Origin of the sequence: Streptomyces sp. NPDC000983 (assembly GCF_040299205.1) — a bacterium.
In the GTDB taxonomy this organism is placed as follows: domain Bacteria; phylum Actinomycetota; class Actinomycetes; order Streptomycetales; family Streptomycetaceae; genus Streptomyces.
Map to the genome: position 1 here is coordinate 1 of NZ_JBEPBM010000006.1, position 57253 is coordinate 57253.

General features: G+C 72.7%; 47 protein-coding genes, 1 tRNA gene and 1 pseudogene (1 of these 49 cut by a window edge). 19 read left to right on the plus strand and 30 right to left on the minus strand.

The genetic code is table 11. The annotated features are described in order from the left end of the window. The 3 genes from ABT296_RS08540 to ABT296_RS08550 form a co-directional block, all read left to right on the plus strand. On the plus strand, window positions 1–420 hold a 420-nt coding region (locus ABT296_RS08540; protein WP_502977205.1), incomplete at its 5' end, for a phosphoglucose isomerase-related protein. A 1-nt stretch (window position 421) separates the two neighbouring features. Then, window positions 422–1300 carry a phosphogluconate dehydrogenase (NAD(+)-dependent, decarboxylating) gene (gnd, locus tag ABT296_RS08545; RefSeq protein WP_351924672.1) on the plus strand — a complete coding sequence of 293 codons (879 nt, stop codon included), beginning with the start codon at window positions 422–424 and terminating at the stop codon, window positions 1298–1300. Window positions 1301–1368: 68 nt separating this feature from the next. Continuing rightward, window positions 1369–2832 carry a translocation/assembly module TamB domain-containing protein gene (locus ABT296_RS08550; RefSeq protein WP_351924674.1) on the plus strand — a complete coding sequence of 488 codons (1464 nt, stop codon included), beginning with the start codon at window positions 1369–1371 and terminating at the stop codon, window positions 2830–2832. On the opposite strand, the gene ABT296_RS08555 is transcribed toward ABT296_RS08550, so the two are convergent. After that, window positions 2819–4603 (minus strand): sugar phosphate isomerase/epimerase and 4-hydroxyphenylpyruvate domain-containing protein, encoded by a 1785-nt coding sequence (locus ABT296_RS08555; RefSeq protein ID WP_351924676.1) that lies wholly within the window; start codon window positions 4601–4603, stop codon window positions 2819–2821. The two genes, ABT296_RS08550 and ABT296_RS08555, sit on opposite strands and share 14 nt — an antisense overlap. 13 nt (window positions 4604–4616) lie before the next feature. After that, window positions 4617–5492, minus strand: coding sequence for a shikimate dehydrogenase (locus ABT296_RS08560; RefSeq protein ID WP_351924678.1), 876 nt, complete (start codon window positions 5490–5492; stop codon window positions 4617–4619). 127 nt (window positions 5493–5619) lie between these two features. Here ABT296_RS08560 and ABT296_RS08565 point away from each other — a divergent pair, with 127 nt between their 5' ends. From ABT296_RS08565 to ABT296_RS08575, 3 genes are all read left to right on the plus strand, one after another. Next, the gene (locus ABT296_RS08565) at window positions 5620–6285 is read left to right on the plus strand and encodes a TetR/AcrR family transcriptional regulator (RefSeq protein WP_351924680.1); all 666 of its coding nucleotides are present in this window, start codon (window positions 5620–5622) and stop codon (window positions 6283–6285) included. A gap of 260 nt (window positions 6286–6545) precedes the next feature. After that, complete coding sequence (locus tag ABT296_RS08570) at window positions 6546–7892, plus strand: MFS transporter (protein WP_351924682.1); 1347 nt, start codon at window positions 6546–6548, stop codon at window positions 7890–7892. 176 nt (window positions 7893–8068) lie between these two features. Further along, window positions 8069–9247 carry an MFS transporter gene (locus ABT296_RS08575; protein WP_351924684.1) on the plus strand — a complete coding sequence of 393 codons (1179 nt, stop codon included), beginning with the start codon at window positions 8069–8071 and terminating at the stop codon, window positions 9245–9247. Between the two features lie 85 nt (window positions 9248–9332). On the opposite strand, the gene ABT296_RS08580 is transcribed toward ABT296_RS08575, so the two are convergent. After that, entirely contained in the window at window positions 9333–9773 is a 441-nt protein-coding gene (locus tag ABT296_RS08580) for a PPOX class F420-dependent oxidoreductase (protein WP_351924686.1), read from the minus strand. Between the two features lie 84 nt (window positions 9774–9857). Between ABT296_RS08580 and ABT296_RS08585 the strand changes: the two genes are divergently transcribed. The 3 genes from ABT296_RS08585 (at window position 9858) to ABT296_RS08595 (ending at window position 13074) form a co-directional block, all read left to right on the plus strand. Continuing rightward, window positions 9858–10433, plus strand: a complete 576-nt coding sequence (locus ABT296_RS08585; protein WP_351924688.1) for a TetR/AcrR family transcriptional regulator — start codon at window positions 9858–9860, stop codon at window positions 10431–10433. After that, window positions 10430–11779 carry an MFS transporter gene (locus ABT296_RS08590; protein ID WP_351924690.1) on the plus strand — a complete coding sequence of 450 codons (1350 nt, stop codon included), beginning with the start codon at window positions 10430–10432 and terminating at the stop codon, window positions 11777–11779. Before ABT296_RS08585 ends, ABT296_RS08590 begins: the two co-directional genes overlap by 4 nt. Window positions 11780–11844: 65 nt before the next feature. After that, window positions 11845–13074, plus strand: coding sequence for a serine hydrolase domain-containing protein (locus tag ABT296_RS08595; protein ID WP_351924692.1), 1230 nt, complete (start codon window positions 11845–11847; stop codon window positions 13072–13074). A gap of 69 nt (window positions 13075–13143) precedes the next feature. Here the strand turns inward: ABT296_RS08595 and ribA are convergent, their stop codons facing one another. Next, window positions 13144–13803: a GTP cyclohydrolase II gene (gene ribA, locus ABT296_RS08600; RefSeq protein WP_351924694.1), complete on the minus strand. Its 660-nt coding sequence runs from the start codon at window positions 13801–13803 to the stop codon at window positions 13144–13146. Between the two features lie 38 nt (window positions 13804–13841). On the opposite strand from ribA, the gene ABT296_RS08605 reads away from it, so the two are divergent. Continuing rightward, window positions 13842–14615 (plus strand): creatininase family protein, encoded by a 774-nt coding sequence (locus tag ABT296_RS08605; protein WP_351924696.1) that lies wholly within the window; start codon window positions 13842–13844, stop codon window positions 14613–14615. Window positions 14616–14728: 113 nt separating this feature from the next. On the opposite strand, the pseudogene ABT296_RS08610 reads toward ABT296_RS08605, so the two are convergent. The 5 genes and pseudogenes from ABT296_RS08610 to ABT296_RS08630 all read right to left on the minus strand — a co-directional run. After that, a pseudogene (locus ABT296_RS08610) lies at window positions 14729–16057 on the minus strand (lysylphosphatidylglycerol synthase transmembrane domain-containing protein); the annotation flags it as partial. Then, the gene (locus ABT296_RS08615; protein WP_351924698.1) at window positions 16054–17046 is read right to left on the minus strand and encodes a methyltransferase domain-containing protein; all 993 of its coding nucleotides are present in this window, start codon (window positions 17044–17046) and stop codon (window positions 16054–16056) included. The gene ABT296_RS08615 and the pseudogene ABT296_RS08610, both read right to left, overlap by 4 nt. Beyond that, window positions 17043–18224, minus strand: coding sequence for a glycosyltransferase family 4 protein (locus tag ABT296_RS08620; protein WP_351924700.1), 1182 nt, complete (start codon window positions 18222–18224; stop codon window positions 17043–17045). The genes ABT296_RS08615 and ABT296_RS08620 overlap by 4 nt, the downstream gene beginning before the upstream one ends. Beyond that, window positions 18221–18619: a 6-pyruvoyl trahydropterin synthase family protein gene (locus tag ABT296_RS08625; protein ID WP_351924702.1), complete on the minus strand. Its 399-nt coding sequence runs from the start codon at window positions 18617–18619 to the stop codon at window positions 18221–18223. The genes ABT296_RS08620 and ABT296_RS08625 overlap by 4 nt, the downstream gene beginning before the upstream one ends. A gap of 114 nt (window positions 18620–18733) precedes the next feature. Continuing rightward, on the minus strand, window positions 18734–19717 hold the full coding sequence (locus tag ABT296_RS08630) for a zinc-dependent alcohol dehydrogenase (RefSeq protein ID WP_351924704.1): 984 nt from the start codon (window positions 19715–19717) through the stop codon (window positions 18734–18736). Between the two features lie 107 nt (window positions 19718–19824). Here ABT296_RS08630 and ABT296_RS08635 point away from each other — a divergent pair, with 107 nt between their 5' ends. After that, entirely contained in the window at window positions 19825–20598 is a 774-nt protein-coding gene (locus ABT296_RS08635) for a CDP-alcohol phosphatidyltransferase family protein (protein WP_351924706.1), read from the plus strand. On the opposite strand, the gene ABT296_RS08640 is transcribed toward ABT296_RS08635, so the two are convergent. From ABT296_RS08640 to ABT296_RS08655, 4 genes are read right to left on the minus strand one after another with little or no spacing between them, the layout of a single operon-like run. Beyond that, on the minus strand, window positions 20538–21800 hold the full coding sequence (locus ABT296_RS08640) for an MDR family MFS transporter (protein ID WP_351924708.1): 1263 nt from the start codon (window positions 21798–21800) through the stop codon (window positions 20538–20540). The two genes, ABT296_RS08635 and ABT296_RS08640, sit on opposite strands and share 61 nt — an antisense overlap. Beyond that, window positions 21797–23596, minus strand: a complete 1800-nt coding sequence (locus ABT296_RS08645) for an ABC transporter permease subunit (protein ID WP_351924710.1) — start codon at window positions 23594–23596, stop codon at window positions 21797–21799. Before ABT296_RS08645 ends, ABT296_RS08640 begins: the two co-directional genes overlap by 4 nt. A 2-nt stretch (window positions 23597–23598) precedes the next feature. Further along, window positions 23599–25086 (minus strand): ABC transporter substrate-binding protein, encoded by a 1488-nt coding sequence (locus ABT296_RS08650; protein ID WP_351924712.1) that lies wholly within the window; start codon window positions 25084–25086, stop codon window positions 23599–23601. Between the two features lie 7 nt (window positions 25087–25093). Next, window positions 25094–25630 carry a GNAT family N-acetyltransferase gene (locus ABT296_RS08655; protein WP_351924714.1) on the minus strand — a complete coding sequence of 179 codons (537 nt, stop codon included), beginning with the start codon at window positions 25628–25630 and terminating at the stop codon, window positions 25094–25096. 160 nt (window positions 25631–25790) lie between these two features. Here ABT296_RS08655 and ABT296_RS08660 point away from each other — a divergent pair, with 160 nt between their 5' ends. From ABT296_RS08660 to ABT296_RS08675, 4 genes are all read left to right on the plus strand, one after another. After that, the gene (locus tag ABT296_RS08660; protein ID WP_351924716.1) at window positions 25791–26300 is read left to right on the plus strand and encodes a SigE family RNA polymerase sigma factor; all 510 of its coding nucleotides are present in this window, start codon (window positions 25791–25793) and stop codon (window positions 26298–26300) included. Window positions 26301–26310: 10 nt separating this feature from the next. Then, entirely contained in the window at window positions 26311–26826 is a 516-nt protein-coding gene (locus ABT296_RS08665; RefSeq protein WP_351924718.1) for a hypothetical protein, read from the plus strand. Between the two features lie 87 nt (window positions 26827–26913). After that, on the plus strand, window positions 26914–28113 hold the full coding sequence (locus tag ABT296_RS08670; RefSeq protein WP_351924720.1) for a bifunctional glycosyltransferase family 2/GtrA family protein: 1200 nt from the start codon (window positions 26914–26916) through the stop codon (window positions 28111–28113). Beyond that, window positions 28110–29360, plus strand: a complete 1251-nt coding sequence (locus ABT296_RS08675) for a glycosyltransferase family 39 protein (RefSeq protein WP_351924722.1) — start codon at window positions 28110–28112, stop codon at window positions 29358–29360. Before ABT296_RS08670 ends, ABT296_RS08675 begins: the two co-directional genes overlap by 4 nt. 82 nt (window positions 29361–29442) lie before the next feature. On the opposite strand, the gene ABT296_RS08680 is transcribed toward ABT296_RS08675, so the two are convergent. The 4 genes from ABT296_RS08680 to sucC form a co-directional block, all read right to left on the minus strand. Continuing rightward, window positions 29443–29530 (minus strand) — tRNA-Leu (locus tag ABT296_RS08680). 296 nt (window positions 29531–29826) lie between these two features. Beyond that, entirely contained in the window at window positions 29827–31368 is a 1542-nt protein-coding gene (locus ABT296_RS08685; protein WP_351924724.1) for an aldehyde dehydrogenase family protein, read from the minus strand. A 47-nt stretch (window positions 31369–31415) separates the two neighbouring features. Then, window positions 31416–32333: a succinate--CoA ligase subunit alpha gene (sucD, locus tag ABT296_RS08690; RefSeq protein ID WP_351924726.1), complete on the minus strand. Its 918-nt coding sequence runs from the start codon at window positions 32331–32333 to the stop codon at window positions 31416–31418. Between the two features lie 13 nt (window positions 32334–32346). Then, window positions 32347–33477 (minus strand): ADP-forming succinate--CoA ligase subunit beta, encoded by a 1131-nt coding sequence (sucC, locus tag ABT296_RS08695; RefSeq protein WP_351924727.1) that lies wholly within the window; start codon window positions 33475–33477, stop codon window positions 32347–32349. A 145-nt stretch (window positions 33478–33622) separates the two neighbouring features. Between sucC and ABT296_RS08700 the strand changes: the two genes are divergently transcribed. From ABT296_RS08700 to ABT296_RS08715, 4 genes are all read left to right on the plus strand, one after another. Further along, window positions 33623–35305, plus strand: a complete 1683-nt coding sequence (locus ABT296_RS08700) for a thiamine pyrophosphate-binding protein (RefSeq protein WP_351924728.1) — start codon at window positions 33623–33625, stop codon at window positions 35303–35305. Window positions 35306–35315: 10 nt separating this feature from the next. Beyond that, entirely contained in the window at window positions 35316–36557 is a 1242-nt protein-coding gene (frc, locus tag ABT296_RS08705) for a formyl-CoA transferase (RefSeq protein ID WP_351924730.1), read from the plus strand. Window positions 36558–36561: 4 nt separating this feature from the next. Beyond that, entirely contained in the window at window positions 36562–38706 is a 2145-nt protein-coding gene (locus tag ABT296_RS08710; protein WP_351924732.1) for an acetate--CoA ligase family protein, read from the plus strand. A gap of 122 nt (window positions 38707–38828) precedes the next feature. After that, window positions 38829–40214, plus strand: coding sequence for an OFA family MFS transporter (locus ABT296_RS08715; RefSeq protein ID WP_351924734.1), 1386 nt, complete (start codon window positions 38829–38831; stop codon window positions 40212–40214). Between the two features lie 146 nt (window positions 40215–40360). Here ABT296_RS08715 and ABT296_RS08720 read toward each other — a convergent pair whose 3' ends face one another. The 13 genes from ABT296_RS08720 to ABT296_RS08780 all read right to left on the minus strand — a co-directional run. Beyond that, window positions 40361–41395, minus strand: a complete 1035-nt coding sequence (locus tag ABT296_RS08720; RefSeq protein ID WP_351924736.1) for a sugar phosphate isomerase/epimerase family protein — start codon at window positions 41393–41395, stop codon at window positions 40361–40363. Between the two features lie 79 nt (window positions 41396–41474). Then, complete coding sequence (locus ABT296_RS08725; RefSeq protein ID WP_351924738.1) at window positions 41475–42884, minus strand: alkaline phosphatase family protein; 1410 nt, start codon at window positions 42882–42884, stop codon at window positions 41475–41477. After that, on the minus strand, window positions 42881–44038 hold the full coding sequence (gene eboE / locus ABT296_RS08730) for a metabolite traffic protein EboE (RefSeq protein ID WP_351924740.1): 1158 nt from the start codon (window positions 44036–44038) through the stop codon (window positions 42881–42883). Before eboE ends, ABT296_RS08725 begins: the two co-directional genes overlap by 4 nt. 3 nt (window positions 44039–44041) lie before the next feature. Next, on the minus strand, window positions 44042–44890 hold the full coding sequence (locus ABT296_RS08735; RefSeq protein ID WP_351924742.1) for a TatD family hydrolase: 849 nt from the start codon (window positions 44888–44890) through the stop codon (window positions 44042–44044). After that, window positions 44890–45648 (minus strand): EboA domain-containing protein, encoded by a 759-nt coding sequence (locus ABT296_RS08740; protein ID WP_351924744.1) that lies wholly within the window; start codon window positions 45646–45648, stop codon window positions 44890–44892. Before ABT296_RS08740 ends, ABT296_RS08735 begins: the two co-directional genes overlap by 1 nt. Next, window positions 45645–46664 (minus strand): sugar phosphate isomerase/epimerase family protein, encoded by a 1020-nt coding sequence (locus ABT296_RS08745; protein ID WP_351924746.1) that lies wholly within the window; start codon window positions 46662–46664, stop codon window positions 45645–45647. Before ABT296_RS08745 ends, ABT296_RS08740 begins: the two co-directional genes overlap by 4 nt. Next, on the minus strand, window positions 46661–47776 hold the full coding sequence (locus tag ABT296_RS08750) for an SCO3242 family prenyltransferase (protein ID WP_351924748.1): 1116 nt from the start codon (window positions 47774–47776) through the stop codon (window positions 46661–46663). The genes ABT296_RS08745 and ABT296_RS08750 overlap by 4 nt, the downstream gene beginning before the upstream one ends. Then, complete coding sequence (locus tag ABT296_RS08755) at window positions 47773–49095, minus strand: inositol-3-phosphate synthase (protein WP_351924750.1); 1323 nt, start codon at window positions 49093–49095, stop codon at window positions 47773–47775. The genes ABT296_RS08750 and ABT296_RS08755 overlap by 4 nt, the downstream gene beginning before the upstream one ends. A gap of 170 nt (window positions 49096–49265) precedes the next feature. Continuing rightward, window positions 49266–52997, minus strand: a complete 3732-nt coding sequence (locus ABT296_RS08760) for a ThuA domain-containing protein (protein ID WP_351924752.1) — start codon at window positions 52995–52997, stop codon at window positions 49266–49268. 391 nt (window positions 52998–53388) lie between these two features. Then, the gene (locus ABT296_RS08765) at window positions 53389–54387 is read right to left on the minus strand and encodes a sugar phosphate isomerase/epimerase family protein (protein WP_351924754.1); all 999 of its coding nucleotides are present in this window, start codon (window positions 54385–54387) and stop codon (window positions 53389–53391) included. A 14-nt stretch (window positions 54388–54401) separates the two neighbouring features. Continuing rightward, entirely contained in the window at window positions 54402–55613 is a 1212-nt protein-coding gene (locus ABT296_RS08770) for a Gfo/Idh/MocA family protein (protein ID WP_351924756.1), read from the minus strand. 56 nt (window positions 55614–55669) lie between these two features. Then, complete coding sequence (locus ABT296_RS08775) at window positions 55670–56707, minus strand: substrate-binding domain-containing protein (RefSeq protein WP_351924758.1); 1038 nt, start codon at window positions 56705–56707, stop codon at window positions 55670–55672. Window positions 56708–56724: 17 nt separating this feature from the next. After that, window positions 56725–57253, minus strand: the 3' portion of a protein-coding gene (locus ABT296_RS08780; RefSeq protein WP_351924760.1) for an ABC transporter permease. Its footprint extends 491 nt past the window's final position; the window shows 529 of its 1020 coding nt (coding positions 492–1020); the start codon falls outside the window, past its right edge — the gene reads right to left on this strand; it ends in the stop codon at window positions 56725–56727.

Consider the following 57253-nt stretch of genomic DNA (forward strand, 5'->3'; position numbering starts at 1 on the left):
CCGGTCGCCGAACTGAGCGAGGAACTCAAGGCGCAGCACGACCTGCTGATGGCGAACTTCTTCGCCCAGACACAGGCGCTCGCCTTCGGCAAGACCGCCGAGGAGGTCCGTGCGGAGGGCGTCGCCGAGGAGCAGGTGCCGCACCGCACCTTCCGCGGCAACCACCCGACGACCACGATCCTCGCCCCCGAGCTGACCCCGTCGGTGCTCGGCCAGCTCATCGCCCTCTACGAGCACAAGGTGTTCGTGCAGGGCGCCGTGTGGAACATCGACTCCTTCGACCAGTGGGGCGTCGAACTCGGCAAGGTCCTCGCCAAGCGCGTCGAGCCCGCCCTCACCGAAGGCGCCGAGGTCCCCGGCCTCGACCCCTCCACCGCTGCCCTCGTGGCCGCCTACCGTGAACTGAAGGAAGTGCACTGACATGCAGCTCGGACTCATCGGCCTCGGCAAGATGGGCGGCAACATGCGCGAGCGGATCCGCCGCGCCGGCCACACCGTCGTCGGCTACGACCGCAACGCGGACCTCGCCGACGTGTCGAGCCTGGCCGAACTGGTCGACCGGCTCGAAGGGCCGCGCGTGGTCTGGGTGATGGTCCCGGCCGGCGCCGCCACCCAGTCCGTGGTGGACGAACTCGGCGGACTGCTGTCCCCCGGTGACGTCGTGGTCGACGGCGGCAACTCCCGCTGGACGGACGACGAGAAGCACGCCAAGGAGCTCGGCGAGAAGGGCATCGGCTTCGTCGACGCCGGTGTCTCCGGCGGCGTCTGGGGCCTGGAGAACGGCTACGCCCTGATGGTCGGCGGCGACGCCGAGCACATCGCGAAGGTGCAGCCGGTCTTCGACGCGCTCAAGCCCGAGGGCCCGTACGGCTACGTCCACGCGGGCAAGGTCGGCTCCGGGCACTTCTCCAAGATGGTCCACAACGGCATCGAGTACGCCATGATGCAGGCCTACGCCGAGGGCTGGGAGCTGCTGGAGAAGGTCGACTCGGTGACGGACGTCCGGGAGGTCTTCCGGTCCTGGCAGGAGGGCACGGTCATCCGTTCCTGGCTGCTCGACCTCGCGGTGAACGCCCTCGACGAGGACGAGCACCTCGACAAGCTGCGCGGCTACGCCGAGGACTCCGGCGAGGGCCGGTGGACCGTGGAGGCGGCCATCGACAACGCCGTGCCGCTGCCCGCGATCACGGCCTCGCTGTTCGCGCGGTTCGCCTCCCGGCAGGACGACTCCCCGCAGATGAAGATGATCGCGGCGCTGCGCAACCAGTTCGGCGGCCACGCCGTCGAGTCGGCCAAGTAGCGACCCCAACGCCCTTCTGAAAAGAGCGTGTTGACACCCACGGTTCGGCCGGGTCAGAGTCCCCAGCGATGGAGATCAACGATCTGACACCGGCCGAACTGCGGGTATGGCGGGCGTTCTCCCGGGGAGCGCCGGTCGACTTCCGCACCGGCGCCGACGAGAACACCGCGGACGGCGGCGGCTGGGGGCCCGAACGCACCCTGCGGGCGTCCGTCCTGCGGGCCCTGCTGGTGAGCGCACCGCAGGAGGAGGGGGAGATCGCCGCGCTGCGGGTCGCCGGCGCGCGGATCACCGGGCTCCTCGACCTCACCCACGCCGTCCTCGACCACCCGCTCCGGCTGAGCCACTGCCACTTCGAGCAACGCCCCGAGCTGTACGGCATCCAGGTCCGCCGGCTCAGTCTGCCCGGCTCGGTCCTGCCCGGCCTGGGCCTCAACGGCGCCCGCGTCGACGGCACCCTGCGCCTGAGCGACTGCCGGATCGACGGGACCCTGCGGCTCGCCGCGGCCCAGATATCGGGCGCGCTCTTCCTCGACGGCGCCGAACTCAACGCACCGGACGCCACGGAGCCCGCGCTCAAACTCGACCAGGCCGTGGTCAACGACGACCTGTGGGCGCCGGGGCTGCGGGTGCGGGGCGAGGTCCGGCTCAGCGGGGCCACCGTCACCGGGTCGGTGAACCTGGGCGAGGCGCTCCTGGACCGGCCCGGCCGGCTCGCCCTCGACGGGCAGACCCTCACCGTGGAGGGCGACGTGCTCCTGCGCGGGACCGAGGTCAACGGCTGGATCGGACTGCGCAACGCCCGCATCACCGGCCGCCTCGACCTGTCGCACGCCCGGCTGCGCAACCCCGGCAGCACCGCCCTGCGCGCCCGCAGCGCCGTCATCGGGGAGCTGTGGCTGCGCAAGGGCCCCCGCCCCGAGGGCGCGCTCAACCTGCGCCGCGCCCAGATCGACGACCTCTTCATCGAGCCGGAGGTGGTCCCCGACGAGGTCCGCCTCGACAACCTCGTCTACACCAGCCTCACCAAGCACGAGCCCGCCGAACGCCGGCTGCCCATGCTGGAGCGGGACACCGACGGCTACGTCCCGCACGCCTACGAACAGTTGACGGCCGCCTACCGCCGGATCGGCGACGACAACGCCGCCCGCCTCGTCCAGCTCGCCAAGCAGCGCCGGCACCGCTCCACGCTCCCCTGGTACGGGCGGCTGTGGGGGCACGTCCAGGACGCCACCGTCGGCTACGGCTTCCGGCCGCTGCGCGCCTGCGGCTGGCTGCTGTCACTGCTCGCCCTCGGCTCGGTGGCGTACGCGCTCAACGAGCCGCCGCCGCTGAAGGCCGACGAGGCACCCCACTTCAACCCGGTCTTCTACACCCTGGACCTGCTGCTGCCGGTGATCTCCTTCGGGCAGGAGGGCGCGTTCGACCCGGCGGGCTGGTGCCAGGCGCTGTCGTATCTGCTGGTGCTGACCGGCTGGGTCCTCGCCACCGCCGTCCTCGCCGGCGTCACCCGCACCGTCAGCCGCCAGTGACCCCCCGCTCGCCGTGCTGCGCCGCCAGCCGCACCGGCGCGTTCGGCGCGCCGTAGCCCTCGTGGCCGGCGTCGCGCTGGACGAGTTCGAAGAAGACGTGTCCCACGGTCCGCGTGTAGCAGTGCCGGAAGGCACCGCCCTCGTCGCGGTCGTAGAGGATGCCGAGTTCGCGGTAGGTCTCCAACTCCCCTTCCGGGAGGTCGAAGCGGGCCGCGAGGTCGTCGTAGTAGTTGGCGGGGACCGGCAGCAGCCGACCGCCGGCGGCGCGGAAGGCGCGGGCCGCGGCGACGACGTCGTCCGTGGCGAGGGCGATGTGCCGGGCGTGCACGGTGTCGTCGCCGGGGGCCGCGCCGACGGTCAGGGCGATCCGGACGCTGCCGTCGGCGTTGGTGACGGCGCGGCTGCGGCGCAGTCCGTAGGGGTCGGCGACGTCCACACCGGGGCGGGCGTCGAGGCCGAGGACGGCTCGGTGGAAGAGGACCGCCTCGTCGTAGTGGTGCCAGGGCTGGGTGAGGGCGAGGTGGTCGACCCCTGTGACGGCGGTGGCCGCGGGAGTGTGCGGCACGTCCTCGAAGTCGCCCCGCCAGTCGGCGGGTGCGCCGCAGAAGAACAGTTCCGTGCCGTCGGGGGCGGCCACGGCGTCCAGCGGCGCGTCCTCGGGGGCCCGGCGGCGCGGGAGCACCGGGGCGAGGAGGGCCTCGGCGCGGCGGGCGGCGGCCGCGGGGTCCGGGGACTCCAGGCCGACGGCGGTGAGCCGGACGCTCTCACGGCGGGCGGCGGAACCGGTGTTGACCAGGATGCGGGCCTCGCCCTGCGCCCAGTGGTCGACGGGCTTGCCGCGGTGGCGCGCGGTGCGGGCGAAGCCCAGGGCGGTGAGCACGGCCGCGACCGGTTCGGCGTCCGGGGTGAGCAGTTCGGCGAAGGCGACCTTGGTGGGGACGACGGGGGCGGGCGGTTCGGCGAGGCCGACCTGTTCCTTCAGGAACAGCAGGGAGCGCCTGCCGTCCACGGCGGTGGGGCCGGCCTCGGCCTGCCGGAAGACGTCGTTGAAGACCTCCAGGGACAGCGGCCCCCGGTAGCCGGCGCGCAGAACGTGCCGGACCAGGCCGGCGACGTCGAAGCCGCCCTGGCCGGGGAAGCAGCGGTGGTGGCGGCTCCACTGCAGGACGTCCATGCCGAGCAGCGGCGCGTCGGCCAGTTGCAGGAAGAAGATCTTCTCGCCGGGGATGTCCTCGATGCCCTTCGGGTCCGAGCCCCGGGACAGGATGTGGAAGCTGTCCAGGCAGGTGCCGAGCGCGGGGTGGCCGGCCTGCTCGACGATGCGCCAGGCGTGGTCGTAGGTGTTGACGTGGCGGCCCCAGGCGAGCGCCTCGTAGGCGACGCGGATGCCGAACTCCTCGGCGAGGGCGGCGAGCCGGGCCAGTTGCGCGGCGGCCAGGGCGTCGTCGTCCACCGCCTGCGGGGCGACGCTGGAGCAGACCAGCACGGTGTCCGTGCCGAGCCTGCGCATCAGCTCGAACTTGTGCCGCGCCCGGCGCAGATTGCGGGCGAAGTCGGCCTCGGGCACGGCCTCCACGTCCCGCATCGGCTGGTAGAGGTCGATGCTCAGGCCGAGGTCCGCGCAGCGGGCCCGGATGTCCTCGGGGGCGAGCGGGCTGGCCAGGAGGTCGTTCTCGAAGATCTCCACACCGTCGAAGCCGGCCCGCGCGGCGGCGGTGAGCTTCTCGGTGAGCGTTCCGCTCAGACAGACGGTGGCGATGGACGTACGCACGTCGGTACCCCTCTCAGCGCGGTGCGGCTACGGCGTCGGTCAGCTCGGCGAACTCCGCGAGCATCCGGGCGCTGTCCGGTTCCAGGCCCGTGAACAGGCGGAAGGCGTCCACGGCCTGGAAGACGGCCATGCCGCCGCCGTCGAGGGTGGCGCAGCCCCGGGCGCGGGCGGTGCGGACCAGTTCGGTCTCCAGCGGGCGGTACACCACCTCGGCGACCCACAGCCCGGGGTGCAGCAGCTCGGCGGGGAAGGGCAGGCCGGGGTGGGCGGCCATCCCGGTGGGCGTGGCGTGCACGATGCCGTCGGCGGCGGCGAGCAGGGCGGGCAGCCGGTCGGGGGCGGCGGTGGCGGCTCGGCCCTCGCCGAAGTGCCGGTTGAGCGAGCCGGCGAGGGCGGCGGCCCGCTCGGGGAGCGCGTCCACGACGGTGACCTGTTCGGCGCCGAGGGTGAGGGTGGCGTGCGCGACGGCCGCGCCCGCGCCGCCCGCGCCGAGCTGGACGACCCGCTCCAGGGGCGCGTCGGGCAGCCCGCGCGCGAAGGAGGCGGCGAAGCCGGTGACGTCGGTGTTGTGGCCGACGGCCCGGCCGCCGTCGAGGACGACGGTGTTGACCGCGCCGAGCGCCTCGGCCTGCGGGGACAGCGCGTCGAGGTGCTCGATGACGAGCTGCTTGCACGGGTGGGTGATGTTGAGCCCGTCGAAGCCGAGGTCGCGGGCGGCCCGGACCAGGTCGCCGACCCGCTCGGGCGGTGCGCCGAGGACGTCGATGTCGATCAGCCGGTACAGATACCGCACGCCCTGCCGGTCGGCCTCCCGCTCGTGGAGGGCCGGGCTGAGGGAGGGTCCGATACCGGAGCCGATCAGTCCGACGAGATATGAGTCCTTGGGCACCGCGGACCTCCAGAGCAACTAATGTACGAACTAGTACGTTAGTCATAGCACCCCTCCCCCGGCAGAGGAAGACGCGGCGGCCCAGCTCTTACAATCGCGACATCCGTCCCTCGCCCGAAGGAACCCGATGACCAGCGTCGACGAACAGGCACGACAGGGCGGACGCACCCGCGACGCCGCCCGCACCCAGGCCGAGATCCTCGACGTGGCGACCCAGGAGTTCGCCCGGGCCGGCTACGACGGGGCCAGGGTCGACGAGATCGCCGCCCGCACCCGCACCACGAAGCGGATGATCTACTACTACTTCGGCGGCAAGGAGCAGCTGTTCACGGCCGTGCTGGAGCGGGCGTACGGCGTGATCCGCGAGGCCGAGCAGGAGCTGGACGTCGAGCACCTGGACCCGGTGGCGGCGATCCGGCGGCTGGCCGAGGTGACCTTCGACCACCACGAGGCGCACCCGGACTTCATCCGTCTGGTCAGCATCGAGAACATCCACGGCGCCGAGCACATCGCCGCCTCCGAGAAGCTCGGCAGGATCGGCTCCCCGGCGCTGGACGTGATCCGCCGCATCCTGGCGGCGGGCCAGGAGTCCGGCCTGTTCACGGCGGACGTCGACGCCGTCGACCTGCACGCGATGATCAGTTCGTTCTGCTTCTTCCGGGTCGCCAACCGGCACACCTTCGGCGCGCTGTTCGGCCGCGACCTCGTCGACCCGGCCCAGCGCGAGCACTACCGCACGATGCTCGGCGACATGGTGATCGCCTACCTCACCGCGGAGCGCGCGGCGGACTGACCGCGGCACGGACGGGGTGGCCCCGCGTCGGCGGGGGCGTCCACGGCGGGGAATCGAGGGGCGGGCACCGGTGACCGGGCCCGCCCCGACGCGGCTCGCGGCACAAGCCGCTCCGACGGGACCCCTTGACAGCCGGGAAACGCGCGCGCAACATCCCTTCCCACCGGGACTAACTATCCAGTGGGTTAATTAGCTGTAGAACCGGCCCTTCTCCCCTCCGCTCACTCCGCATACGTTGGAGTTCCCTCAAAGGAGCCGCCGTGTCCGTCCCCTCCTCCGCCGCCCCGCCCGGGCAGCCGAAGAAAGCCGCGACCGCCGCCTGGATAGGCAGCGCGCTGGAGTACTACGACTTCTTCATCTACGGCAGCGCGGCGGCCCTGATCTTCCCCGAGGTCTTCTTCGACGAGTCCGACCCGGCCACCGCGACCCTGCTGTCGCTGGCCACCTTCGGCGTGGCGTACGCGGCCCGGCCGGTCGGCGCGCTCTTCCTGGGCCACTACGGCGACCGCCTCGGCCGTAAGAAGATCATGGTCTTCACGCTGATCCTGATGGGCATCTCGACGTTCCTGATCGGCTGCCTGCCCACCCGGGACCAGGTCGGCACGCTCGCGCCGGTGCTGCTGGTGCTGTGCCGGGTCCTCCAGGGCATCTCCGCCGCGGGCGAGCAGGCCAGCGCCAACTCGATGACACTGGAACACGCGCCCCCGGGCCGACGCGGCTTCTTCACCAGCTTCACCCTCAGCGGCACCCAGGGCGGGCAGCTGCTCGCCACCCTCGTCTTCATCCCGATCGCCGCGCTGCCCGAGGAGCAACTGCTGTCGTGGGGCTGGCGGGTGCCGTTCTGGATGAGCATCGCGGTCGCCGTCGTCGGCTACGTCATCCGCCGCAAGCTGGACGAGACCCCGGCCTTCGAACAGCAGGCCGCCTCCGAGGGCGTCGTCAAGCTGCCCCTCGCGGTGCTGCTGCGCGAGCACTGGGCGGACGTGCTGCGGGTGATCGCGGCCGCGCTGGTCGCCTCGGTGAGCACGATCTTCACGGTGTGGGCGCTGGCGTACGCCACGAGCGACTCCGTCGGCATGAGCCGGTCGTCGATGCTGTGGGTGGGCGCCCTGGCCAACCTGGTCGCGCTGGCCGCGATCCCGCTGTGGGCCACGCTCTCCGACCGCGTGGGCCGCCGCCCGGTCTTCCTGGTCGGCGCAGCCGGCAGCGCGGGCATGATGTTCCTGTACCTGTGGTCGATCTCGACCGGCAACTACCCGCTGGTCCTGCTGCTCGGCATCGTCACCTTCGGTGTCGTCTACAGCGCGGCGAACGGCGTGTGGCCGTCCTTCTACGGCGAGATGTTCTCGACGCGGGTGCGGCTGTCCGGCATGGCGATCGGCACCCAGATCGGCTTCGCCGTCGCCGGTTTCGCGGTCACCTTCGCGGCGCAGATCGCCGGTCCCGACGGGGACGACTGGTCGGCGGTGGCCCTGTTCACCGCGGCCCTGTGCGTGCCCCCGGTGATCGCCGCCCTCACCGCCCGCGAGACCCACCAGGTCCCCACGGAACTGCTCGGCGAGAGCGCGCCCGAGAAGACGGCGCAGCGCGAGTCCGTGACGGCCTGACCCCGTCACGCCAGGTCGGACCCCGGAGGCCGCGAAGGCTCCGGGGTCCGGCGCGTCGGGAGGGTCCTCCCCGGTGCGGCGCGGCCCGACGGACGGGGTCGTAACCGGGTTCGAGCACCCTCTCCTGTGCGGGGGCACTTGAACCTGACACCGGTGTCAGGGCCGACCCTGCCGGCATGACCACAGCCCAGGAACTGCGTCAGCCCACCGCGCTCCCCCTGCCCGCGCTCCTCGCCCTGGCCACCGCCGTCTTCGTCACCAGCCTCACCGAGACGCTCCCGGCCGGTCTGCTGCCCGCGATGAGCGAGGACCTCGCGGTGAGCGAGCCGGCCGCCGGACAGGCGGTGACCGTCTACGCCGTCGGTACGGCGCTCACCGCGATCCCGCTGTCCGCGGCCACCGCGCACTGGCCGCGCAAACGACTGCTGCTGGCCGCGATGGCCGGCTTCGGCGCGGCCAACACGGTCACCGCCGTCTCGGCGAGCTATCCGCTGACCCTGGCGGCCCGTTTCGTCGCCGGTGTGGCGGCGGGCGTGGCCTGGGCACTGCTGGCCGGGTACGCGCGCCGGCTGGTGCCGCCACGGGTGCAGGGCAGGGCGGTCGCGGTCGTCATGGCGGGCGTGCCGCTGGCGCTGGCGGTCGGCGTGCCGGCGGGCACGTTCCTGGGCGGGGTGTTCGGCTGGCGGACCGCGTTCGCCCTGATGACCGCCCTCACCGCGGTGCTGCTCGGCTGGATCGCGGTGGGCGTCCCGGACCGGCCGGGGCAGGAGCGCGCCGGGCGGACCCCGGTGCGCGCGGCGCTCGCCGTGCCGGGCGTCGTCCCCGTCCTGTTCGTGACCCTGGTGTTCGTGCTCGCCCACACCGTCCTGTACGCCTACATCGCCACGTTCCTGGACCGCCACGGCATGGGCGGCTCGACGGACCTGGTGCTGCTGGTGTTCGGCGGCACCTCGCTGCTCGGCATCGTCGTCGTGGGCGCCCGTATCGACCGGCGGCTGCGGGCGCTGACCGTCGCGGGCGTGCTGCTGGTCGGCGCGGCGGCGGCGCTGCTGGCGGCGTTCGGCGACCGGCCCTGGCTGGTCCTCGTCGCCGCCGCCCTGTGGGGTCTCGGCTGGGGCGGCGCCCCCACCCTGCTCCAGACCGCGGTGGCCGACGCGGGCGGCGAACACGCGGACGCGGCCCAGTCGATGCTGGTCACCCTCTGGAACGCGGCCATGGCCGGGGGCGGGGTCGTCGGCGGTGTGCTGCTCGCCCTGTTCGGCACGGCCGCGTTCCCGTTCGGCGTACTGGCCCTGCTGGTGCCGGTCCTCGCCGTGGTGTGGGCGGCGCGGGAGCACGGGTTCCCGGTGCGGTAGGGGCCGGCCGGCCGCTCCGGTTCCCGCCGCGGCAGGCGCAGACCGGCCGCTCCGGGTTCCCGCCGCGGCAGGCCGTGGGCGTCGGTCAGTCGCGCCGGGGAACGCCGTAGGCCCGGTCCACCTTCAGGCGCAGGACCAGGCGGCGGTCGCGGACCATGGCGGCGCGGAAGTCGTCCCAGTCGGGGTGTTCGCCGAGGACGTCACGGTAGAGGCGGACGAGTTCGTCGACCGTGGGGTCGTGCGGGTCCTTCGCGACGGGGGTGAGTTCGGCGGTGCCCTCGGCCACCGTGTACGCCCAGCGGTCGCCGCTGGTGACGTGGTACGAGGCGCGCGGGTCCCGGCGCAGGTTGCGGGTCTTGGCCCGGTCGTCGGTGATCGAGACGCGGATGACCCGTTCGTCCGGGTCGTAGGCGTGGCTGACGTTCGACAGCTGGGGGCGGCCGTCGCGCTTGAGGGTCACCAGCACTCCGCCGTGGCCCTCGGAGAGCAGCTGGAGCAGAACTTCTTCGGTCCGGTCCTGAGTCATGTCCCGGTAACGGGCGGGAGAGCGGCGGGCATTCCCGCGCCGCACGGCGTAGACAGTGTCTACTGGTGCTGGTAGACATGGGCCATGCGGGAATCGGAGGCAGGGCTGCGGGAGCGACTGGTCGACGTGGGTGTGGAACTGCTGGCCTCCGAGGGGGTCGGGGCGCTCACCCTGCGGGAGATCGCCCGGCGCGCGGGCGTCTCGCACGGGGCTCCGCGCCGCCATTTCCCCACCCATCTGGAGCTGTTGTCGGCCATCGCACGGCGCGGCTTCGCCGAACTGGCGGACCGGGCGACGAGCGCCGTCGAAGGCGTGGACGGGCCGAGGGCCCAACTGGGCGCGCTGGCAAGGGAGTACCTGCGCTTCGCGGTGGACCGTCGCGGGATGTACGAGCTGATGTTCCGTCATGACTTGCTGAAGAGCGGCCATCTGGGGCTGCGGGACACCAGCCTGCCGCTGTTCGGGCGGCTGGTGGAGCTGGTGGGCCGGGTCCGGCCGGACCTCGACGCCCGGCTCGCCGGGGGCGCCCTGTGGGCCGCCCTGCACGGCACCGGGCAGCTGTGGGGCTGGGGCAGCCTCCAACTCGCCGTCGGAACAAGCGACTTCGACCGCATGGTGGATGCCGTGCTGGCCGTACATCTCGGGCCGGAGGAGGCGTGAACCCTCGTCCGACCCTCGCCGCCGGCGTGGCCGGGGCGATGATCGTCGCCCTGGACGGCACCGTCCTCACCCTCGCGCAGCCCGCCCTCCAGCGGGAGCTGGGCGCCACCCACGCCCAGGTGCAGTGGACCAGCACCGGCTATCTCGTCGCCGTGGCAAGCCTGTTGGTGTTCGCCGGCCGCCTGGGCGACCGCTTCGGGCACCGGCGCGTCTTCGCGGTGGGGATGCTCGGGTTCGGCGCCACCTCCGCGGGCATCGGCCTCGCGCACGGCATCGGCTGGATCATCGGACTGCGGGTCGCGCAGGGTGTCTTCGGGGCGCTGCTGCAACCGGCGACGCTCGGCATGCTGCGGGCCGTGTACCCGCCGGACCGGCTGCGCGGGCCGATCGCGGTGCGCACCGCGGCCATCGGCGTGGCCGCCGCCGTCGGTCCGCTGGTCGGCGGAGCCCTGGTGGCGGGCCACGGCTGGCGGGCCGTGTTCTTCCTGAACGTGCTCCCCGCGGCCGTCTTCGGCCTGCTCGTCCTCCTCGCGCGCACCCCCGAGCCCACCGCGCCGGTCCGCCTCGACCTGCCCGGCGCGCTGCTGCTCGCCGTGGCGCTGGCCGCGCTGGTGCACGCCCTGGTCGCGCTGCCGGACATGGCGCCGACACTGCTGGTGGCGGCGGTGGCCGGGGCCCTGTTCGTCCGTCACGAACGGCGCACTGCACACCCCTTGCTGCCCCCGGACGTGCTCGGCCGGCCCGCGGTGGGCGCCGCGCTCGGTGCGCTGGTCGCCGCGTCGGCCGCGCTGTCCGGGACCCTGTTCGTCGGCACCTTCCTCCTCCAGGACACCCTCGGCCTCGACCCGTTGCACAGCGCGCTGCGCTGTCTGCCGCTCGCCGTCGCCATGGTGGGCGCCGCCCCGCTGTGCGTGGTGCTGCTGCGCCGGGCCGGTGCCCGCCGTACGACCGTGACCGCGCTGGCCGTCCTCGCCGGGGGCGTCCTGCTGCTCTCCCGCAGCACCGGCACGCTCGGCCTGTGCACCGGATTCGCCCTGCTGGGCGCCGGGTTCGGCACGGTGATGGTGGCCGCCACACATGTCGTGGTCCGGGCGGCGGCCGTCGAGGCGGCCGGGGTGGCGGGCGGGCTCCAGCAGACCGCGATGAACCTGGGGCCCGTGCTGGGGGTGGCCGTGGCGACCGTGCTCATGGGACCGGACGGCGGTGCCTGGCTGCCGCTGACGGTCCTCGCCGGGATCGCGGTGGCGGGCACCCTCGCCGGCCGCGCGCTGCCGGGACGTTTCATCCCGGTCGCGAACGAGCACCGCGAACCCAGGGACCGCACACCAGTTCCTGGAGGACGATGAGGTCGCGGGCGGCTCCGGCCGGGTAGGCCGGAGCAACCTCGACGGTTGCACGCGTAAGGAGAGCGATGGCACTGCTGCGACAAGAGGCCGAGCCGGGCGAGGTCGGCCTGGACCCGAAGGCGCTGGACCGACTGGACCAGTACTTCGCCCACTACGTCGACGAGGGCCGGCTGCCCGGATTCCTCCTCTCCGTCGCCCGCGGCGGACGCGTCGCGCACCTCACCACGCACGGGCACCGCGACCTGGCCGCCGAAGAGCCGGTGACCGCCGACACGCTGTGGCGGATCTACTCCATGACCAAACCGGTCACCTCGGTGGCCGCGCTGCTGCTGGTGGAGGAGGGCGGACTGTCGCTGGACGACCCGGTGGGCCGCCACCTCCCGGCCTTCGCCGAGCCGCGCGTGTACGTCGACGGCACCGGTGCCGACGTACGCACCCGGCCCGCCGCCGGCCCGATGCTGATCCGGCATCTGATGACCCACACCGCGGGGCTGACCTTCGCCTTCTACCACTGCCACCCGGTCGACGCCCTCTACCGCGAGGCCCGGCTGGACTCCGCGGTGCTGCCCGGCTCGGACCTCGCGGAGACCGTCGACGTGTACGCGAGCCTCCCGCTCCAGTTCGATCCGGGCACGCAGTGGAACTACTCGGTCGCCAGCAACGTCCTCGGCCGGGTCATCGAGGTCGTCTCCGGCCGGCCGCTCGACGAGTTCCTCGCCGAACGCGTCTTCGGCCCGCTCGGCATGACCGACGCCGGCCTGCACGTCCCCGACGAACAGGCGCACCGGCTCTCCGAGTTGTACGGCGAGACGGAGGACGGCGGCATCACCCCGATCGCCGGGCTGCCGTTGCGCGGGCGTCCCCGGTTCCTGTCCGGCAGCGGCGGGATGGCCGCCTCCGCCCACGACATCCACCGGTTCATGGAACTGCTGCGCCGCCGCGGCGAACTCGACGGCACCCGGCTCCTCGCGCCCGGGACCGTCGACCTCATGACCACCAACCGGCTGCCCGGCGGCGCCGAACTGCGCGCCTTCGGCAGCCGTCCCGCCCACGACGAACCGAACAACGACGGCATGGGCTTCGGCCTCGGCGTCTCGGTGGTCCTCGACCCCACCCGCACCCGGGCCCCGGCCGGCCCCGGCACCTACGGCTGGAGCGGGGCGGCGACCACGACGTTCTTCGTCGACCCGACCCGTGATCTGACCGTGCAGTTCATGACCCAGGTCCGGCCGCGGACCCCGCACACGATGTTCCCCGACCTCAGACGGATGGTGCACGAGGCCGTCGCCGACTGACGCACCGGCCCACCGCCCGTACAACGGGCGGTGGGCGAGGGGGAGAACGCCGGGCGGCCCGCACCGGCGTCAGGACCAGTGCGCCACGGCGTCCAGATGGGGCAGGTGGTGGTCCAGGCGCTCCCGCTTGGTGCGCAGATAGGTGATGTTGCTCTCGCACGGCGGAATGAGCAGCGGGACCTGCTCGGCGACCGTGATGCCGTGCTCCAGCAACGCCTCGCGCTTGCGCGGGTTGTTGGACATGAGCCGGACGCTGCGCACCCCGAGGTCGTCCAGGATGCGCGCGGCGACCCCGTAGTCGCGGGAGTCGACGGGCAGGCCCAGGGCGAGGTTCGCCTCCACGGTGTCCAGGCCCTCCGCCTGGAGCGCCATCGCCCGCAGCTTGGCGAGCAGTCCGATGCCGCGGCCCTCGTGCCCCCTCAAGTAGACGACGACACCGCGGCCTTCGGCCACGACCGCGCGCAGCGCGGAGGCCAGCTGGTCGCCGCACTCGCAGTGCTGGGAGCCGAAGGCGTCACCGGTGAGGCATTCCGAATGCAGCCGGGTGAGGACGTCCTCGGTGCCGATGTCGCCGTAGACCAGAGCCACTTGCTCGTCACCGCGGTCGTGGTCGAGGTAGCCGACCGCGCGGAATTCCCCGTACACCGTGGGCAGCGGCGCATTCACAATGCGTTCCACACCCGTGCGGTCGGGAGACTTCTTTCCGAGTACGCCAACTTTTTCTGTCATGATCTGGTTCCTAAGCAGAGACGAAAGGCCGTGAAAAGATGAGTGGTTCAACAACGCGGGCGGCACACGGGCTGGTACCGGCGGACACCACCGAGGACGTCCGGGCGCGCGGGGCGGGCGTCTCACGGCAGATCGCCGTCCTTCCGGTCGGCAGCTTCGAACAGCACGGCCCCTTCCTGCCGCTCGCCACGGACACGCTCATGGCCTGTGCCGTCGCCCGGGAGATCGCCGCCGCGTACCCGGTGCACCTCCTTCCGCCCGTGACGGTCTCCTGCTCGCACGAGCACGCGGCGTGGCCGGGGACCGTCAGCATCTCGTCGGTGACCCTTCATGCGGTGGTACGGGACATTGCGGATTCGCTCCGCCGTTCCGGCGTGGACGCCCTGGTGGTGGTCAACGGCCACGGCGGTAACTATGTGCTGGGCAACGTCGTTCAGGAAGCCTCCGCGCGCGGGGAACGGATGGCGCTGTTCCCGGCGACGGAGGACTGGGAGACGGCGCGGGAGCGGGCCGGGGTGACCACTTCCCTCCTCACCGACATGCACGCGGGAGAAATCGAGACCTCCGTTCTGCTGCACTGTCATCCGGAAATGCTGCGTCCCGGTCACGAGACCGCGGACTTCGTCGCTGACGACCGCCGGCATCTGCTCTCCCTCGGTATGTCCGCCTATACCGATTCGGGTGTCATCGGGCGTCCCTCCCTGGGGTCGGCGGAAAAAGGAAAGGAACTCCTGGCGAGCCTGGCGGAATCCTTCGGGGCGTATTTCGCATTGCTGACCGGGGACACGTTCGACGGCCCGCCCGCACGGTAGCCGGAGCGGCGCCGGGCGACCAGGACCAGGGCGCCCGGCAGGCTGGCCGCGAGACACAGCACGCCGTACACGACGGCCACCGTGAGCCCGCTGCCCGCGCCGAGCCCGGCGGCGCCGAACGCCCAGGCGGTGACGCCCTCCCTGGGGCCCCAGCCGCCGACGTTCAGCGGCAGGCTCATCGCGAGCAGCGCGAGTACCGCGAGCGGCAGCAGTACGGCGACGGAGGCGTCGGTGCCCGCGGCGCGGGCCGCGAGGACGAACGTGGCGATGTGACCGGCCAGGACGACCACCGACGACAGGGCCACGCCGGTCCAGACCCGGCGCGCCAGCAGTCCCGCACCGGCGTCCGGGGCGGCCTCGGTTCCGGCGCTGTCGCGGGCCCGTTCGCGCCGGGCGGGCGAGCGGCTCATCCGCAGCGCCACGACGACGGCGAGCACGCCGAGGACGGCGAGCGCGAGCAGCGGCCCGAGATGCCGGGCCTCGGCCCGTACCGGGGAGGGCAGGGTGAGCAGGACGACCGCGCCGACCACGGCCAGCGCGATCTGGCCCGCGGCCCGCTCCAGCACCACGGAACGGACTCCCCGGCGCAGGTCACCGGCGCTGCGCCCGTGGGTCACCGCCCGGTGCACGTCCCCGAGGACGCCCCCGGGCAGGGCCGCGTTGAGGAACAGCGCCCGGTAGTAGTCGGCCACGGCCGGCCCGAGCGGGAGCCGGATGCGCAGACCGCGGGCGACCAACTGCCAGCGCCAGGCACTGAACACGGTCGTCACCACGCCGATGCCGACGGCCGCGAGGACGGCCGGGGCGTCGATGCTGCGCAGCCCGTCGACGAAGACCCCGGTGCCCATCCGCCACAGCAGCACGCCGAGGATCAGCACACCGGCGGCGGTGCCGAGGTGAGCGCGGAGGTTGCGGGGCCGGGGGACACGGGGTTGCGAGAGCCCGTCGTGCGTGGGGGTGCCGGAGGGGGCGGGCACGGGCTCGACGGCGGCGGACGGCGGGGCGGGGACGGGGGGCGCGGCGGGGGTGGCCGCGGGTGTCGCGGCACTGACCGTGGCGGCCACGGCGGCCGGTGGGGCGGTGGCCGTGACCGCCACGGAGTTCGGTACGTCCGTGGCCGTGACGGTCGCGGAGATCAGCGGGTCCGTGGCCGTGACCGCCACGGAGTTCGGTACGTCCGTGGCCGTGACGGTCGCGGAGATCAGCGGGTCCGTGGTCGTGGCCGCCACGGAGTTCGGTACGTCCGTGGCCGTGACGGTCGCGGCGGCTGACGGGTCCGTGACCGTGACGGCCGCCGGGACGGACATCGCCGTCGGGACTGTGGCAGCGGTGGGGCGGGCGGCGGTGCGCGACAGCACGGGACGCGGGCGCGTCCCGGGCCGGTCGGACCGCGCGACCGTGCACGGCTGCGCGGTGCGCGGCCCCACCGTCTCCGCGCTCATGACGCCGCCCCGTCCGTCGGCCGGCTCAGGGCGAGCAGGTCGGTGTGGTGGACGACCACCCGCAACTCGCCCGCCTCGCAGGCCGCGAGGCGCTCACGGAGATAGTCCTGGGCCGGTCCGCCCAGTTCCGGGCGCTCCTCCACGGCCGCGCCGACCCAGCCGCGCAGCCACTGCGCGGTGAGCGCGGCGTCGGCCGGGCCGAGCCTCCAGGGGCTCGGGTGCACCCGCACCGTCGCGCCGTGCGCGGCGAACGCCTCGCAGGCGACGGTGACCGCGTCCGGGCCGAGCAGGTCGGAGCGCCGCTGGTGGGCGTTGAACGCATCGGCGATCTCCTCGTCCAGCGGATGCGGCGGGGTGAGTTCCACCCGGCCCGCGACGGACAGCGTCAGCAGCGCGGGGCAGCCGGCGCCGGCGCAGGCGGCGGCGAGGGTCTCGATCTCCTCCCGGGTGAGCACGTCCAGTAGCGCGGACGCCGTCACCAGCGAGGCTCCGGAGAGGCTGTCCGGGGTGAGCCGGGCGATGTCACCGCGGCGCGTCTCGACGGAGACCCGGCTGCCGTCGGCGCCGGCCCGCGGGGAGGCCACGGCGGCGAAGTGCAGCAGGTAGGGGTCGCGGTCGTGCAGGATCCAGTGCTGGGCGCCGTCCAGCCGCGGGGCGAGCCAGCGGCCCATCGAGCCGGTGCCGCAGCCCAGGTCGTGGATGACGAGGCCGTCCGCCTTGCCGGGCAGGTTGGCGAGCCGGATGCGCAGCGGATCGAGCAGGTCGTGGGCGCGGGCGGCCCCGTCGGGCCCCTCCCGCAGCTCCAGCCACTCGGGCGCGTACCGCGGCGGCTCCTGCGGTCCGGACTCCCGCAGCTTCAGCGTGGGCCGCTCGCCGGGGCGGCCGGCGGGCCCGGCGCCGGGGATGACGGTGTCCTCGTCGGCCGTGTCTCCCGGTCCGGGCTGCCCGGGGATGCGTCCCATGTCGTGCGTCACCGCCGTCTTCCTCATGCCGCCCTCCTGGGTTCGTTCGGCAGCCGGCCCAGTACCCCGGCCAGGCTGCGGGCCGTGGTCGCCCAGCCGTCGAGGGCCGCGCGCCGGCCCCGCGCGGCCGCCTTCAGCCGGCGTCGTACGTCCGCCTCGCCGAACCAGCCGCGCAGCTCGGCGGCGAGGGCGGCGGGGTCCTCCGGGGGGACGAGGATGCCGGGCACCCCGCCGTCGGGGGCGCGGCCGACCGCCTCGGGGAGCCCGCCGACGTCGGTGGCGAGGACGGGGATGCCGCGGGCGAGCGCCTCGGTCACCGCCATGCCGTACGTCTCGGCGTACGACGTCAGGACCATCAGGTCGGCTGCGGCGTAGCTGGCGTCGAGTTCGGCGCCGGCCTGCGGTCCCGCCAGCAGCAGCCGGTCCTGCAGGCCGTAGGTGGCGATCAGGTCCCGCAGCCCGGCCACGTACTCGGGGTCCTGGCCGAGGCCGCCGACGCACACGCAGCTCCACGGGAGGTCGGCGACCGCCGCCAGCGCCTCGACCAGCCGGTGCTGGCCCTTGCGCGGGGTGACGGCGGCGACGCACAGCAGCCGGGAGACTCCGTCGGTGCCGGAGGCGATGGGCGCGATGTCGGCGCCGGGGGCGGCGACATGGACGCGGTCGGGGGCCAGTCCGTGGTGGGAGACCAGTCGGCGCACGGCCCAGTCGGAGGTGGCGACGACGGCCGGGACCGCGCGCAGCACGGCCCGCTCCCGGGCGTCGAGTTCGGCGGCGACGGCCGGGGCGAGGCCGGTCTCGTCGCCGAGCGGCAGATGCACCAGCACGGCGATCCGCAGCCGCTCCGCCTCGGGTACGACGATCTCGGGCACCCCGCACCCGACGAGTCCGTCGATCATCACGACCGTGCCGTCGGGCAGTTCCCGCAGGATGCGGGCGAGTTCGGCGCGCGCCGAGGCACCGGGGCTCGGCCAGGCGCCGGCCACGGTGTGCTTGTGGACTTGCCAGCCGAAGCCGGGCAGGTCCAGGCTCACGCGCCGGTCGTAGGCGTTGCCGCCGCTGGGCACGGCCGGGTCGTCGACCCCGCCGGGCATGACGAAGTGCACGGAGCTCAGGGACATGGGCACGATCTCCGCGTTCTTCAGGGCGGAGTGCTGCACGGGCACATAGGTCAGCCGGGCCCGGTCCACGGTCAGGTCGGTCACAGGGCACGCTCGTAACTCGCCCAGGCGACGTGCGACTCGTGCAGGGAGACGGTGATCCCCGCGAGGCCCTTGGCGCCCTCGCCGAGCGCCCCCTTGTGCACCCGCTCGGCCAGCCGGTCGGCGATGACCTTGGCCAGGAACTCCGTCGAGGTGTTGATCCCGGCGAAATCGGGCTCGTTGTCGAGGTTGCGGTAGTTCAACTCCGCGACCACCGCTCCCAGTTCCTGGGTGGCGAGACCGATGTCGACGACGATGTTGTCCTCGTCCAGCTGCTCGCGCCGGAACGTTGCGTCCACGAGGAACGTCGCTCCGTGCAGACGCTGCGCGGGGCCGAAGACCTCGCCGCGGAAGCTGTGGGCGATCATGATGTGATCGCGGACGGTGATGCTGAACAACGGACGACCCTCCAGGTGCGGCGCGTCTGATCCCCGGCCGATCCGTGCCGGGGATGTGCAGTAGTACGGCTGCTCGCTTCCCGTTGTTCAGCCGTCTCTCACTCTTTTCTGAGGTCAGGCGCTCGTGCCGTACCGCACGCGGTGGCACAGGGCCGGAATCTCGCCGTCGGCGAGCCTCGGCATCACCTCCGGCAACTCCTCGAACGCGCATTCACCGGTGACCAGTGCGTCGAGGGCGGGGTCGGCGAGGAGTTCGAGGGCGAGGGCGAGCCGGTCGGCGTAGGAGCGGCCGGGGCGGGCGGCCGGGGAGACGGTGCCGACCTGGCTGCTGCGGACGGTCAGGCGCCGGGAGTGGAAGGCCTCGCCGAGCGGGAGGCTGACCCTCCGGTCTCCGTACCAGCTCAGTTCGACGACCGTGCCCTCGGCGCTCAGCAGTTCGAGGGAGCGGGCGAGGCCCTGTTCGGTGGCGCTGGCGTGCACGACGAGGTCGCGGTCGCCGAGGGCGTCGGCGGGCAGCGCGAAGTCGACGCCGAGCGCCTCGGCGGTCTTCGCGCGGGCCGGGTCGGCGTCCACCAACTGCACCCGTGCGCCGGGGAAGCGGGCCAGCAGCGCGGCGACCGAGCAGCCGACCATGCCGCCGCCGACCACGGCGATCCGGTCGCCGGCCAGGGGGGCGGCGTCCCAGACGGCGTTGACGGCGGTCTCGACGGTGCCGGCGAGGACCGCCCGTTCGGCGGGCACGTCGGGCGGTACCGGGGTCACGGCGGTGGCCGGGACGACGTAGTGCGTCTGGTGCGGGTAGAGGCAGAAGACGGTGACGCCGACGAGTTCCGCGGGCCCCTCCTCGACCACTCCGACGCTGAGGTAGCCGTACTTCACGGGGGCGGGGAAGTCGCCCTCCTGGAACGGCGCCCGCATCGCCCGGTGCTGGCTCTCGGGCACGCCCCCGCGGAAGACGAGGGTCTCGGTGCCGCGGCTCACTGCGGAGTACAGCGCCCGGACCCGTACCTCGCCCTCGGCGACGGGCGGAAGGGTGATCTCCCGGATCTCGCCTTCACCCGGACTGCTGAGCCAGAACGCCCGTGCGGGTGGCTTCATCCGCGTCCTCCTGAACGATCGGGAAGTTGTTCACGTACCGAGGTGTGCACAGGCCGCGCACAGTACGCGGCGTTGATCGACTCTGTCACACGGCCGGAGGATGTTCGGTGGCCCTGAACCACACTTACGACGCGAGGCTCGTTCAGCAGGAGACGGCGCTCGGAGCCGGCGTGCAGATCCTGGTGCTGGCCTTGCTCGGCACCGCGATCGGCATGGGCCCGGCGGGCTGGCTGACCGGTCTGGCCTTCGCGATCGCCACCTGGGCGGTGCTCTCCCGGGCCCTGCACCGCTCGCGGCTGACCTCCTTCGGCCCGGCGAACCGGGTGACGCTGGGCCGCTCCATCCTGGTCGGCGGTGTGACGGCGCTGGTCGCCGACTCCTTCCAGAGCCCGCCGCCGCTCACCCTGCTGGTCGGCCTGACGGCCGTGGCGCTCATCCTGGACGGCGTCGACGGCAAGGTCGCCCGCCGCACCGGCACCTCGACCGCGCTCGGCGCCCGTTTCGACATGGAGGTCGACGCCTTCCTGATCCTGGTGCTCAGCGTGTACGTGTCGATGGCCCAGGGCCCCTGGGTGCTGCTGATCGGCGGAATGCGCTACGGCTTCGTGGCCGCCGCCCGCTTCTGGCCGTGGCTGAACGCCCCGCTGCCGCCGAGCACGGCCCGCAAGACGGTGGCCGCGCTCCAGGGTGTGTTCCTGCTGCTGGCGGCCTCGGGCCTGCTGCCGCTCGCGGCGGAGACCGGTGTCGTGGTGACGGCGCTGGCCACGCTGCTGTGGTCGTTCGGCCGTGACGTGCTGTGGCTGTGGCGGACCTCGCGGGTTCAGACGCTCGCGGCGGACGGGGCGGCGGCCGGGGCTGCCGAGGAGCTGGCCGCGGTCTGACGCGGCACCAGCGCCACCGCCACGAGCGGTACGGCGGCCAGGACCAGCCACGGCACGGACCGTGGGAGCCCGCTGCCGAGCAGCGCTCCGGTCGCCGAGCTGCCGGCCAGCACGATCAGGCCGGACACCGAGGACAGCGCCCCCGTGTACAGGCCGAGCCGCCCGTCCTCGGCGAGGTCGGGCACCCAGGCCCGGGCGGCCGGCGCCACCAGCATCTGGCCGAGGGTGAGCAGGACGACGAATCCGGCGGCGGGCAGGAGCCCTTGACCCGGCGCCGCGGCCACGACCGCGAACCCGCCCGACACGAGCAGCAGTCCCGCCGCCATGGCGCGGCGCGGGGCGAGCCGCTCCCCCACCCAGCGGGTGACGGGGAGCTGGGCGGTGACCACCAGGACCGAGGACAGCGCGAACAGCCAGGCCAGCGCGGTCTGGGAGCCGGTCACCCGCTCCACCTCGGCGGGCAGCGCGAGATAGAGCTGGTTGTAGGCGAGCAGCCAGGCGCCGTACGCGCAGCACAGCGCGAGGAAACTCCGGTTGCGCAGCAGCGGCCGCAGTCCGCCGCGGACCCGCACGCGCCGCCGCCCGGGGATGTGCTGCGGGAGGAGCAGGGCGTGTCCGGCGAGGACGAGGACGAAGACGGCAGCTCCGCCCAGGCACACCGTGCGGTAGTCGACGGCGAGGAGCAGCGCGCCGATCAGCGGCCCGACGAAGGCGCCGGCCTGTCCGGCCACGGTGAACAGGGCCAGCACCCGGGTCCGTGAGCCGCCCTCCCACTCGTGGACGACGGCCTGCCGGGCGACCTCGGACTCCACGGCGGGTGAGAACAGCGCGGCGGCGAAGCCGATGAGCAGGACGGCGCCGACGACGGACCAGGTCCGCCCGGCGAACCCCAGCCAGGTGAACCCGGCGATCCTGAGCGCGCATCCGGCGAGGACGACGGGCCGGACGCCGTACCGGTCGGCGAGGGCCCCGCCGACCACGAACAGCCCCTGCTGGCTGAAGGTCCGCAGCCCCAGGACGAAGCCGACCAGCCACCCCGCCATGCCGATCGCCTGCCCGAGGTGCTCGGCGAGGAAGGGCAGCACGGCGAAGAAGCCGATGTTGAAGGCGAGTTGAGTGGCAATCAGCAGCCGCAGCAGGGGCGAGATTTGGGCTCTCGTGTGCCGGTCTCCGGCTTCGGTGTCCGGGAGGCGGGCGGTCATCGGCCGGTCACCTGCTTCGCGGTCCCGGACGCGGCCCGGCGGGGTCCGGTCACCTGCTTCGCCGTCCCGGACACGGCCCGGCGCGGCAGGCGGACTCCCCCGGCCGAGGTCACCGCGAGCGCGCCGAGCAGGGCCAGGAGGGCGGCGGGGGCGAGGACGGCCCAGGGGGCGCGTTCGGCGTAGGGCTGGTTCTCGGCGAGCAGCAGGCCCCACTCGGGGGACGGCGGCTGGGCGCCCAGGCCGAGGAAGGCGAGCGAGGCCAGGGACAGGGCGATGCCGGGCAGGCGCAGCAGGGCGTGGCGGACGACGGACGGGAGGACCGCGGGCAGCAGTTCGTGCCGCAGGAGGTGGATCCGGCCGGCGCCCAGGGCGCGGGTGGCGGTGATGTGGAGTGTGGCGCGTTCCTGGCGCAGCAGCGCGGAGGTGTGCGCGGCGAGCGGCGCCCAGGCGACGGCGGCCACGGCGAGCGCCGGGGTGGCGGTTCCGGTGCCCGCGACGGCGGTGACCAGGAGGGCGACGAGTACGGGCGGCAGGGCGACAGCGGTGTCGACGAGCGGCCCGGACAACCTCGGCGCCAGGCCGAGCAGGACGCCGGTGAGCAGCGCGACGGCGCCGATGGCGAGGGCGAGGAGCAGGGTGTCGAGGGCGCCGTGGGCGACCCGGGCGAGCAGGTCGCGGCCTAGCGCGTCGGTGCCGAACGGGTGCGCGGTGGAAGGGGGTTGGAGTCTGGCGCCGGTGTCGAGGGCGAGCGGGTCGCGGGGCAGGCCGAGGGCGATGACGCCGAGGAGGACGGCCGCGTACCCGAGGGGCTGGAGGCCGCGCGCGGGTGCGGTGGGCGGGTGCGGGGAGGGCAGGGCGCCGTCGCGGAGGGCGGGGCCGGCCAGCAGGTGGGTGCCCAGGCGGGCGAGTCCGGCGGCGACCGCGGCGAGCAGCACCATCAGCAGGGTGCCAGCCTGGAGGACGGGCAGGTCCTGGGCGAGGGCGGCCTGGAGGGTCGTACGGCCGAGGCCGGGTATGTCGAAGATCTGTTCCACGGCGACCGCTCCTCCGGTCAGGCCGACCGCGAACAGGCCGGTGTTGGGGAGCAGTCCGGGCAGGGCGCGGCGCAGGGCCTGGCGGGCGATGCGCCGGCCGGGAAGTCCGCGGGCGGCGGCGGCCCGGGCCCAGGGTTCGGCGAAGGCGCCGGGCAGCAGGTCGTCGAGGAGCCGGCCGAGTACGGCCCCGGCGGGCAGGCCGAGGGCGAGGGCGGGCAGCACCGTCCAGCGGGGCCCGTACCAGCCGAGGGCGGGCAGCCAGCCGAGTTGGACGCCGACGACGGTGGCGAGCACGGTGGCGGTGAGGAACTCGGGCAGCGCGGCGAGCACCGCGGAGCCGGTGCCACCGGCGCGTCGGGGGCCGAGCCGGTGCCGGGCGCCGCGGTGGAGGGTGCGGGCACAGATCAGGGCCGCGGTGACGACGGCGGTCAGGAGGGCGACGCCCATCAGCAGCAGGGAGACGCCGAGCGCGTTCAGGACGTCGGGGGCGACCTGGCCGCCGCTGACCCAGGAGGTGCCGAGGTCGCCGCGCCACAGTCCGCCCGCCCAGCTCCCCAGGAGGTGGAACGGGCCGGCGTCGAGGCCCAGTTGGGCCCGGATGTCGGCCAGCACCTCGGGGGTGGGGTCGCGGTCGGCCGAGCGTGTCTTCAGCACGGTCAGCGCCGGGTCGGTGCGCGAGATCCAGGGCAGGACGCCGACGGCGCACACCAGGGCGGCCGCGATCCCCGCCCGCCACAGGAGGGCGGCCGCCTGTCGGCGCACGGTCAGCGCCGGGTGCCGACGCCGACGAGGGCGCGCTCGTAGGGGTCGAGGAGCGCGCCGCGCACCGACTCGGCGACACCAGTGATGATCTGCTGGTGGACCAGGGGAACGACGGCGTCGGTGGAGAGGATCTCCGCCTCGGCGGCCATCACCGCGTCCTGCCGTTCGGCGGTGTCGGCGGTCCCCTCGGCCTTCGCGACGGCCCGGTCGACGCCCTTGTCGCAGAGCCGGGCCAGGTTGTAGTCGCCGTCGCAGGTGTAGTCGCCGGCCAGCACGGAGACCGGGTCGCCGGTGTCGACGAGGGTGTTGCGGGCGAGGACGACGGCGTCGAACTTCCCGGCGAGCGCGTCGCCCTCCATCCGGGAGTACTCGCGGACCTCCAGGGTGACGTCGAACCCGGCGTCCTCCAACTGCTGTTCGAGCACCTGGGCGATCTCGGGGAGTTCGGGCCGGTTGTCGTAGGTGGCGAGGGTGAGGGAGGTGCCCTCGGCCCGGTCGGCGGCCGCGCGTCCGGCGGGCCGCTGCCGCTTGCCCTCGGCCCAGGTGACGGCGGGGCCGTAGATCCCGACGCCGGCGTCGGCGTACCCCTCGTGGACGTCCTCGGCGAGCACGGAGGTGTCGACGGCCTGGCGTACCGCGGCCCGCAGCCCGGGGTCGGCGAAGGGCCCGGACCCGGAGTTGAGGAGCAGGCTGGTGGTGCGGGTGGTGGCGGTCGCGGTGGCCGTGCCCCGGTCGAGGGAGGCGGCCTGGGCGACGGGGACGGCCTCGGCGAGGTCGACCTGTCCGGTGCGCAGGGCGCTGGAGCGGGCGGTGCCGTCGGCTATGAACTTGACGTCGATGCCGGGGGCCTGGGCGCGGCCGCCCCAGTAGTCGTCGTGGCGGTCGAGGGTGGCGGCGGTCGCGCCCATGACCTTGGTGAGCGCGAACGGGCCGGTGGCGGTGGAGACGACGTCGACGCGGTTCCCGGCCCGGTAGGCGCGGGCGGAGAGCACGGCCAGCGAGGGGCTGGACAGCCTCAGCGGCAGCACGGGGTCGGGCCGGTCGGTGGTGACGCGTACGCCGGTGCCGCCGTCTGCCTTCGCGGTGAGGGCGACGCCGGCCAGGGCGGCGGGGACCGGTTCGGCCTCGGTGGCCCGGGTGAGGGAGGCGGCGACGGCGGCCGGGGTGACGGCGGTGCCGTCCTGGAAGGTCGCCTCGCGGAGGGTGAACACCCAGGTGCGGGCCGACTCCTGGCGCCAGGACGCGGCGAGCGCGGGGGCCGCGGCGCCGTTGGCGTCGAGCGCGGTCAGTCCCTCGGTGACGCCGAGCCTGCTGAGGATGGTGGCGTCGGCGCCGTACGGGGAGAGGTTCTCCGCGGGCGGGAAGGCCAGCGCGACCCGCAGCCGGGAGCCGCCGGCGGCGTCCTCGGCCGGGTCGCCGCCGGAGGAGGCGAAGCAGCCGGTGAGGGCGGGGGTGAGGAGGAGGGCGAGGAGGAAGCGGACTCTGCGCATTTTCGTTCTACCGCCCTGTTTCCAGCTCGAAGTGGATGATCCCCTGGCCACCCCCGGGGTCCTCGCGCTCGTCGTGCGCGACCTTCCCGAGGGACCGCCAGAACGCCTCGGCGCCCGGCACGGTGGGATCGGTGTGCAGATACACGGTCCGGTAACCGCCGTCGGCGGCGGCGAAGTCGAGGAGTCGCTCCACCAGGCGGCGGGCGAGCCCGCGCCGCCGGTGTTCGGGGCGCACGTAGACGCGCCGGAGCTGGGCGGTCCGTCCCGAGGGGAACCGCTCGGCGACGGCGAGGGGGTTCGGCGGGTGGGCGGGGCCGCGCGAGTCGAGGGCCGCGGTGGCCACGACCTCGCCGCTGCCCTGGTCGAGCGCGACGAGGAGGGTGTGCCGGTCCGGGATCAGATAGGCGGCCGTCGGGTCGACGATGTCCTGGTGCCAGCGGGGCACGTATCCCGAGCCGAAGTCCCGGTAGACGGTGTCGAGCATGACGGCCCGCGCCCCACCGATGTCGTCGGGCCCGGCCACCCTGATGTCGTATCTCTGCACTTGCGCATCATATGCAAGAAGGTTGAACGGATGATCACCACCCCTCTCCACCCTCACGGTGGGGTCGTGTGGCCCAGATCACGCGTTCGAAGTGCAGCGTCACAGGGGTGCCAGGGCCTTCTCACAGGTGTAGGGGACCGGCGACGCAAACGGGGGTCAGGTGGAGCGGCGGGCTGAGGAGGGGGAGTTCGACGGCTTCGTGGCCGCCCGGTGGTCGGGGCTGCTCCATCTCGCCCGCCTGCTGACCGGTGGCGACCGGCACCGGGCGGAGGACCTGCTCCAGGAGTCCCTGGTCAAGCTCTGGTTCGTGTGGGGGAAGGTCGCCGACGAGGCACCGGAGGCGTACGTCCGGCAGATCATGGCGCGGGCCGCCGCCCGCTCCGCACGACGGCGCTGGTGGGGCGAACGGCCCGTGGAGCAGGTGCCGGAGGTGGCGTGGCCGGGCGATGTCTCCGCCGCGGTCGCCGAACGCTCCCGTCTTGAGGCCGCGCTGGCCCTGCTGTCGCCGAAGCAGCGGGCCGCCGTGGTGCTGCGCTACTACCAGGACCTGCCCGACCGGCAGGTCGCGGAGGTGCTCGGGTGCCCGGTGGGCACGGCCCGCTCGCACGCCTCCCGCGGGGTCGCCCGACTGCGGGAGCTCCTGGCCGACGTGATCGAACCGGTGGGGTGAAGGAGGAGCCATGGACCACTTCGAACAGCGCCTCGGCCAGCTGATGCGCTCCTCCCACGAGCACAGCCCCTACGACGCCGGGCAGCGCGAGCGCCTCCAGGAGGCGGTACGGATCAGGCGCCGGCTGCGCGCGGCCCGCAACGCCGCCGGATCGGTGCTGGCGGTGGCCGCGCTCGCCCTGGCCCTGCTGCTCCGGCCGGACGGCTCCCAGCGGGTCGAGCCCAGCTCCCCCGCCCCCGCTCCCACGGTCAGCCCTACGACCTCGGGCCCGCTGCCCACACCGACCTCGGCGCCACCGTCGGCCACGGACGCCCCCGTGTCCACCTCACCACCGGCGTCGTACTCGGAATCCGCACCCGAGTCGAACACGGCCACGGCGTCCGACCCCACGTCGACACCGGACCCGACACCGGACTCGACCACGGCGGCCGCGACGAGGACCGCCACCGGGACGGCGTCGCCGCCGCCCTCGCACACCGCCACCGAGACGTCGTCGGAACCCCCGCCGCCGTCCTCGACCCCCTGACCGCACCTCCCCGTGACCCGCACCCGGCGAGGCGAGACACGTCGGCCGCCCTCGGCGTGTCCGGCGGCGCACAGACAAGGACGACCAGTGACCGAACCACGGACGCGGCGGGAGCACGCGCCGGCCCGGCAGCCCATATCCGTGAACCCGCGCGACCCCGTCCTCGACCTCGTCGTCCCGGTCTTCAACGAGGAGGCCGACCTGGAGCGCAGCGTCCGCCGCCTGCACGCCCACCTCACCGCCGGCTTCCCCTATCCCTTCCGCATCACCGTCGCCGACAACGCCAGCACGGACGCCACCCCGCGCATCGCCGCCCGGCTGGCCCGCGAACTGCCCGAGGCGAGCTGGCTCCGACTGGAGGAGAAGGGCCGGGGCCGCGCCCTGCGGGCGGCCTGGTCGCAGTCGCCGGCGCCGGTGCTGGCGTACGTCGATGTCGATCTGTCGACCGAGCTGGCCGCGCTGCTGCCCCTGGTCGCGCCCCTGATCTCCGGGCACTCCGACCTCGCGATCGGGACCCGGCTGGCGCCCGGCTCCCGGGTGGTGCGCGGGCCGAAGCGGGAGTTCCTCTCACGCGGCTACAACACCCTGCTGCGCTCGACGCTGGCCGTCGGCTTCTCCGACGCGCAGTGCGGGTTCAAGGCGGTGCGGCGCGAAGTCGCCGAGCGGTTGATGCCGTTGGTGCGGGACGAGGAGTGGTTCTTCGACACCGAGTTGCTGGTGCTCGCCGAGCGGGCCGGACTGCGCATCCACGAGGTGCCGGTCGACTGGGTGGACGACCCGGACAGCCGGGTCGACGTGGCCGCCACCGTCCTGGCCGATCTGCGCGGGATCGCCAGGATCGGCCGGTCCCAGGTGCGCGGCGCCCTGCCGTCGGACGCGACACGGAACGGGCCGCTCCGCCAGCTTCTGCGGTTCGGACTGGTCGGCGCGGTCAGCACGGTGGCCCACCTGCTGCTGTACACGGCGCTGCGGCAGGCGACCGGCGCGCAGGCCGCGAACGCGCTGGCGCTCCTGGTGTGCGCGATGGCCAACACGGCCGCGAACCGACGGTTCACCTTCGGTGTGCGCGGCCGGGACGGGGCGCTGCGGCACCAGACCCGCGGTCTGCTGGTCTTCGTCCTCGGGCTGACGCTGACCGCCGGGGCGCTCGCCGCCCTGCACGCCGCCGCGCCGGACGCCTCGGCGGCGACGGAGCTGACCGTGCTCGTCGCCGCCAACCTCACCGCGACCCTGCTGCGCTTCCTGCTGCTGCGCGCCTGGGTGTTCGGGACGGGGGCCGCCCGATGAACGCCACCGTCACCACCTGGAACGCCCGCCTCCCCGAGGAACCGCGGCCCGAACGCCCCCGGCTGCGCCGCGCCGCCGAGCGCTACGGCCCGGTCCTCGCCCTCTACGGCGCCCTGAAGCTGACCGGCTTCACCGTCTTCCTCCTGCTGCTGCACTCCGCGGGTGACTTCCGCGACAAGAACCCCCGCTTCGGCGGCGGCGCCCACCCCTGGGACGTGCTCGCCACCTGGGACGGCTGGTGGTACCGGCAGATCGCCGAGCACGGCTACGACCCCGCGCTCGTCCCGGTGCCCGGAGCCACCGGACTGATCACCCTGGAAGGCAACTCGGCGGCGTTCTTCCCCCTCTACCCGGCGCTGATGCGCCTGGTCTCCGAGGTCACCGGCCTCGGCTCCTACGGCGCCGGCCTGCTGGTGTCCGTCGTGGCCTCCTTCGTCGCCGCCCTCGGGATCTTCAAGGTCGCCGAGCACCTCGGCGGGCGGCAGACCGGGCTGGCGGCGGCCGGGCTGTGGGCGGTGTGGCCCGGGTCGGGCGTGGAGTGGGCGGTGTACTCCGACTCCCTCTACGTCGCCCTCGCCGCCTGGGCCTGCCACGCGATGATCCGCCGCAACTGGCTCACCGCCGGGGTGCTGACCTTCCTCGCCGGCCTCAACCGGCCCACCGCGGGCGCCCTGATCGCGGCGCTCGGCGTCGCCGCCGTCCTCGCCCTGCACCGGCACCGGGAGCGGGAAGGCGTCCGGCGCCCCCTGCTCGCGCTGGCCGTGGCCCCGCTCGGCCTGATCTCCTACCTGGCCTGGGTAGGCCACGAAATGGGCGACTACGGCGGCTACTTCAAGCTCCAGGACGGCGCCTGGGCCCACACCTTCGACTACGGCGAGCAGACCCTGGACGTCCTCACCTCGGTCCCCGTCGGCCACTTCGACTATCTCTTCGCCTACCCGTTCGCGGACGTCATCGGCGTCGGCACGGTCCTGCTCGCCTGCACGATGCTCGGCCTGCTCCTGCGGCAACGCCCGCCCGCGGTGCTGGTCGTCTACACGGTGCTCACCATGGCCCTGATCCTGGGCAGCCAACAGATCTTCGCCAACGTCTCGCGCTATCTGCTCCCGGCCTTCCCCCTCTTCCTTCCCGTCGCGTTCGCCCTGCGGCGCCTGAGCACCCCGATGCTGTGCTGGCCCCTGGGCATCGCGGCCGTGGCCTCGGGGTCGTACGCGGGGTATGTGCTGTTCGAACTGGGGGTGCCGTAGGGGACGGGCCCCGACCCCGGGGGGTGAAGGGGGCCGGGAACGCGAAAGACCCCTGGGGTACAGGGGTCTTTGCTGGTGCTGCTGGTGTCCGAGGGGGGACTTGAACCCCCACGCCCGATAAAGGGCACTAGCACCTCAAGCTAGCGCGTCTGCCATTCCGCCACCCGGACTGGGTGTATGCCGCCTGGCCGGGGGTGTTCCCCGCGGCGACATGGACAACAATACCAAGCTTTCGGAGTGGCCTTCACCCGCCTTTTCCGCGGGTGAACGGGCCCCGGGGGCCCGCGCCGCGGCCGCTCACCTGAAGTCACGACAGGGTCACTCCGGGGTGGTCGTCGCAGGTCATGCCGGTGCGGGGCCGGGGTCTGCCCGCGCACCGGCTGTACGCGGGCGGACGCTCAGGGCTTGCGGGCGTTCACGGCATGCGGGCGTTGGCGGCGTGCCGACGCTCACGGCGTGCCGACGCTCACGGCATCAAGTGGTGGTCGGGGAAGTTCCCCGGCAGCCGCTCCCCCGCCGGCCCCCGGGTGACGGCGCGCACCAGCAGCTCGCCGCCGACGAAGGCACCGCTCCAGGACGCGCCGAACCCGCCGAACAGTTCGTCGCGGTCGCCTCGGGAGCGCGGAACGCCGTGGCCGACCTTGAAGGCGCGGATCTGCGGGGCGAGCCGCTCGAAGGCCGACCGGTCGTCGGTGGACAGGGTCGCCACCAGGGCGCCGTTGGAGGCGTTCATGGCGGCCAGCAGCTCCGCCTCGGTGTCGACCAGGACGATGGTGTCGACCGGGCCGAACGGCTCCGCGTGGTGCAGCGGTGAGGACGGCGGCGGGCCCAGCAGGGTGACGGGCCGGACGTAGGCGGAGGTGTCCTGGCCGGGCAGGAACCGCCCCTCGGACAGCCGACCCCGGTGCAGCGGCACGGCACCGCGGTCGATCGCCTCGGCGACCTGGTCGTTGAGCTCCTTGGCCTTGGCCGCGTTGATCACCGGCCCGAAGTCCAGCTCCGGGAAGGGGTCGCGGGGGTCCTCGACGGCCAGCGGGTGGCCGACCCTGAGCGTGCGGACCGCGGGGAGGTAGGCCGCCAGGAACTCGTCGAACAGCTCACGCTGGACGACGAAGCGCGGGTACGCCGTGCAGCGCTGTTTGCCGTAGTCGAAGAGCTTGGGGACGACCGCCGTGAACGCGTCCCAGTCGGTGTGGTTCCAGATGCCCCAGGTGTTGAGTCCCTCCTGTTCGAGGATGTGTCGTTTGCCGAGGTCGGCGACGGCCGTGGCCACCGCGGCGCCGGTGTCGCGGCCGCCGACGAAGGAGACGCAGCCGATCTCGGGCGCCCGTACCAGCGCCTGGGACAGCTCGCCCCCGCTGCCGCTGACGAGGGTGACGGGTATCCCCTCGCGGGCGGCGAGCGCCGAGGCCAGGGTGAGGCAGGCGACGCCGCCGTCGGTCGGGGTCTTGGCGATGACCGCGTTTCCTGCCAGTGCCTGCACCAGTACTGCGTGAACGAGCACGCTCATCGGGTAGTTCCAGCTCGCGATGTTGGAAACCGGGCCGTCGAGCGGGGCCCGTCCGGCGAGCATCCCTTCGATGCCGTCGACGTACCAGCGCACTCCGTCGACGGCCCGGTCGACGTCGGCGCGGGCGAGCCGCCAGGGCTTGCCGATCTCCCAGACCAGCAGGAGGGCGAGCAGGTCGCGGTGCCCGGCGAGGGCGTCGAGGGTGGCGGCTACGCGGGCGCGGCGCTCGTCGAGGGGGACGTGGCGCCAGGCGCGGTGCTGGTCGAGCGAGGCGCGTACGGCCTGCTGGGCGGTGGCCCGGTCAAGGCGGGGCGGGCCTGCTGTGGGGCTGCCGTCGACGGGACTGGTGGCGGGCAGGGCCCGGCCGTCCGCCTGCCAGGTGCCGTTCCACAGGTTGAGGACGCGGTCGTCCCGGAAGGCCTCCGGGGCGGCGGTGAGACAGCGCTGCCAGGCGTCGGCCCAGGAGGTGCCCGCCTTGAGGGTGAGGGTGGTTGCCATGGGGTCGCTCCGCTCTCGGTGCACGGTCGGGGGCGGTCGGGCGGGTCCTACCTCTGTTCTTCGAGGCGGGCGAGCACGAGCTGCGCCGTCTCGGTCGGGGTGCTCCCCACCCGCACTCCGGCCGCTTCCAGGGCCTGCCGTTTCGCGGCCGCCGTACCGGAGGAGCCGGAGACGATGGCGCCCGCGTGGCCCATGGTCCTGCCCTCGGGGGCGGTGAACCCGGCGATGTAGCCGACGACGGGCTTGGTGACGTGGTCGCGGATGTAGGCGGCCGCGCGTTCCTCCGCGTCGCCGCCGATCTCGCCGATGAGGACGACGAGTTCGGTGTCGGGGTCGTCCTCGAAGGCGGCGAGGCAGTCGATGTGGGTGGTTCCGACGACCGGGTCGCCGCCGATGCCCACACAGGTGGAGAAGCCGATGTCGCGCAGCTCGTACATGAGTTGGTAGGTGAGGGTGCCGGACTTGGAGACCAGGCCGATCCGGCCCGGCTTGGCGATGTCGGCGGGGATGATGCCCGCGTTGGACTGGCCGGGGGTGATCAGGCCGGGGCAGTTGGGGCCGACGACCCGGGTGCCCCTGGCCTTCGCGTGGGCGAGGAAGGCGACGGAGTCGTGCACGGGAATGCCCTCGGTGATGACGACCGCGAGGCCGATCCCGGCGTCGGCGGCCTCGACGACGGCCGCCTTGGCGAAGGCGGGCGGTACGAACAGGACGCTCACGTCCGCGCCGGTCCGAGCGATGCCCTCGGCGACCGAGCCGAAGACGGGGACGGCCATGGGGGTGCCTCCCAGGCCCTGGTGGCACTGGGGGACGTCGAAGTCGACGGTGCGGCCCGCCTTGCGGGGGTTGACGCCGCCGACGACGTTCGTGCCGGCGGCGAGCATGCGCCGGGTGTGCTTCATGCCCTCGCCGCCGGTCATGCCCTGGACGAGGACCCTGCTCTCCTTGGTGAGGTGGATCGCCATGGTGTCCGTCTCCTTAGACCGAGGTGGCGAGTTGGGCGGCGCGGCGGGCGGCGCCGTCCATGGTGGCGGCCTGCTGGACCAGCGGATGGGCGTGGGCGTCGAGGACGGCCCGGCCGCGGGCGGCGTTGTTGCCGTCGAGGCGGACGACGAGCGGCTTGGTCAACCGGACGGTGTCCAGGGCCCGCACGATGCCGTCGGCGACCGCGTCGCAGGCGGTGATCCCGCCGAAGACGTTGACGAGGACGGACTTCACATCCGGGTCGGACAGGATCACGGAGAGTCCGTCGGCCATGATCTGGGCGGAGGCGCCGCCGCCGATGTCGAGGAAGTTGGCGGGGCGGGCGCCGCAGCCGGCGACCACGTCGAGCGTCGACATGACGAGGCCGGCTCCGTTGCCGATGATGCCGACCTCGCCGTCGAGCTTGACGTAGTTGAGGCCCTTCGCCGCTGCGGCCGCCTCCAGCGGGTCCTCGTGCGTCTCCGCCTCGGCTCCCCAACGGGCCTGCCGGAAGACGGCGTTGTCGTCGAGGGTGACCTTGCCGTCGAGGGCGAGGATCTGCCCTTGCCGGGTGCGGACCAGTGGGTTGACCTCGACGAGGACGGCGTCCTCGCGGACCAGCACCTCCCACAGCCGGACCAGTGCGTCGACGGTTCGCGGCGGGAGTCCGGCCGCCTCGGCGATCTCGTGCGCCTTCGCCGAGGTGACGCCTTCGGCGGGGTCGATGTGGATGCGGGCCACCGCCTCGGGCCGGCTCGCGGCGACCTCCTCGATCTCCGTGCCCCCTTCGGCGGAGGCGATGGCGAGGAAGCGTCCGGCCGCGCGGTCGAGGACGTAGGAGACGTAGAACTCGGTCTCGATGTCCACGGGTTGGGCCAGCATGACCTCGCCGACCCGGTGGCCCTTGATGTCCATGCCCAAGATCTGGCGGGCCGTCAGTTCGGCGGCGGCCGGGTCGGCGGCGAGTTTCACCCCGCCCGCCTTGCCGCGTCCGCCCGTCTTCACCTGGGCCTTGACGACGACCCGGCCGCCGAGCCTGCGGGCGATCCCGCGGGCCTCCTTGGCGCTGTCCGTGACCTCGGCCCTCGGCACCAAGATGCCGTGTTCCGCGAAGAGTTCCCTCGCCTGGTGCTCGTACAGGTCCATTCCGGCTCCTGACTCGAATGTGCCGCACGCCCCCTGGACACCACCCATCGGATGCGGGATAACAAGCTTCATACAGTATTCGTCGACTGTATGCAATGTACCGCGAGAGCCGTTCCCACCCCCTACGAAGGGACAGGACTTCGCCATGCCCGACGACACCCAGGACGTCATTTCCGGTGGTCATCTCGTAGCCAAGGCCCTGAAGGCCGAGGGGGTCGACCGCATCTACACCCTCTGCGGCGGCCACATCATCGACATCTACGACGGCTGCGTCGACGAGGGCATCGAGGTCGTCGACGTACGCCACGAGCAGGTCGCCGCGCACGCCGCCGACGGCTACGCCCGCATCACCGGCAGGCCCGGCTGCGCCGTCGTCACCGCAGGCCCCGGCACCACCGACGCGGTCACCGGCGTCGCCAACGCCTTCCGCGCCGAGTCCCCCATGCTGCTCATCGGCGGCCAAGGAGCCCTCACCCAGCACAAGATGGGTTCCCTCCAGGACCTCCCGCACGTCGACATGATGACGCCCATCACCAAGTTCGCCGCGGCCGTGCCCGACACGGCACGCGCGGCGGACATGGTCTCCATGGCGTTCCGCGAGTGCTACCACGGCGCGCCCGGACCCTCCTTCCTGGAGATCCCGCGGGACGTCCTCGACGCCAAGGTGCCCGCCGCCAAGGCCCGCGTGCCCCGCCCCGGCGGCTACCGGGCCTCCACCCGCTCGGCCGGCGACCCCGAGGCGGTCGAGAAGCTCGCCGACCTCCTCGTGCACGCCGAGAAGCCCGCCATCCTGCTGGGTAGCCAGGTATGGACGACCCGCGGCACCGAGGCCGCCGTCGAACTGGTCCGCACCCTCAACATCCCCGCGTACATGAACGGCGCCGGACGCGGCACCCTGCCGCCCGGCGACCCGCACCACTTCCAGCTGTCGCGCCGCTACGCCTTCTCCGGAGCCGACGTCATCGTCATCGTCGGCACGCCCTTCGACTTCCGCATGGGCTACGGCAAACGGCTGTCGCCGGACGCGACCGTGGTCCAGATCGACCTGGACTACCGGACCGTCGGCAAGAACCGCGACATCGACCTCGGCATCGTCGGCGACGCCGGCCTGGTGCTCAAGGCGGTCACCGAGGCCGCCTCCGGGCGTCTGAACGGCGGGGCGTCCAGGCGCAAGGAGTGGCTCGACGAACTGCGCGCGGCCGAGCGGACCGCGATCGACAAGCGGCTGCCGCACCTGCGCTCCAACGCCTCACCCATCCACCCCTACCGGCTGGTCAGCGAGATCAACGAGTTCCTCACCGAGGACTCCGTCTACATCGGCGACGGCGGCGACATCGTCACCTTCTCCGGCCAGGTCGTCCAGCCCAAGTCGCCCGGCCACTGGATGGACCCGGGCCCGCTCGGCACCCTCGGCGTCGGCATCCCCTTCGTCCTCGCGGCCAAGCAGGCCCGCCCGGACAAGGAGGTCGTGGCCCTCTTCGGCGACGGCGCCTTCTCCCTCACCGGCTGGGACTTCGAGACCCTGGTCCGCTACGACCTCCCCTTCGTCGGCATCGTCGGCAACAACTCCTCCATGAACCAGATCCGTTACGGCCAGAAGGCCAAGTACGGCGAGGCACGCGAACGCGTCGGCAACACCCTCGGCGACGTCCACTACGACAGGTTCGCCCAGATGCTCGGCGGTTACGGCGAGGAGGTCCGCGACCCCGCCGACATCGGGCCCGCGCTCCGGCGCGCCCGCGAGTCCGGCAAGCCCTCGCTGATCAACGTCTGGGTCGACCCGGACGCGTACGCCCCCGGAACCATGAACCAGACGATGTACAAGTGAGGTGGCTGCCATGACTGGAACGCCGAGCAAGGCCCTCGACGGCATCCGCGTCCTGGACATGACGCACGTCCAGTCCGGTCCCTCCGCGACCCAGCTGCTCGCCTGGCTCGGCGCGGACGTCGTGAAGCTGGAGGCGCCGAGCGGGGACATCACGCGCAGGCAACTGCGTGACCTCCCGGACGTCGACTCGCTCTACTTCACGATGCTCAACTGCAACAAGCGCAGCATCACCCTCAACACCAAGACCGAGCGCGGCAAGGAACTCCTCACCGAGCTGATCCGGCGCTCCGACGTCATGGTCGAGAACTTCGGCCCGGGCGCGGTCGACCGGATGGGCTTCACCTGGGACCGCATCCAGGAGATCAATCCACGGATCGTCTATGCCTCCATCAAGGGTTTCGGCGAGGGCCCGTACACCAACTTCAAGGCGTACGAGGTCGTCGCGCAGGCCATGGGCGGTTCGATGTCGACCACCGGCTTCGAGGACGGGCCGCCGCTGGCGACGGGGGCCCAGATCGGGGACTCGGGCACGGGCGTCCACGCGGTGGCGGGGATTCTCGCCGCGCTCTTCCAGCGGGAGAGCACCGGGCGCGGCCAGCGGGTGAACGTGGCCATGCAGCACGCGGTGCTCAACCTCTGCCGGGTGAAGTTGCGCGACCAGCAGCGCCTGGCCCATGGCCCACTCGCCGAATATCCCAACGACGACTTCGGCACGGAGGTTCCCCGGTCCGGAAACGCCTCCGGCGGCGGCCAGCCCGGCTGGGCCGTCAAGTGCGCGCCGGGCGGCCCGAACGACTACGTGTACGTCATCGTGCAGCCCGTCGGCTGGAAGCCGCTCAGCGAGCTGATCGGCCGGCCCGAACTCGCCGACGACCCCGAGTGGGCGACGCCGGAGTCCCGGCTGCCCCAGCTGAACAAGATGTTCCAGCTGATCGAGGAGTGGTCCTCCACCCTGCCCAAGTGGGAGGTGCTGGAGAGGCTCAACGCGCACAACATCCCGTGCGGCCCGATCCTGTCGACGAAGGAGATCATCGAGGACTCCTCGCTGGTCGACAACGAGATGGTCGTCACCGTGCCGCACCCCGAGCGGGGCGAGTTCGTTACCGTCGGCAGCCCGCTGAAGCTCTCCGACTCCCCCGTCGACGTGACGAGTTCGCCCCTGCTCGGCGAGCACAACGAAGAGGTCTTCATCGGCGAGCTCGGCCTCGGAGACCAGGAACTGCGCCTGCTCAAGTCGAACGGGGTGATCTGACGTGATGGCCGAGGACCGGGTCCTGAGGGTGCGCGAACTACTCGACTCCGTGCGGGCCGAGGGGCGCACCGCGCTCACCGCGCCCGAGGGCAAGGTGATCGCGGACGCCTACGGGATCGCCGTACCCGGGGAGGAACTCGCCACCGACGTCGAGGAGGCGGTGGCGTACGCGGCGCGCTTCGCGGGGCCCGTGGTGATGAAGATCGTCTCGCCGGACATCCTGCACAAGACCGATGCCGGAGGCGTGGTCGTGGGTGTCGAGGGCGCGTCCGAGGTGCGCGCCGCGTTCCATCGGATCGTCGACAACGCGCGCGCCCACGACGCGTCCGCCCGGATCGAGGGCGTCCAGGTCCAGGAACTCCTCCCCCAGGGGCAGGAGGTCATCGTGGGCGCGGTGACGGATCCGACGTTCGGGAAGGTCGTCGCCTTCGGGCTCGGCGGGGTGCTGGTGGAGGTCCTCAAGGACGTCACGTTCCGGCTCGCGCCGGTGGACGCGGACGAGGCCCTGTCGATGCTGGACTCGATCCGGGCGGCGGAGATCCTGCGCGGGGTGCGCGGACGGGCGGCCGTGGACCGGTGGGCGGTGGCCGAGCAGATCCGCCGGGTCTCCCGGCTCGTCACGGACTTCCCCGAGATCGCCGAGGTGGATCTCAACCCGGTGATCGCCACCCCCGAGGGCGCGACGGCCGCCGACATCCGGGTCATCCTCGCCGGGGAACAGCCCGCCCCGCGCCGCCGGTACACGCGCGAGGAGATCCTCACCTCGATGCGCCGGCTGATGCAGCCCTCCTCGGTCGCCGTGATCGGCGCCTCCAACGAGCAGGGCAAGATCGGCAATTCGGTGATGCGCAACCTCGTCGACGGCGGCTTCGCCGGAGAGATCCACCCGGTGAATCCCAAGGCCGACGACATCCTGGGCCGCAAGGCGTACAGGAGTATCGCGGACGTTCCCGGTGAGGTGGATGTGGCGGTCTTCGCGATCCCCGCCAAGTTCGTGGCCGCGGCCCTGGAGGAGGTGGGACGCAAGAGGATCCCCAACGCCGTGCTGATCCCGTCGGGGTTCGCGGAGACCGGGGAGCACGCGCTCCAGGCCGAGATCGTGGCGATCGCCGAACGGCACGGCGTCCGGCTGCTCGGGCCGAACATCTACGGCTACTACTCGACGTGGCAGGACCTGTGCGCCACGTTCTGCACGCCGTACGACGTCAAGGGCGGGGTGGCGCTGACCTCGCAGTCCGGGGGCATCGGCATGGCCGTCCTGGGCTTCGCCCGCACCACGAAGACCGGCGTGTCGGCGATCGTGGGCCTGGGCAACAAGTCGGACCTGGACGAGGACGACCTGCTGACCTGGTTCGGGGAGGACCCGCACACCGAGTGCATCGCCATGCACCTGGAGGACCTCAAGGACGGACGGGCCTTCGTCGAGGCCGCCCGGGCGACCGTACCGAAGAAGCCTGTCGTGGTGCTCAAGGCCGGCCGGACCGCCGCCGGAGCCAGGGCGGCCGGCTCGCACACCGGGGCGCTCGCGGGCGACGACGCCGTGTACGACGACATCCTGCGGCAGGCGGGCGTCATCCGGGCGCCCGGACTGGCCGACATGCTGGAGTACGCGCGCGCGTTGCCGGTGCTGCCCGCACCTCGGGGCGACAACGTGGTGATCATCACCGGGGCCGGCGGCAGCGGGGTGCTGCTGTCCGACGCGGTCACCGACAACGGCCTGACCCTGATGGACATCCCGCCCGACCTGGACGCCTCGTTCCGGGCGTTCATCCCGCCGTTCGGGGCCGCGGGCAACCCGGTCGACATCACCGGGGGTGAGCCGCCCTCGACGTACGAGGCGACGATCCGGCTGGGTCTGGAGGATCCGCGGATCCACGCGCTGGTCCTCGGCTACTGGCACACCATCGTCACTCCCCCGATGGTCTTCGCCGAACTCACCGCGCGCGTGGTGGCCAAGTTCCGCGAGCGCGGCATCACCAAGCCGGTGGTGGCCTCGCTCGCGGGTGACGTCGAGGTGGAGGCGGCCTGCCAGTACCTGTACGAGCGGGGGGTCGTGGCCTATCCGTACACCACCGAGCAGCCGGTGGCCGTGCTCGGCGCGAAGTACCGCTGGGCGCGTGCGGCGGGACTGTTGGGGGGCGGTTCATGACGTGAGGGAGTTCGGGTCCGGCCGACGGTGCGCGTCGGCCGGACCCAGGACCCGTGCGCGCACGAAAGGCAACGGACAGGGGGCGCTGGCCAGATCTTTCGACGCAAGGGGTGCAACGAGCCGTGACAACCACCGACGTTCCACAGGTCGCCGTCCACCGCGAGGTGACCGACAAGAACGGACGCGTCTACCGCGTGGGCGAGTCCGACATCGACATCATGGGGCGCAAGCGCAAGTGGATGGTGATCCTTCCGTGGATCGGCATGATGGGCATCTCCTCCGCCGAATACGCGTTCGCGTCCGCCGAGGACACCCTGCACACCGCGCACCACTGGAACAGCATGCACATCTTCTGGATGATGACCGTCTGGGTCTTCTTCCAGGCCGCGGTGGCCTTCCCCGCGGGAAAGCTGCGTGAGAGCGGCAGGCTTCCGGCCCGCTGGGCGATGATGTTCGGCGCGGCGGGCACCCTGCTGGGCTATCTGTCGCTGGCGTTCGCGCCGCATGTCGTCGTCGCCTACGTCGGCTTCAGTGTCTTCAGCGGCACGGGCGCGGGCATGGTGTACGCCACCTGCGTCAACATGGTCGGCAAGTGGTACCCGGAGCGCAAGGGCGGCAAGACCGGCTTCGTCAACGGCGGTTTCGCCTACGGTTCGGTGCCCTTCGTGTTCCTCTTCAACGGCTACATGGATCTGACGAACTTCCGCTGGGTGCTGGTCTCGGTGGGTGTGCTGCTGGCCTCGATGGTCGGGTGCGCCGGCTTCTTCTTCAAGGATCCGCCGAAGAACTGGTGGCCCTCCGCGATCGACCCGCTCAACCCGCCCAAGGACCCGCGCGCGGCCCGCTCGATGCGCATGAACCCGCCCGCGGTCCGCCAGTACACCCCCAAGGAGGCGTGGGGCACCGGCCGGGTCGCCCTGATGTGGTTCTGTCTGGCCTGCACCTCGGGCGTGAACATCTTCGGTATCGCCTTCCAGGTGGACATCGGCGAGGAGGCGGGGTTCGCCGGCGGCATCGTGGCGACGGCCATGTCGCTGAAGGCGATCGTCAACGGCACCGGCCGCGGCGTCATCGGCTGGCTCTCCGACCTGTACGGCCGAAAGCGCTGTCTGCTGGTCGTCTGCGTCATCCTGGGCCTGTCCCAGTACGGCATCCTGTGGTCGGCCGAGGCCAAGAACCTGCCGCTGTTCCTGGTCTTCTCCTCGATATCCGGTTTCGGCGGCGGCGCGATCTTCCCGATGTTCGCCGCGCTCACCGCCGACTACTTCGGTGAGAACAACAACGCGTCCAACTACGGCATGGTCTACAGCGCCAAGCTCGTCTCCGGGCTGGGCGCGGGCATGGGTGCCGTGGTCGTCAGCGCCTGGGGGCACTCCGGTGCCTTCATCCTGGCCGGCTCCATCTCCCTGTTCGCCGGCTGCATGGCGCTGTTCCTCACCCCACCGGGACGCGACAAGGACAAGCGCATCGTGCCCAATCCGCAGCCGCTGGGCGAGGAGACGGCATGAGACGGGGACGGCCGGCGGGCTGAGTGACCGGACACGGCGAGGAGGCCCTCCCCGGGGTGGGGAGGGCCTCCTCGTGCCTGGGGCCTACTCGGTTGGCGTGGGGGCGCCTGTTCGCTGTGGAGGTGCCTGTTCGATGTGGGCCGCCGTCAGCACTTCTCGCGCAGCGAGTGCAGGTGCTCGCTGGAGCGGCGGGCGAAGGTGAAGGACTCGGCCGGGTTGTCGTGCTCGGCCTGCCAGTGGTGGGCGAGCCGCTCGCCCCGCAGCCGGGTCACTCCGGAGATGAACCGCTGGTAGTCGATGTCGCCGTCGCCGACGTCCACCATGCGGTAGCCGTACTGGTTCCCCGGGTCGCTGACACCGTCCTTGACATGGAAGAGCGGATAGCGGTGCGGCTGGCGCAGGACGTAGTTCAGCGGGTCGAAGGGCGCGGGCGTGCCGTCGGGCCGCTTGGAGAAGCGGAACTGGCCCGAGTACGCCCAGTAGATGTCCATCTCCAGGAAGACGAGGTCGGGGTCGGTCTCGGCGAGCAGCACGTCGTAGAGGCGGACCTTGGGGTTGTCGGTGGCGAAGGAGAACTCCTCGGAATGGTTGTGCTGGTAGAACTTCATGCCGCGGGCCCGGGCCGCCGCGCCGTAGGTGTTGAAGTCGGCGGCGGCACGCTTCCAGGCGTCGACGGTCGAGCCGTAGCGGAAGGGTCCGGAGGCGGTGCCGATGTGCTTGAGGCCGAGGGCCTGGGCGTCGTCGAGGACCTTGGTGAGGTTGGTGGCGAAGGTGTAGGCGGCGGGGTCGTCGGAGTAGTAGCCGACGTGGCTGCCGATGGGGTTCAGGCCGTGGTTGCGGGCCAGCCGCTTGAGCTGGGCGAGGGTGATGGGGCCCGCCGAGCCCTGGGTGTAGCCGGCGAACTCGACCTCGTCGTAGCCGTACTTCTCCAGTTCGGCGAAGACGGGCGCGAAGCCGAGGGTGGAGACCTTGTCACGGAGGCTGTAGAGCTGGATGCCGAGTCGGCCGGGCGGCAGGACGGGGCGGCCCCGGCCCGCGGGAGCGGCGGCCGGGGCGGCCGCGGCGGGGGTGGCGGTGCCGCCCAGCAGGGCGGCGGCGGTGGCGCCGGCGGCGACGCCGAGCATGCCGCGTCTGCTGAGTCGGTGGCTGAGTTCGGGGTCGGTCTGGGAATTGCGGCTCATGCGGGAACTCCTCCTGGTCACGGGGCGTTGTCGGTGGTGAGTGCTTCACTGGGAACCGGTCGCACCTCGGGCACGACGCTCAGGCGAGACCGGCGAGTTGGAGCAGGAGTGCTTTCACATCGGTGGCCGCGAGGCGGTCGCCGACAGCGCGGGGGGTGGAGCAGATGAGGAGCGGACCGTCGTCGTCGCTCTGCGGAAGGCGGCCGTGGCTGCCGCGAATAGGTGAGGGGTCCAGAGGCACCACCGCCATGCGGTAGCGCATGCCGAGTTTCTTGCGCGCCAGCGCGGTGGCGGCCTTGACCTTGACGTAGGGGTCGAGCGGGTCCATGAACAGCTCGACCGGGTCGTAGCCGGGTTTGCGGTGGATCTCGACCAGTTGCGCGAAGTCGGGCGCGCGGTCGTCGTCGAGCCAGTAGTAGTACGTGAACCAGGCGTCCGGCTCCGCCACGGCGACGAGTTCGCCGGAGCGCGGGTGGTCGAGGTGGTGGGCCTTCTTGCCCTCGTCGTCGAGGAGTTCACCGAGTCCGGGCAGTCCCTCCAGTGCTGCCCTGGTCGCGTCGAGGTCCTCCGGGCGGCGCACATACACATGGGCGATCTGGTGGTCGGCGACGGCGAAGGCGCGGGACGCCATCGTGTCGAGGTACTCCATGCCGTCCTGGGTGTGCACCTCCAGCAGGCCCGCGCGGCGCAGGGCGCGGTTGATGTCGACGGGCCGGTGCACCCGGGTGATGCCGTACTCGGACAGGGCGACGACGGTACGGCCCTCGGCGCGGGCGTCGTCCAGGAGCGGGGCGAGGGCGGTGTCCAGGTCGGCGGCCGCTTTCAGGGAGCGCGGGTCGTCGGGGCCGAAGCGCTGGAGGTCGTAGTCGAGGTGGGGGAGGTAGCTGAGCGCCAGGTCGGGGTGGCGGGTGCGCATGATGTGGCGGGTCGCGTCGATGATCCAGCGGCTGGAGACCAGGTCGGCGCCGGGTCCCCAGAAGTGGAAGAGGGGGAACGTGCCGAGTTCCGCGGTGAGTTCGTCGTGCAGTGCGGGCGGGCGGGTGTAGCAGTCGGGCTCCTTGCGGCCGTCGGCGTAGTAGATCGGGCGGGGGGTGACGGTGAAGTCGGTGTCGGCGCCCATGGCGTACCACCAGCAGATGTTGGCGACGGTGTAGCCGGGGTGGGCGCGGCGGGCGGCGTCCCAGAGTTTGTCCCCGGCGACCAGTCCGTTGTGCTGGCGCCAGAGCAGGACGTCGCCGAGTTCGCGGAAGTACCAGCCGTTGCCTACGACGCCGTGTTCGGCCGGATGGGTGCCGGTGAGGAAGGTGGACTGGGCGGCGCAGGTGACGGCGGGCAGGACGGTGCCGAGCGGGGCGTGCGAGCCGTTGCGGGCGAGGGTCTTGAGGTGGGGCATGTGGTCGAGGAGACGGGGGGTGAGGCCGACGACGTCGAGGACGAGGAGCGGGACGGGACCGGTGCCGGGGGCGGTCCCTGGGGTGCTCGTGGTCATGGGAGCTCCTTCAGCCCGAGGTCGGTCAGCAGGTCGCGCGCGAGGGTGAGTTCGGCCGCGATGCCGTCGGCGAGCTGGCCCCGGGTGCCGGGGCGCAGCTCGGGCGGGAGGGCCTGCCAGGTGTAGGTCTCGACCTCCAGATGGCGCACGAGGGGGTGCGGGCCGCCGACGAGCCGGGTCAGCGCGCCCTTCAGGACGGGGAGTGTGGAGGCGAGGGGTGCGGCGGGGGACGCGTGCAGCGGCACGTGGAAGTGGGAGCGCCAGGGCACCGCGTCGGGCAGGACGCGGCCCGTGAGGGCCTCGCCGAGGTCGTCGGTGCCGCGCAGGCCGGCTGCCGTGCGGGCGCGGGTCTGGTGCAGGAAGCGGGGCTCGTCGAAGGCGGCGAGGGCCTCGCGGACCTCGGGGAGGTGCGGCTGCTCGGCGTGCAGGGCGGCGGAGAGCTGGGATTTGACGACGGGTGTCCCGGACGCCACGAGGGCGTCCAGGGCGGTGTGCGGGTCTTCGAAGGAGGTGGCCAGATGGCAGGTGTCGACACAGATCCCGATGCGCGGGTGGTCGATCGCGGTGAGCGGGGCGATGGCGTCGCCGGTCGTCTCGACGAGGCAGCCGGGTTCCGGTTCCAGTCCGATCCGGATGGAGCGGCCGGTGAGTTCCGCGAGGGCGTCGAGGCGTTCGCCGAGGGCGCGCAGCGCGGTGCGGGCCGACTCCGCCTGCCGGGTGCGCCAGGCGAGCGGCAGGGTGGAGATGCTGCCCTCGTCGATGTCGTCGGGGAGCAGTCCGGTCAGGACGCGGGCGAGGGCGGTGGTGTGGTCGAGGCGTTCGGGTTCGTTCCAGTCGGGCCGGTAGACGCGGTACTTGACCTCCTCGGCGCCGAAGCCCTCATAGGGGAAGCCGTTGAGGGTGACGACCTCCAGGCCCCGCCGGTCCAGTTCGCAGCGCAGGCCGCGCAGGGCTGCCGGGTCGGTGACCAGGGCGCGGGCGGCGTCCCTGGCCAGCCACAGGCCGATGCCGAGGCGGTCGCGGCCCAGACGGCGGCGGACCGGTTCGCAGTGGTCGCGGAGCTGGGCGAGGACTCCGTCGAGGGTCTCGGCGGGGTGGACGTTGGTGCAGTAGGCGAGGTGGACGGTGGAACCGTCGGGGTGCCTGAAGCGCATGGTTCACGCCCCGCCGCGCAGGATCGAGTTGCCCTCGTGGGTGGCGTCGGTGGTCGCGCTCCGAAGGTTCAGCCGGCCGCTGAGCCCGTAGAAGGCGACGGGGTTGCGCCACAGCACCCGGTCGACGTCGTCCTCGGTGAAGCCGTCGGCGAGCATCGCCTCGCCGACCCTGCGGGTCTTGAGGGGATCGCTGTGGCCCCAGTCGGCGGCGGAGTTGACCAGCACCTGCTCGGGGCCGTAGGCGCGCAGGACGGCGACCATCCGCTCCTCGTCCATCTTGGTGTCGGGATAGACGGAGAAGCCGAGCCAGCAGCCGCTGTCCTTGGCCTCCTTGACGGTGGTCTCGTTGAGGTGGTCGACCAGGACGCGGTCCGGGGAGAGCGCGGACTCCCCGACGACGTCCAGGGTGCGGCGCAGTCCGGCCGCCTTGTCGCGGTGCGGGGTGTGGACCAGCGCGGGCAGCCCGTGGTCGGCGGCGAGCTGGAGCTGGGCGGCGAGGGCGGTGTCCTCGGCCGGGGTCATCGAGTCGTAGCCGATCTCCCCGACGGCGACGACCTGGTCCTTGACGAGATAGCGGGGCAGTTCGTCGAGGACGGGCAGGCAGCGGGGGTCGTTGGCCTCCTTGGGGTTGAGGGCGAGGGTGCAGTGGTGGGCGATGCCGTACTGGGCGGCGCGGAAGGGTTCCCAGCCGAGGAGGGAGTCGAAGTAGTCGAGGAAGGTGGCCGGCGAGGTGCGGGGCTGGCCCAGCCAGAAGGAGGGTTCGACGACGGCGCGGACGCCCGCGTCGTACATGGCCCGGTAGTCGTCGGTGGTCCTGGAGGTCATGTGGATGTGGGGGTCGAAGATGCGCATCAGGACTCCTTGCCGTGGGGGTGGACCGAGCCGTGCGGTGGTGGTGGGGAGCCCGCTTCGGTCAGGGCCAGGACGCGGTACAGGTCCTCGGGTACGGGGCGGCCTGCGGCGGTGCGTTCGGCGGCGTAGTCGTCGAGCATGCGGGCGAGTTCGGTGTCGGCGCGGGCGCGGCGCTCCAGGTCCGCCACCACGTTGACGGGCACGCCGGTGAAGAGGCATTTCAGGACGGCGTGGCGCCACTGGTGCGGGGCGAGGTGCCGGGCGGCGTACGGGCCGACGGCGGCGCCGAGGAGACCGGTGTCGTTGGTCCGCAGGGCGTCCTCGACCAGTGGGAGGGCGTCGGGGCCCGGCACCAGGTGGGGCAGGGCGTGCAGGACGGCGCGCCGTTCGGGGCCGGTGCCCTGGGAGTAGACGCGGCCTGCGGCGTCGGCGTCGGCCCGGGCCGCGAGCAGGATGAGGACGCGGACGGCGTCGGCGTACTCGGCGCCGCAGCGGCGGCCCGCCTCGGCCAACCTCAACTCCCATACGGAGATGGGGCCGTGGGCCCCGGGATGGGTGGCGGCCTCGTCGAGGGCCTGGTCCAGCCAGGCCCGGGCGGCTCCCGTCAGGTGGGTTCTGAGGTGGGCGTGGAGCGCGGCGGGCGGGGACTGGGCGAGTGGGGTGGCGGGCGCGGGCCGGGGTGCGGGGGCGGGTGGGGTGGCGGGGGTGGGGTCGGGGTCCGCCGTCGGGGTGCCCGTGGTGGGGCGGGGGTGGGTCATGGGGTGCTCCCTTCGGGGGTGGCCGAGGGTTCGCCTGGGCGCGGGGCGTGGGTGGGGCCCGCTGCGGCGGTGGCGGCGTCGCGGAGGAACGGGAGGGCGTGTTCGGCGTGGTGGGGGCCCGCGTGGGAGTGGCGGGGCAGTTCCACCACGGTCAGGCCCTGGTAGCCGGTGGCGGCGAGGGCCGCGAGGACGGGCGGGAAGTCGATCTCGCCGTCCCCGAAGGGGAGGTGTTCGTGGACGCCGCGGCGCATGTCCTCGATCTGGACGTGCCGCAGCCAGGGCGCGGCGGCGCGGACGCAGTCGGCGGGAGGGAGCGGTTCGAGGCACTGGCAGTGACCGATGTCGAGGGTCAGGCCGAGGTGTGCGGGGTCACCGAGGAGGAGGCGGAGGTGGTGGAAGTCGGCGAGGCGGGCGAGGAGATGGCCGGGCTCGGGTTCGACGGCGAGGGGGACCTCAGCGTGGGCGGCCGCTTCGAGGACGGGGGCCAGTGACTCGGCGAGCCGTTTCCACGCGGTGTCCGGGTCGGTGCCGTGCGGGGTGACGCCGCTGAAGCAGTGCACGGCGTGGGCGCCGAGGTCGGCGGCGACCCGCACCGCCCGGATCAGCAGGTCGACGCGGCGGGCGCGGGCCTCCGGGTCCGGGTCGAGGAGGGAGGGGCCGTGCTTGCGGCGCGGGTCGAGGACGTAGCGGGCGCCGGTCTCGACGGTGACGCCGAGGCCGAGGGCGTCCAGCCGGCGGGCGAGGCGGCGGACGCGGCCGGCGAGGTCCGGGGCCATCGGGTCCAGGTGCATGTGGTCGAGGGTCAGCCCGACGCCGTCGTAGCCGAGGTCGGCGAGGAGGGAGAGGACGTCGTCGAGCCGGAGATCGGTGAGGCCGTTGGTGCCGTAGCCGAAGCGGAGGGTGGGGGTGGGGGCGGGGGCGGGCCCCGGGGAAGGGGTGCGGGGCGCGAAGGAGGGGGCCTGAGTGGGGGCGGCCGGAGCGGGGGTGGCCGGGGTGGGGTCTGGCGTGGGGGTCATGTGATGCTCACCTTCCTCGCGAACCGGCGGCCCAGCGGGGCGAGGGCCGCGATGAGCACAGCGGTGACCGGGGCGCCGGAGCGTGCGGTGAGCGCTGCCTGGAGGGGGACGGCGGCGCGGATGCCGGCGCCGACGGCACGTTGGGTGAGCGGGGGTGAGGGGTTGAGAGCGGCGTGCAGGTAGGGGCGGGCGGCGGTCGCGGCGTACGTGGCGGCGAGGACGGTGGGGAGGGCGGAGGGGAGGGCTGCGCGGAGGGGGCCGGGCGGGGGGCTGGACACAGGGCGCGCTGCGGCGGATCCGGCCGGTGTCCGGGATGCGGCTGGCGTGCTGGAGGGGGCCGACGTCCCGGTTCCGGTCGGTGTCCGGGATGCGGCCGACGTCCCGGGCGTGGGCGGCCTGCCGGGTGCCGTCGGCATCCCTGGTTCGCCCTGCGTCCCGGACGCGGCAGACCCCGTGAGCGCACCTCGCCCGCCCGCGCGAACGCCGCTAACCAGGGCGCTCAGCAGTCCCGTTGCCGCGAGTGCTGTCAGGGGGGCCAGGGAGGAGCCGCCCTGGGTTTCGTTGCGGGAGACGTGGGTGACCGCCAGGGTGTGGGTGCCCAGGACGGCTGCGGAGGGGAGGGCCCGTCGGATGGGGCCGCCGGTGGCCGCGGCGCCGAGCAGGAGGTCGAGCGCACGGGCCGTCGCCATGGCGGCGGGTCCCGCCGGGGTGTGCTTCAGCCGTAGATCGTAGGCCCAGACCGTGGCGGCGAGGGGGGCTGCGACGGACAGGGCGGGGCGGCCCGCCCGGGCGGCCAGGGCGAGGCCGGCGGCCGTGAGCGCGCAGGCCGCGGTGAGGGCGGCGGCGGGGCGGACGCGGCCGGAGGGCAGGGGGCGGTGGGGGCGTTCGGCGGCGTCCTCCTCGCGGTCGGCCCAGTCGTTGAGGGCCATTCCGGCCTCGTACAGGCAGAGGGAGGAGCCGATGGCCAGCAGGGTCCGGGAGTCACGGGGTGCGCCGGTGGCGGCGGCGCCGGCCAGGGCGTCGCCCGGGACGGTGAACAGGGCGGGCAGGCGCAGGAGTTCGGCCCAGGGGTGGGAAGTGCCGAAACCGGCGGCAGGGCCGCGCCCGCTCAACTCTCCTCCCCCGCACCACCACCGGAGACCCCGTCCCCACCGGGCTCCACCCCCGCACCACCACCCGAGAGCCCGCCCCCACCGGCCTCCACCCCCACACCGGTCTCGAGCGTTCCGCCCGCGTCCGACGATGGTCCCGGCGCCGTCGACGGCTCCGGCTCCCGCTCCGGCTCCCGCTCCGGCGCCGTCGATGGCCCCGGCCCCGCCAGGATCCCCGCGAAGTCGAGCAGTTGCTTGTACTGCTCGGCCAGGGACGCGGGGCCGGAGCCCACCGGGTCCTTGAAGTAGAAGCCGAGTTCGGCCAGGGGCCCGGACAGGCCGCGCTCGTGGGCGCGGGCGGTGAGGCGCGCGAGGTCCAGGACCAGGGGTGCGGCCAGCGCCGAGTCGCAGCCCTGCCAGATGGTCTGGAGGATCATGCGGGTGCCGAGGAAGCCGTCGAAGGCGATGTGGTCCCAGGCCGTCTTCCAGTCGCCGAGGGCGGGGACGTCGTCGATGTGGACCTGTCCTTCGGGGACCGTGCCGAGGGTGTCGGCGAGGACGCGTTCCTTGCCCGCGTTCTTCGCCGCGGCCGCGGCCGGGTCGGCGAGGGCTGCTCCGTCGCCGCCGCCGAGCAGGTTGGTGCCGGACCACGCCCGTACGGTGAGGGCGCGTTGGGCGAACATCGGGCCCAGTACGGCGCGCAGGAGGGTCTGTCCGGTCTTGCCGTCGCGGCCGGCGTGCGGCAGGCCGCTCCGTTCGGACTCGCGGGCGGCGACGGGGTGGTGCATGCCCGCGGAGGGGGTGAAGTTGACGTAGGAACAGCCGGCGCGCAGGGCGGCCAGGGCGTAGAGGGTGCCGGCGGGCAGCGGGGCGCCGGGGTCCTGGGGTGCGGGTTCGGTGGAGGCGACGTTGACGACGACGGTCCGCCGCAGTGCGTGCCGGTGGGTGAAGTCGCGGATGTCGTCGGCGAAGGCGGCGATCAGCTCGGCCTCGCCACGGGTGTCCCCCGGTACGGGGCCGCCGGGCCGGATCTCCCGGTCGGCGGCAGCGAGTTCGGCGGCGACCGCGGTGGCGACGCCCGGGGGGAGGACGCCGCCGGCCGTGAGGGTCTCGGCCCGTTTGGGCAGGGGGCAGTCGAGGGTGTCGTGGCCGCCGAAGACGAGGTCGGACAGGGCGGGCAGGCCGCTGTCGGTGAAGGCCGGGGTCTCGGTCACCATGCCGGTGGCCGGGTGCAGTCCGGCGGTGACGGCGGCGCACCCGGTGACGACGGTGGTGGCGACGGAGCCTCGGGCTCCGATCAGCCACACCCCCACACGCGGTCGGGCAAGGGACGCGGACATGAGCAGCCTCCTGATCGTGCGCGAGCCTGGTGGGGTGGGGCGCAGAGCCTGATGGGGCGGAGGCTCCGGTGGGACAGAGACTCTGGTGGGACAGGAACCCCGGTGGGACAGGGATCCCCGGTGGGGCGAAGACGGCGGGCGGGGGTCCGGCGTCCCCCGCCCGTCGTCGCTCAGCCGCCCGTGGTGGGCAGTTCCTTCAACTGGATGTTGCGGAAGGAGACCTGGTCGGCGGACCCGTGGTTCTGCAGGCCGAGGTAGCCGTCGGTCAGGCTCCGCTGGGGGTCCTTGTTGGTGAAGTCGTTGATCTTCACTCCGTTGAGGAACACCTGGAGGCGTTCGCCCTGGACCTTGATCTCGTAGGAGTTCCACTGGCCGGGCGGCCGCAGGACCTGGTCACGGGCCTTGAGGTTCGCCGACTTGAAGGAGTAGACGGACCCGGTGGTGCGGTCGGCCGCGTCCGTGGCGTCGATCTGGATCTCGTAGCCCTTGTTCACCGCGGACCAGGGGTCGTCGGAGGCGGGGAAGCCCACGAAGATCCCGGAGTTGTCGTCGCCGCGCATCTTCCAGTCGAGCTTGAGGGAGTACGACTTCAGCTCCTTGGCCTGGTACCACAGCAGGCCCATGCCGCCCTCGGAGACCAGGGTGCCGTCCTGGACGTTGAACCTGCCTGGGCCGGCCTGCTTCCAGCCGTCCAGGGTCTGGCCGTTGAAGATCTTCCGGTAGCCCTTGTCCGGCTTGCAGTCCGCCTTGACCTGGCCGGTGGCGTACTGGAGGCCGCCGAGCAGGTGGGCGCGGAAGGCCTCGTCGGTGTAGGACTCCTTGGTGTGGCCGCCGCCGGTGTAGAAGGAGCGGCCGCCGCCGTAGCTCTGGCACCAGGCGATCGGGTGATCGCCCTTCATGGTGCCGCCCTGGTAGGTGGTCTCGTCCAGGGTGGCGAGGACCTTGGCCTGCTCGCGCGGGTTGGTGCGGTAGTTGTACCACTCGTCGGTGCGCTCCCAGGCGTCGCCGAGGTGCGCGGTGGAGGGGTGGTCGTGGTCCTCGACGCGCACGGTGGCCTTCTGGATGGCCGGGTGCGAGTCGAAGTAGGCGCCGACGAGACCGCCGTAGAACTCCCAGTCGTACTCGGTGTCGGCGGCCGCGTGGATACCCATGTATCCGCCGCCGCCCGCCACGTACTTCTCGAACGCCTGCTGCTGTTCGGCGTTGAGAACATCGCCGGTGGTGGAGAGGAAGGCGACCGCGTCGTACTTGGCGAGGTTGGCGGTGGTGAACTGGCGGGGCTCCTCGGTGGCGTCGACCGTGATGCCGGCCGGGCCGCCGAGTTCCTTCAGGGCCGCGATGCCGGCCGGGATGGAGTCGTGCCGGAACCCGGCGGTCCTGGAGAAGACGAGGACCTTCTTGCCGCCCTTGAAGGGTTCCTTGGAGAACTCGAAGTCGTCGACGTCGTAGAGCGCGCCTTCGCCGCCCTTGAAGACGAGGTAGATCTCCGTGGTGCCGCGGGGCAGGGAGCGCAGCGGGACGTCGACGTTCTGGAAGGTGTCCCAGCTGCCGGTCGGCGGGATGTACGCCGAGCCGTGCAGCGGTCCGTCGGGGGAGCCGGTGCGCAGTTCGACGAAGCCACCCGCGCCGCCGGAGGAGGCCCGTACGGTCATCTTCTTCTGGCCGTCGAACCGGTAGGGGCTGAAGGCGATCCAGTCGCCGTCGTTGATGTCGCCGACGGTCTTGCCCCCGTTGGCCCCGGCCTTGTCGTACGTCTGGATGCCGGACTGCTTGCCGAAGTGCTCGGCCTGGCGGTGCAGCGGCTGGAGGACGGCGCGGGCCGTGCCGGTGAGCGCCTCCTGGCCGTTCGCGCCGCCGTCGGTGTAGCTGGCGCCGACGACGCCGTAGATGTTGGCGTTGGGGTCGTGTCCGCCGTCGCCGGGCGGCGGGGTGAGGGTGCCCTCGCAGCCGGTCTCGCTGGTGAGTTCGTGGGCGTGGGAGTCGTGGCCGAGGCTGTAGGCGACCTTGACCTTGGTGCAGTCGACGCTCTCCTCGGGGTCGGTGACGGTCACCTTGAAGGGGACGGGCTTGCCGAACTCGGCCATGGTGCCGTTGCCCGGGATGTCGATCCTGACCTTGGGTTCGGTGTTGCCGACGACGATGCGGGCGCTGGCGTTGCCGGTGTTGCCCTCGGGGTCGGTGGCGGTGAAGGTGGCGCTGTAGGTGCCGACCTTCCTGTACCGGTGGGTCGGGTTGAGTCCCTCGCCGGTGGTGCCGTCGCCGAAGTCCCAGCTGTAGGTGAGTTCCGGGGAGTCGGCGTCCTTGGCGGAGCCGGTGAAGGTGACCTTCAGTCCGGCGGCGCCGGACGTCTTGTCGGCGCTGACCTCGGCGATCGGGGAGAAGCCGTCCTCGGCGTTCTCGATCCGGTAGAGCGCGGAGTGCTCGTCGCCCTGGAACCAGGAGACGCCGTAGTCGAGGACGTAGAGGGCGCCGTCGGGGCCGAACTCCATGTCCATGATCTGGGTGCCGGTCCACGGGAAGTCGTTGATCTTGGCGACGGTGCCGTCGTCGTTCTGCTCGATCCGCTTGATCCAGCGGCGCCCGAACTCACCGGCGAAGAAGTCGCCGTCGTAGGACTCGGGGAACTTCACGCTGGAGTCGAGGTCGGGGTCGTAGCGGTAGACGGGGCCGGCCATCGGGGACTCGGAGCCGCTGCCGAACTCGGGCAGGGAGCCGCCGTCGTACGGGATCCAGGCGGCCTGCGCGGGCGGCAGGTCGACCAGACCGGTGTTGTACGGGGAGGTGTTCTTCGGGGCGGCGCAGTCGAAGGGCTCGCCGGAGGTCCCGGTGGCGAAGTCGTAGTCGACGTAGGGGTCGTTGTCGCCGGTGCAGAACGGCCAGCCGAAGTTGGCGGGCTCGGTGACCTTGGCGAACTCGACCTGTCCGGCGGGTCCCCGGCCGGGGCTCGCGGCGCCGGCGTCGGGGCCGTAGTCACCGACGTAGACGGTGCCGGTCTTGTCGTCGACGCTCATCCGGAACGGGTTGCGGAAGCCCATCGCATAGATCTCGGGACGGGTCTTGTCGGTGCCCGGGGCGAAGAGGTTGCCCTCGGGGACGGTGTAGGAGCCGTCCTCGGCGACCTTGATACGGAGGATCTTGCCGCGCAGGTCGTTGGTGTTGCCGGAGCTGCGGCGGGCGTCGAAGGCGGGGTTGCGGCCCTCGCGGTCGTCGATCGGCGTGTAGCCGTCGGAGGCGAAGGGGTTGGTGTCGTCGCCGGTCGACAGGTAGAGGTTGCCGTCCGCGTCGAAGTCGATGTCGCCGCCGACGTGGCAGCAGATGCCGCGGGAGGCCGCGACGTCGATGACCTTCTTCTCGCTGGCCGTGTTCAGCGTGCCGTTGGCGTTGAGGACGAAGCGGGAGAGGCGGTTGACGCCGTCGAACTTGGCGAACTCCTCGGCGGTGCCGGTCTCGGGGGCGTCCCCGGTGGGGGTGTCCAGCGGCGGGGCGTAGTAGAGGTAGATCGCCCGGTTGTTCTCGAAGTCCGGGTCGATGCCGACGCCTTGGAGTCCCTCCTCGTCGTGGCTGTAGACGTCGAGCTTGCCGGCGATCCTGGTGACGCCGCCCTGGTCGGTCAGGCGCAGGGTGCCGTCGCGCGAGGTGTGCAGGACGCTGCGGTCCGGGAGGACCGCGAGTGACATGGGCTCGCCCGTCTCGGGTTCGCCCTTGGCGAGCGGTACCTGCTGGAACTGCCCTTCGGCGGCGGCCGGTTCGTCGTGCTCGGGGTGGCCGGGGTGGGCGCCGGCGACGGTCGCCGGGGTGCCCACGGCGAGGACGAGGCCGGTGAGCAGGGCGAGGGCGGTGCGAAGTCTGGGGTTTCTTCGGTTGCTGGTGCGGGTGGGGCCGGTGTTTTTGGTGCTGTGCACGAAGTCCCTCCGGGAACGGTGTGGGCCGTGTGGGATGGGTGCGAGGACGTGCGGTGCGGGCGCCGGGGTGCGCCGTCACCCCGGAGGTGTGTGCGAGGTGCGCTCTCCATGTGTGGTGAGCGCGGTGCCGTGAGCGCTTTCCATGTGCGCGGGAGGCACTTCGGTGTGTCCTGGACTCATGCGCCTGTCCTGAACACATCAGGGACGTTAACCGTGTCAGTGCGAGACGAACACCCCTTGGGGCGGCATTGGTTCAACTTTTTCCCGGCTCAGGACAAAGTGACATCCGGGCAGGTCGGAGAGGGGACCGGCGGTGGTGCCGGCCCCCGTCCCGACCTGCCGCCGGGTACCTGGTCCAGTTGTGGGAACGCCCGGGCGCGGAAACGCCGCGTCAGCTGTTGAACGCGGCGTCGAAGGACGCGCTGGGCGGGTCGAAGTCGTAGGCCTTCAGTCGGGTCAGGGCCTCCGGGGCGCCCTGGAGCCGGTCCATGCCGGCGTCCTCCCACTCGACCGAGACCGGCCCCTGGTAGTCGATGGAGCGCAGCATCCGGAAGACGTCCTCCCAGGGCACGTCGCCGTGTCCCGCGGAGACGAAGTCCCAGCCGCGCCGCGGGTCGCCCCAGGGCAGGTGCGAGCCGAGCCGGCCGTTGCGCCCGTCGAGGCGCTTGCGGGCCTCCTTGCAGTCGACGTGGTAGATGCGGTCCCGGAAGTCCCAGAGGAAGCCCACCGGATCGAGGTCCTGCCACACGAAGTGGGAGGGGTCGAAGTTCAGGCCGAAGGCCGGCCGCCGCCCGACCGCCTCCAGCGCGCGCTGGGTCGTCCAGTAGTCGTAGGCGATCTCGCTGGGGTGGACCTCGTGGGCGAAGCGGACGCCCTCGGCGTCGAAGACGTCGAGGATCGGGTTCCAGCGCTGCGCGAAGTCCTCGTAGCCGCGTTCGATCATCGACTCGGGGGCGGGCGGGAACATGGCGACCAGGTGCCAGATGGCGGACCCGGTGAAGCCGATGACGGTGTCGACGCCGAAGGCGGCGGCGGCCCGCGCGGTGTCCGCGATCCGGGTCGCCGCGCGCCGCCGTACCCCCTCCGCCTCGCCGTCGCCCCACACCTCGTCGGGCAGGATCGCCCGGTGGCGCTCGTCGATGATGGCGTCGCAGACGGCCTGGCCGACGAGGTGGTTGGAGATCGCCCAGCACTTCAGCCCGTACTTGTCGAGCAGTGCGTGCCGGGAGGGCAGGTAGCCGGGGTCGGTCAGGGCCTTGTCGACCTCGAAGTGGTCGCCCCAGCAGGCCAGTTCGAGTCCGTCGTAGCCGAAGTCGCGGGCCAGGCGGCAGACCTCTTCGAGGGGGAGGTCGGCCCACTGTCCGGTGAAGAGCGTGAACGTGCGCGGCATGACCGGGGGCCTCCTCAGACCGCTATGGGCGTGTAGACGGCGTTCTTCTCGGCGCTCTCCTCGACCGCCGCCAGCACGCGCTGCACCTGGAGTCCGTCCGCGAAGGACGGGACGGGGCGGCGGCCCTCGGCGACGGCGTGGACGAGGTCGCGGGCCTGGTGCACGAAGGTGTGCTCGTAGCCGAGGCCGTGGCCCGGGGGCCACCAGGCGTCCAGGTAGGGGTGGTCGGGCTCGGTGACCAGGATGCGGCGGAAGCCGGCGTGCGCCGCGGGCTCCGTACCGTCGTGGTACGAGAGTTCGTTGAGCCGCTCCAGGTCGAAGGCGAGCGAACCGCGCTCGCCGTTGAGTTCGAGACGCAGGGCGTTCTTGCGTCCGGTGGCGAAGCGGGTCGCCTCGAAGGAGGCGAGCGCCCCGGAGGGGAAGCGGGCGGTGAACAGGGCGGCGTCGTCCACGGTGACCTCGCCGGTGGCGCCGTCGGCCGAGACGGCGGACAGGCCCTGCACGGACCCGCCGGGCAGCGGCCGGCTGCGGACGAAGGTCTCGGTCAGCGCCGAGACCCCGGCCAGCCGCTCACCCGCCACGTACTGGGCGAGGTCGACGATGTGCGCGCCGAGGTCGCCCAGCGCGCCCGATCCGGCGTGCTCCCTGCGCAGCCGCCAGGTCAGCGGGAACTCGGGGTCCACCAGCCAGTCCTGGAGGTAGGACACCCGTACGTGCCGCAGCCGGCCGAGCCGTCCCTCGGCGACCATGTCGCGGGCGAGCGCGGTGGCGGGCAGGCGACGGTAGTTGAAGCCGACCATCGCCACCTGCCCGCGCCCCTCGGCCTCCTCGGCCGCCCGCACCATGGCCTCGGCCTCCTCGACGGAGTTGGCGAGGGGCTTCTCGCACAGGACGTGCTTCCCGGCCGCCAGCGCGGCGACGGCGATCTCGGCGTGGCTGTCCCCGGGGGTGCAGATGTCGACCAGGTCGACGTCGTCCCGGGCGATCAGCGCACGCCAGTCGGTCTCCGCCGCCGCCCAGCCGTGCCGGTCGGCAGCCCGGCGCACGGCGGTCGCGTCCCGGCCGCAGACCGCGGCCAGGACGGGACGCCGGGGCAGGTCGAAGACGCGCCCCACGGTGCGCCAGCCCTGGGAGTGGGCGGCGCCCATGAAGGCGTAGCCGACCATGCCGACGCGCAGCGGCGGCTTCTCGGCCCCGGCACCTTCTGACTGCTCGGGCTGTGCCATGCGGATGTCCTCCTCGTGCGTTCGTCGGGGGTGGCTCAACCGGTCGACGGCACGGCTCACTTGAAGCCGGTGGGCATGTACTGGTCGACGTTCTCCTTGTCGACGACGGCCGAGTACAGGGTCAGCGAGGCGGGGATCTCGAACTCGGCGAGCCCACCGACGCCCTTGCCCTGGCCGAGCGCGCGGGCGAGGTCGATCGCCGAGGCGGCCATGGTCGGCGGGTACAGGACCGTCGCTTTCAGCACCCCGCTGTCCTGCTTGATGGCCTCGAAGGCGGAGAGCGCGCCGGCGCCGCCGACCATCAGGAAGTCGTCGCGTCCGGCCTGCTCGATGGCGCGCAGGGCACCGACGCCCTGGTCGTCGTCGTGGTTCCACAGGGCGTCGAAGTCGGACTGTGCCTGGAGCAGTTGGGCCATCTTGGCCTGCCCGGACTCGACCGTGAACTCGGCGGCCTGGCGGGCCACCTTCTCGATGTTGGGGTAGTTCTTCAGGGCGTCGTCGAAGCCCTTGGTGCGCTGCTGGGTGAGCTCCAGGTTGTCCAGGCCCGCGAGTTCGATGACCTTGGCGCCGGACTTGTCCTTGAGCTTCTCGCCGATGTAGTGGCCGGCGTTCAGGCCCATGCCGTAGTTGTCGCCGCCGATCCAGCAGCGGTACGCCTGGGGCGAGTTGAAGATGCGGTCGAGGTTGATGACCGGGATGCCGGCGCGCATCGCCTTCAGGCCGACCTGGGTGAGCGCCTTGCCGTCGGCGGGCAGTACCACCAGGACGTCGACCTTCTTGTTGATCAGCGTCTCGATCTGGCCGATCTGGGCGGCGGTGTCGTTGGAGCCCTCGGTGATCTCCAGGGTGACGTCGGAGTACTTCTTCGCCCGGTTCTTGGCGTTGTCGTTGATGGCGTTGAGCCAGCCGTGGTCGGCCTGGGGGCCGGCGAAGCCGATGGTGACGGGCTTGCCGGGCTTGTCGTCGGCGGCCGGCTGGTCGTTCGCGGCCGGTTCGTCGTCCGACTCGTTGCTGGTGCAGCCGGTGAGGAGGACGCCCGCGCCGATGGCGGCGGATCCGAACAGCAGTCCTCTGCGACTGGTGAGCTCTGGCATGGCGGTGAACCCTTTCCTCAGGTCGTGCTCGCGGTACGGCGCTGGACCAGCACGGCGGCGACGATGATCGCGCCCTTGGCGATCTGCTGGACGTCGCTCTGCAGGTTGTTCAGGGCGAAGATGTTGGTGATCGTGGTGAAGATCAGGACGCCGAGGACGGAGCCGGTGATGGTGCCCCGGCCGCCGCTGAGCAGCGTGCCGCCGATGATCGCGGCCGCGATGGCGTCGAGTTCGTAGAGGTTTCCGTTGGTGTTCTGGCCGGAGCCGGACAGGATGATCAGCAGGAAGGCCGCGATGCCGCAGCACAGTCCGGACAGCAGGTAGAGGTAGAGGCGCTGGCGGCGGACGTCGATGCCGGCGAGCCGGGCGGCCTCGGCGTTGCCGCCGACGGCGACGGTGCGGCGGCCGAAGGTGGTGCGGTTGAGGATCAGCCAGCCGATCACCGTGACGACGGCGAAGACCATCACCAGCGGGGGGACGCCGAGGACGTAGGCGTCGCGTTCCCCGAGGTCGAGGATGCTCGGGATGCTGACGATCTGGGTCTTG

Bases quoted from the DNA above. Each gene is read 5' to 3' on its own strand.
- ABT296_RS08710 (WP_351924732.1), top strand. From the start codon at position 36,562: ATGGCCGAGGACCGGGTCCTGAGGGTGCGCGAACTACTCGACTCCGTG.
- ABT296_RS08565 (WP_351924680.1), top strand. From the start codon at position 5,620: ATGACCAGCGTCGACGAACAGGCACGACAGGGCGGACGCACCCGCGAC.
- sucC (WP_351924727.1), bottom strand. From the start codon at position 33,477: ATGGACCTGTACGAGCACCAGGCGAGGGAACTCTTCGCGGAACACGGC.
- eboE (WP_351924740.1), bottom strand. From the start codon at position 44,038: ATGCGCTTCAGGCACCCCGACGGTTCCACCGTCCACCTCGCCTACTGC.
- ABT296_RS08650 (WP_351924712.1), bottom strand. From the start codon at position 25,086: ATGCGCAGAGTCCGCTTCCTCCTCGCCCTCCTCCTCACCCCCGCCCTC.
- ABT296_RS08745 (WP_351924746.1), bottom strand. From the start codon at position 46,664: ATGACCCCCACGCCAGACCCCACCCCGGCCACCCCCGCTCCGGCCGCC.
- ABT296_RS08735 (WP_351924742.1), bottom strand. From the start codon at position 44,890: ATGCGCATCTTCGACCCCCACATCCACATGACCTCCAGGACCACCGAC.
- ABT296_RS08720 (WP_351924736.1), bottom strand. From the start codon at position 41,395: ATGAGCCGCAATTCCCAGACCGACCCCGAACTCAGCCACCGACTCAGC.
- ABT296_RS08675 (WP_351924722.1), top strand. From the start codon at position 28,110: ATGAACGCCACCGTCACCACCTGGAACGCCCGCCTCCCCGAGGAACCG.
- ABT296_RS08605 (WP_351924696.1), top strand. From the start codon at position 13,842: ATGAGTGGTTCAACAACGCGGGCGGCACACGGGCTGGTACCGGCGGAC.
- sucD (WP_351924726.1), bottom strand. From the start codon at position 32,333: ATGGCGATCCACCTCACCAAGGAGAGCAGGGTCCTCGTCCAGGGCATG.
- ABT296_RS08585 (WP_351924688.1), top strand. From the start codon at position 9,858: ATGCGGGAATCGGAGGCAGGGCTGCGGGAGCGACTGGTCGACGTGGGT.
- ABT296_RS08775 (WP_351924758.1), bottom strand. From the start codon at position 56,707: ATGCCAGAGCTCACCAGTCGCAGAGGACTGCTGTTCGGATCCGCCGCC.
- ABT296_RS08595 (WP_351924692.1), top strand. From the start codon at position 11,845: ATGGCACTGCTGCGACAAGAGGCCGAGCCGGGCGAGGTCGGCCTGGAC.
- gnd (WP_351924672.1), top strand. From the start codon at position 422: ATGCAGCTCGGACTCATCGGCCTCGGCAAGATGGGCGGCAACATGCGC.
- ABT296_RS08575 (WP_351924684.1), top strand. From the start codon at position 8,069: ATGACCACAGCCCAGGAACTGCGTCAGCCCACCGCGCTCCCCCTGCCC.
- ABT296_RS08755 (WP_351924750.1), bottom strand. From the start codon at position 49,095: ATGTCCGCGTCCCTTGCCCGACCGCGTGTGGGGGTGTGGCTGATCGGA.
- ABT296_RS08770 (WP_351924756.1), bottom strand. From the start codon at position 55,613: ATGGCACAGCCCGAGCAGTCAGAAGGTGCCGGGGCCGAGAAGCCGCCG.
- ABT296_RS08615 (WP_351924698.1), bottom strand. From the start codon at position 17,046: ATGAGGAAGACGGCGGTGACGCACGACATGGGACGCATCCCCGGGCAG.
- ABT296_RS08630 (WP_351924704.1), bottom strand. From the start codon at position 19,717: ATGAAGCCACCCGCACGGGCGTTCTGGCTCAGCAGTCCGGGTGAAGGC.
- frc (WP_351924730.1), top strand. From the start codon at position 35,316: ATGACTGGAACGCCGAGCAAGGCCCTCGACGGCATCCGCGTCCTGGAC.
- ABT296_RS08725 (WP_351924738.1), bottom strand. From the start codon at position 42,884: ATGACCACGAGCACCCCAGGGACCGCCCCCGGCACCGGTCCCGTCCCG.
- ABT296_RS08700 (WP_351924728.1), top strand. From the start codon at position 33,623: ATGCCCGACGACACCCAGGACGTCATTTCCGGTGGTCATCTCGTAGCC.
- ABT296_RS08550 (WP_351924674.1), top strand. From the start codon at position 1,369: ATGGAGATCAACGATCTGACACCGGCCGAACTGCGGGTATGGCGGGCG.
- ABT296_RS08640 (WP_351924708.1), bottom strand. From the start codon at position 21,800: ATGACCGCCCGCCTCCCGGACACCGAAGCCGGAGACCGGCACACGAGA.
- ribA (WP_351924694.1), bottom strand. From the start codon at position 13,803: ATGACAGAAAAAGTTGGCGTACTCGGAAAGAAGTCTCCCGACCGCACG.
- ABT296_RS08665 (WP_351924718.1), top strand. From the start codon at position 26,311: ATGGACCACTTCGAACAGCGCCTCGGCCAGCTGATGCGCTCCTCCCAC.
- ABT296_RS08765 (WP_351924754.1), bottom strand. From the start codon at position 54,387: ATGCCGCGCACGTTCACGCTCTTCACCGGACAGTGGGCCGACCTCCCC.
- ABT296_RS08740 (WP_351924744.1), bottom strand. From the start codon at position 45,648: ATGACCCACCCCCGCCCCACCACGGGCACCCCGACGGCGGACCCCGAC.
- ABT296_RS08580 (WP_351924686.1), bottom strand. From the start codon at position 9,773: ATGACTCAGGACCGGACCGAAGAAGTTCTGCTCCAGCTGCTCTCCGAG.
- ABT296_RS08685 (WP_351924724.1), bottom strand. From the start codon at position 31,368: ATGGCAACCACCCTCACCCTCAAGGCGGGCACCTCCTGGGCCGACGCC.